The sequence below is a fragment of the Sphingomonas sp. FG14 genome (genome assembly GCF_057809675.1).
The window spans coordinates 1-57,671 of sequence record NZ_JBMDKK010000017.1; the positions used below are offsets into that span (position 1 = coordinate 1).

At 66.3% G+C, this 57,671-nt stretch carries 43 protein-coding genes (1 of these 43 running past the window's edge); 24 read left to right on the forward strand and 19 right to left on the reverse strand.

Going from position 1 to position 57,671, the window contains the following annotated elements:
• Positions 1 to 1,763 (reverse strand): DUF7507 domain-containing protein (locus ACODTA_RS25305; RefSeq protein WP_489069905.1); only part of this gene is annotated, 1,763 nt, incomplete at its 3' end.
• A gap of 330 nt (positions 1,764 to 2,093) precedes the next feature.
• On the opposite strand from ACODTA_RS25305, the gene ACODTA_RS25310 reads away from it, so the two are divergent.
• On the forward strand, positions 2,094 to 2,870 hold the full coding sequence (locus ACODTA_RS25310; protein WP_489069907.1) for a DUF2569 domain-containing protein: 777 nt from the start codon (positions 2,094 to 2,096) through the stop codon (positions 2,868 to 2,870).
• On the opposite strand, the gene ACODTA_RS25315 is transcribed toward ACODTA_RS25310, so the two are convergent.
• Positions 2,846 to 4,126, reverse strand: a complete 1,281-nt coding sequence (locus ACODTA_RS25315) for an O-antigen ligase family protein (protein WP_489069909.1) — start codon at positions 4,124 to 4,126, stop codon at positions 2,846 to 2,848. The genes ACODTA_RS25310 and ACODTA_RS25315 overlap by 25 nt on opposite strands.
• A 78-nt stretch (positions 4,127 to 4,204) precedes the next feature.
• Here ACODTA_RS25315 and ACODTA_RS25320 point away from each other — a divergent pair, with 78 nt between their 5' ends.
• From ACODTA_RS25320 to ACODTA_RS25390, 15 genes are all read left to right on the forward strand, one after another.
• The gene (locus tag ACODTA_RS25320; RefSeq protein ID WP_489069911.1) at positions 4,205 to 5,269 is read left to right on the forward strand and encodes a phosphatase PAP2 family protein; all 1,065 of its coding nucleotides are present in this window, start codon (positions 4,205 to 4,207) and stop codon (positions 5,267 to 5,269) included.
• 436 nt (positions 5,270 to 5,705) lie between these two features.
• Complete coding sequence (locus ACODTA_RS25325; RefSeq protein ID WP_489069913.1) at positions 5,706 to 5,885, forward strand: Flp family type IVb pilin; 180 nt, start codon at positions 5,706 to 5,708, stop codon at positions 5,883 to 5,885.
• 108 nt (positions 5,886 to 5,993) lie between these two features.
• Positions 5,994 to 6,887 (forward strand): Flp pilus assembly protein CpaB, encoded by an 894-nt coding sequence (cpaB, locus tag ACODTA_RS25330; RefSeq protein ID WP_489070012.1) that lies wholly within the window; start codon positions 5,994 to 5,996, stop codon positions 6,885 to 6,887.
• Positions 6,874 to 8,379, forward strand: coding sequence for a type II and III secretion system protein family protein (locus ACODTA_RS25335; protein WP_489069915.1), 1,506 nt, complete (start codon positions 6,874 to 6,876; stop codon positions 8,377 to 8,379). Before cpaB ends, ACODTA_RS25335 begins: the two co-directional genes overlap by 14 nt.
• Positions 8,369 to 8,656 (forward strand): hypothetical protein, encoded by a 288-nt coding sequence (locus ACODTA_RS25340; protein ID WP_489069917.1) that lies wholly within the window; start codon positions 8,369 to 8,371, stop codon positions 8,654 to 8,656. Before ACODTA_RS25335 ends, ACODTA_RS25340 begins: the two co-directional genes overlap by 11 nt.
• A gap of 10 nt (positions 8,657 to 8,666) precedes the next feature.
• On the forward strand, positions 8,667 to 10,259 hold the full coding sequence (locus tag ACODTA_RS25345; protein WP_489069919.1) for a pilus assembly protein TadG-related protein: 1,593 nt from the start codon (positions 8,667 to 8,669) through the stop codon (positions 10,257 to 10,259).
• Positions 10,259 to 10,756 carry a TadE/TadG family type IV pilus assembly protein gene (locus tag ACODTA_RS25350; RefSeq protein ID WP_489069921.1) on the forward strand — a complete coding sequence of 166 codons (498 nt, stop codon included), beginning with the start codon at positions 10,259 to 10,261 and terminating at the stop codon, positions 10,754 to 10,756. Before ACODTA_RS25345 ends, ACODTA_RS25350 begins: the two co-directional genes overlap by 1 nt.
• Entirely contained in the window at positions 10,753 to 11,382 is a 630-nt protein-coding gene (locus ACODTA_RS25355; protein ID WP_489069923.1) for a TadE/TadG family type IV pilus assembly protein, read from the forward strand. The genes ACODTA_RS25350 and ACODTA_RS25355 overlap by 4 nt, the downstream gene beginning before the upstream one ends.
• Positions 11,383 to 11,393: 11 nt before the next feature.
• A complete protein-coding gene (locus ACODTA_RS25360) occupies positions 11,394 to 12,593 on the forward strand; it encodes a CpaE/TadZ family protein (RefSeq protein ID WP_489069925.1) in 1,200 nt (399 codons plus the stop codon).
• 3 nt (positions 12,594 to 12,596) lie between these two features.
• Positions 12,597 to 13,979, forward strand: coding sequence for a TadA family conjugal transfer-associated ATPase (locus ACODTA_RS25365; protein WP_489069927.1), 1,383 nt, complete (start codon positions 12,597 to 12,599; stop codon positions 13,977 to 13,979).
• A complete protein-coding gene (locus tag ACODTA_RS25370) occupies positions 13,976 to 14,974 on the forward strand; it encodes a type II secretion system F family protein (protein WP_489069929.1) in 999 nt (332 codons plus the stop codon). The genes ACODTA_RS25365 and ACODTA_RS25370 overlap by 4 nt, the downstream gene beginning before the upstream one ends.
• A 4-nt stretch (positions 14,975 to 14,978) precedes the next feature.
• Positions 14,979 to 15,950, forward strand: coding sequence for a type II secretion system F family protein (locus tag ACODTA_RS25375; protein ID WP_489069931.1), 972 nt, complete (start codon positions 14,979 to 14,981; stop codon positions 15,948 to 15,950).
• The gene (locus ACODTA_RS25380; protein WP_489069933.1) at positions 15,950 to 16,843 is read left to right on the forward strand and encodes a LytR C-terminal domain-containing protein; all 894 of its coding nucleotides are present in this window, start codon (positions 15,950 to 15,952) and stop codon (positions 16,841 to 16,843) included. The genes ACODTA_RS25375 and ACODTA_RS25380 overlap by 1 nt, the downstream gene beginning before the upstream one ends.
• Complete coding sequence (locus tag ACODTA_RS25385; RefSeq protein ID WP_489069935.1) at positions 16,840 to 17,658, forward strand: tetratricopeptide repeat protein; 819 nt, start codon at positions 16,840 to 16,842, stop codon at positions 17,656 to 17,658. Before ACODTA_RS25380 ends, ACODTA_RS25385 begins: the two co-directional genes overlap by 4 nt.
• Complete coding sequence (locus ACODTA_RS25390; RefSeq protein WP_489069937.1) at positions 17,655 to 18,179, forward strand: A24 family peptidase; 525 nt, start codon at positions 17,655 to 17,657, stop codon at positions 18,177 to 18,179. The genes ACODTA_RS25385 and ACODTA_RS25390 overlap by 4 nt, the downstream gene beginning before the upstream one ends.
• A gap of 25 nt (positions 18,180 to 18,204) precedes the next feature.
• On the opposite strand, the gene ACODTA_RS25395 is transcribed toward ACODTA_RS25390, so the two are convergent.
• Positions 18,205 to 18,822: a response regulator gene (locus ACODTA_RS25395; RefSeq protein WP_489069938.1), complete on the reverse strand. Its 618-nt coding sequence runs from the start codon at positions 18,820 to 18,822 to the stop codon at positions 18,205 to 18,207.
• A 2-nt stretch (positions 18,823 to 18,824) separates the two neighbouring features.
• A complete protein-coding gene (locus tag ACODTA_RS25400) occupies positions 18,825 to 20,471 on the reverse strand; it encodes a sensor histidine kinase (RefSeq protein WP_489069939.1) in 1,647 nt (548 codons plus the stop codon).
• 488 nt (positions 20,472 to 20,959) lie between these two features.
• Here ACODTA_RS25400 and ACODTA_RS25405 point away from each other — a divergent pair, with 488 nt between their 5' ends.
• The 6 genes from ACODTA_RS25405 to ACODTA_RS25430 all read left to right on the forward strand — a co-directional run bounded on the left by ACODTA_RS25405 (position 20,960) and on the right by ACODTA_RS25430 (position 41,235).
• The gene (locus ACODTA_RS25405; RefSeq protein WP_489069940.1) at positions 20,960 to 34,438 is read left to right on the forward strand and encodes a beta strand repeat-containing protein; all 13,479 of its coding nucleotides are present in this window, start codon (positions 20,960 to 20,962) and stop codon (positions 34,436 to 34,438) included.
• Between the two features lie 32 nt (positions 34,439 to 34,470).
• Positions 34,471 to 35,193 (forward strand): OmpA family protein, encoded by a 723-nt coding sequence (locus ACODTA_RS25410; RefSeq protein ID WP_489069941.1) that lies wholly within the window; start codon positions 34,471 to 34,473, stop codon positions 35,191 to 35,193.
• A gap of 14 nt (positions 35,194 to 35,207) precedes the next feature.
• A complete protein-coding gene (locus tag ACODTA_RS25415) occupies positions 35,208 to 36,608 on the forward strand; it encodes a TolC family protein (protein ID WP_489069942.1) in 1,401 nt (466 codons plus the stop codon).
• Between the two features lie 141 nt (positions 36,609 to 36,749).
• Complete coding sequence (locus tag ACODTA_RS25420) at positions 36,750 to 38,900, forward strand: type I secretion system permease/ATPase (RefSeq protein WP_489069944.1); 2,151 nt, start codon at positions 36,750 to 36,752, stop codon at positions 38,898 to 38,900.
• Positions 38,901 to 38,953: 53 nt separating this feature from the next.
• On the forward strand, positions 38,954 to 39,940 hold the full coding sequence (locus ACODTA_RS25425) for a cell wall hydrolase (RefSeq protein WP_489069946.1): 987 nt from the start codon (positions 38,954 to 38,956) through the stop codon (positions 39,938 to 39,940).
• Entirely contained in the window at positions 39,937 to 41,235 is a 1,299-nt protein-coding gene (locus tag ACODTA_RS25430; protein ID WP_489069948.1) for an HlyD family type I secretion periplasmic adaptor subunit, read from the forward strand. The genes ACODTA_RS25425 and ACODTA_RS25430 overlap by 4 nt, the downstream gene beginning before the upstream one ends.
• 3 nt (positions 41,236 to 41,238) lie before the next feature.
• On the opposite strand, the gene ACODTA_RS25435 is transcribed toward ACODTA_RS25430, so the two are convergent.
• The gene (locus tag ACODTA_RS25435; protein ID WP_489069950.1) at positions 41,239 to 42,213 is read right to left on the reverse strand and encodes a transglutaminase-like cysteine peptidase; all 975 of its coding nucleotides are present in this window, start codon (positions 42,211 to 42,213) and stop codon (positions 41,239 to 41,241) included.
• Positions 42,214 to 42,426: 213 nt separating this feature from the next.
• Between ACODTA_RS25435 and ACODTA_RS25440 the strand changes: the two genes are divergently transcribed.
• A complete protein-coding gene (locus ACODTA_RS25440) occupies positions 42,427 to 43,707 on the forward strand; it encodes an ACS family MFS transporter (RefSeq protein ID WP_489069952.1) in 1,281 nt (426 codons plus the stop codon).
• Positions 43,708 to 43,728: 21 nt separating this feature from the next.
• Here the strand turns inward: ACODTA_RS25440 and ACODTA_RS25445 are convergent, their stop codons facing one another.
• From ACODTA_RS25445 to ACODTA_RS25465, 5 genes are all read right to left on the reverse strand, one after another.
• On the reverse strand, positions 43,729 to 44,133 hold the full coding sequence (locus ACODTA_RS25445) for a hypothetical protein (protein ID WP_489069954.1): 405 nt from the start codon (positions 44,131 to 44,133) through the stop codon (positions 43,729 to 43,731).
• Positions 44,134 to 44,302: 169 nt separating this feature from the next.
• A complete protein-coding gene (locus tag ACODTA_RS25450; protein WP_489069956.1) occupies positions 44,303 to 44,695 on the reverse strand; it encodes a hypothetical protein in 393 nt (130 codons plus the stop codon).
• Positions 44,696 to 44,744: 49 nt separating this feature from the next.
• A complete protein-coding gene (locus tag ACODTA_RS25455) occupies positions 44,745 to 46,091 on the reverse strand; it encodes a sensor histidine kinase (protein ID WP_489069958.1) in 1,347 nt (448 codons plus the stop codon).
• A complete protein-coding gene (locus tag ACODTA_RS25460; protein ID WP_489069960.1) occupies positions 46,088 to 46,762 on the reverse strand; it encodes a response regulator transcription factor in 675 nt (224 codons plus the stop codon). The genes ACODTA_RS25455 and ACODTA_RS25460 overlap by 4 nt, the downstream gene beginning before the upstream one ends.
• A gap of 77 nt (positions 46,763 to 46,839) precedes the next feature.
• A complete protein-coding gene (locus ACODTA_RS25465; RefSeq protein ID WP_489069962.1) occupies positions 46,840 to 47,448 on the reverse strand; it encodes an outer membrane protein in 609 nt (202 codons plus the stop codon).
• 211 nt (positions 47,449 to 47,659) lie between these two features.
• Here ACODTA_RS25465 and ACODTA_RS25470 point away from each other — a divergent pair, with 211 nt between their 5' ends.
• Entirely contained in the window at positions 47,660 to 48,703 is a 1,044-nt protein-coding gene (locus ACODTA_RS25470; protein ID WP_489069964.1) for a zinc-dependent alcohol dehydrogenase family protein, read from the forward strand.
• Positions 48,704 to 48,709: 6 nt separating this feature from the next.
• Here ACODTA_RS25470 and ACODTA_RS25475 read toward each other — a convergent pair whose 3' ends face one another.
• The 9 genes from ACODTA_RS25475 to ACODTA_RS25515 form a co-directional block, all read right to left on the reverse strand.
• Positions 48,710 to 49,606: a tyrosine-protein phosphatase gene (locus ACODTA_RS25475; RefSeq protein ID WP_489069966.1), complete on the reverse strand. Its 897-nt coding sequence runs from the start codon at positions 49,604 to 49,606 to the stop codon at positions 48,710 to 48,712.
• On the reverse strand, positions 49,603 to 50,859 hold the full coding sequence (locus ACODTA_RS25480; RefSeq protein WP_489069968.1) for a purine-cytosine permease family protein: 1,257 nt from the start codon (positions 50,857 to 50,859) through the stop codon (positions 49,603 to 49,605). Before ACODTA_RS25480 ends, ACODTA_RS25475 begins: the two co-directional genes overlap by 4 nt.
• Positions 50,860 to 50,912: 53 nt before the next feature.
• Positions 50,913 to 51,641 carry an aspartate/glutamate racemase family protein gene (locus tag ACODTA_RS25485; RefSeq protein ID WP_489069970.1) on the reverse strand — a complete coding sequence of 243 codons (729 nt, stop codon included), beginning with the start codon at positions 51,639 to 51,641 and terminating at the stop codon, positions 50,913 to 50,915.
• A gap of 7 nt (positions 51,642 to 51,648) precedes the next feature.
• Positions 51,649 to 52,053, reverse strand: coding sequence for a cupin domain-containing protein (locus ACODTA_RS25490; RefSeq protein WP_489069972.1), 405 nt, complete (start codon positions 52,051 to 52,053; stop codon positions 51,649 to 51,651).
• On the reverse strand, positions 52,046 to 53,002 hold the full coding sequence (locus tag ACODTA_RS25495) for a branched-chain amino acid transaminase (RefSeq protein WP_489069974.1): 957 nt from the start codon (positions 53,000 to 53,002) through the stop codon (positions 52,046 to 52,048). Before ACODTA_RS25495 ends, ACODTA_RS25490 begins: the two co-directional genes overlap by 8 nt.
• A gap of 64 nt (positions 53,003 to 53,066) precedes the next feature.
• Entirely contained in the window at positions 53,067 to 55,244 is a 2,178-nt protein-coding gene (locus tag ACODTA_RS25500) for a TonB-dependent receptor (RefSeq protein ID WP_489069976.1), read from the reverse strand.
• Positions 55,245 to 55,290: 46 nt separating this feature from the next.
• The gene (locus tag ACODTA_RS25505) at positions 55,291 to 56,274 is read right to left on the reverse strand and encodes a quinone oxidoreductase family protein (protein WP_489069978.1); all 984 of its coding nucleotides are present in this window, start codon (positions 56,272 to 56,274) and stop codon (positions 55,291 to 55,293) included.
• Positions 56,264 to 57,403: an S-methyl thiohydantoin desulfurase family protein gene (locus ACODTA_RS25510; RefSeq protein WP_489069980.1), complete on the reverse strand. Its 1,140-nt coding sequence runs from the start codon at positions 57,401 to 57,403 to the stop codon at positions 56,264 to 56,266. The genes ACODTA_RS25505 and ACODTA_RS25510 overlap by 11 nt, the downstream gene beginning before the upstream one ends.
• 2 nt (positions 57,404 to 57,405) lie before the next feature.
• Positions 57,406 to 57,671 carry the 3' end of a hydantoinase/oxoprolinase N-terminal domain-containing protein gene (locus ACODTA_RS25515; RefSeq protein ID WP_489069982.1) on the reverse strand. The gene runs 1,309 nt beyond the window's last position, so 266 of the gene's 1,575 nt are visible here — the last part of the coding sequence; its start codon lies off the right edge, out of view; it ends in the stop codon at positions 57,406 to 57,408.

Consider the following 57,671-nt stretch of genomic DNA (forward strand, 5'->3'; position numbering starts at 1 on the left):
GCATTGGTGACGTCGACGAAATCCTTCTCGATCGCCAGCTTCGGATCATAGACCAAAGGCGTCTCTGCATCGTCGCTGTCGGGTGGGCTCTCGGTGCTGTCGGCCGTCGCGGTATTGACGAACACGCCCTCGCCATTGCCCTTCGCGTCAAGCTCGGCCTGGGTGACGGTGTGCGTCGCCGAATAGGTCCAGATCTCATCGATCTCGAGCAGATTGTCGCCGTCGTCGAACGCCGAGGGCTGGACGGGAATGATCCGCTGGATGCTGTTCGCGTCCGCCGCCGGATCGGTCACCGTCACACCGGTCAGCGTGATGTTGCCGGTATTGGCGACGGTGATGTGATAGTTGACGACATCGCCGGCCTTGTCCGCCTTGTCGCTCTTGCTCTGATCGGCATTGGTGACGTCGACGAAATCCTTCTCGATCGCCAGCTTCGGATCATAGACCAGAAGTGCTTCAGCGGAATCGCTGCCCTGCACTTCGAACGTCTTGTAGAAGGCGCTGCCCGTCGCGGTGTTGTCGATATCGCCGTCGCCGCCGCCCCGGCTGTCGAGCTCGGCCTGGGTGACGAGATGGGTCGCCGAGTAGATCCAGGTCTCACCCACCTCGAGCACGCCCGCGACGCCGCCGTCTCCGCTGACATAGGTGATGCTGCCGGCATCCGCATTGGGATCGGTCACGGTCACGTTGGTCAGCGGCACATTGCCGGCATTGGCCACGGAGATCAGATAGTTGATCACGTCGCCGGCGCTGTCCGCCTTGCCGTCCACGGTGCCGCCGGTGATCGAGTCAACAGCCTTGTCGACCGTGATCGCCTTGATGATCGGCATGTTGCCGACCTGGACGACATAGGCCTGTTCGGCGGAATAGGTGACGGAATGATCGCCGGTCGCGTCGCCGGTGGTCAGCAGCCAGTCGCCCTCCTGCGCCGGCGTCAGCGCCTCGCGGATGACGATGGTCGCGGCGGTTTCGCCGACCGGAAGTCCATAGAAATGGAAGACGCCGCCGGCGCCTGTCACCGTGGAGACTTCACCGGCGTCGAGCTGGTTGTTGCCGTTGGCGTCGATATAGACCGTGAAACCGGCAACGCCCTGTTCGTTCGCGTCCTTGACCCCGTCGCCGTCGAGATCGGCGAACTTGATGCCATCGATGCTGGCGACATCCTGGGTGCGCCATTCCTCGAAGCCGCCATCCTCATCCGGATTGGGGCCGAACTGGCTGACGAAGGTGACATAGGTCGCGGCCGGATCGCCACTGAACGCGCTGACCGGGATGTAAAAGGCATAGTCGTCGGTGCCGCCGCCGGTGCTGTCGTCGGATAGCAGCACGCGGCGATCCTCGCCGGCATCGAGATCGAAGACCGTGGTGAACACGCCGGGCGCGCTGAAGCCGTTATTATAGTCGGCCAGGCTCGCCTCACGCGAGGCGGTATAGATGCGCAACTGCTCCAGCGCGACCTGCCGGTTGACGTTGTTGGGCTCGTTCACGTCCAGCCGGAATTCATAATAGGCGATGCCGCCGCGATAGATGATCGGGATTTCGGACAGCGTCAGCGACTCGGTCTGCGAGCTGCCGACGTCGAGAGGATTGCCGTTCTCGTCCGAATTATAGCCGATCGAGGACGGGCCGTTCGAATCCTGGTGCAGGAAGGGCTCGTAGATGCCCGATCCGGACGTGACACGCTCCGCCGTCGTCAGATGGTGGACGATCAGGCCGCCGATGGTCTGCTCGACATAGCCGGTTGCGTCGTAAGTTGTCGCCATGACATCCTCCTGGATTACGCTGGATCTTCAGCCCGGTTCGTTGCCGGGCGAGATGCGACTCGCGATTAACGCGATTTTAATCCAATTGACGACGAAGATATGCAGATTATTTACTGATGTATCAGTATGGGACCATAAAAATCCATATGGTATTACTTCCGATATTCGAAAGTATATCTTGATCGATGGCGACATATATCTTTGGTTATTCTACAATCGAATATCCGCCCGGAAATCGCAAAATCACGCCCCATAGTCATTTGTTAACCATTACGGATGCATCTTCCTCACGCGGCCGGAACGATCGCCGCTCAGGACGGTAGAGGCGGGATGGGACAGCTCAGAAATCGTTTCTACGCCAAGAGCGTGGCGATCGTCGGCCAGCTTCAGGCCAATATCCGGGGCGTTGTGCTGATCTGGGTCGCGGTGGTGAGCGCGCTGTGCGGGCTCAGGCTCGGCGCGCCACTGACCGCGCTGCCGCCGGGCGGCGGGGCGTTCGCCAGCACGCTCCCCTATTTCCTCGTCATCGCCGCGCCCATCGTGTCGCTGTTCCTGGCGCTGCACTGGTTTCCGCGCGGCGCACTGCTCGCCCAGCCGCAAATCCGGCTGGCGCGCCTCGGTGCGTGGCGGACGGTCGATTGCGTCACCCAGCGCAACCTGCCGCTGTTCGGCGCGGCCGGGCTGATGGCCTCGCTGCTGATCGGCATGCTGCTCAACATCCCGATCCGCACCATCGAATTCCTGACCGCGATGCCCGCGCCGGGCGGCTCCGCGCCGGGCTGGCTGACCGAGCTCTATATGCTGATGCTCGCGGATGTCGTGGTGCTCACCAGCCTCTACGCCGTCGCCTTCGTCATGGCGCTGCGCCACGTCCCCTGGTTCCCGCGCTTCCTGGTTCTGGTCTGGGCGTTCGACCTGCTCGCCCAGTCGTCGATCGCGACGCTGATGGCGGGCGTGCCCCATGTGCCGCCGGCGGTCGCCACCGCGCTGCAGGGCCTGCTCGACGGCAACAGCAAGAAGGCCCTGATCAGCATCGCGATCTGGCTGCCCTATCTGCTCTTCTCGCGCCGCGTGAACCTGACCTATCGGAGCCGGGTGCCGGGCTGATCGGGGATCCCGGCCCGGCTCATGACCACGGCGATCATGAAGGCCGTCATCGCCATGGGATAGGGATGGAAGAGCGCGCCTTCGTAGAGCGAATAGACAAGCAATCCCGTGACGACGAGCAATGGAGTCAGTGCCGTGGCCTGGGCCGCGCGCGCCGCCGCGACCAGCCGGGCGAGCAAAGCCGCGACGAGCGCCAGCGATAGCAACGTCCCGATCACCCCCCATTGAAACAGAAGCTGCAGGACGATGTTGTGGGGATGATTGAAGATGCCCCCGCTTTCGGGCACCTGCCGCCTGAACTGGCCCTCGCCATGGCCGAACCATGGCCGCTTGGCGATTTCACGCAATGTGCCGCGCCACAATGCCGGCCGGCCGCTGCTCGCCACATCCGCGCCCGCGCGCACGGCCAGGGTGGACGAGAATATGCGCGCGACGCCATAGTCGGGGCTCGGCGCCGGCAACGGCCAGACGAGCGCCATGCCGCCCAGCAACGAAGCACACAGACCGGCAAGGACAGGGGTACGCCTGATCTCCGGCAGGATGAGAAGACCGATGGGAACCGCCGCCACGATCGCCAGCAACGAACTTCGCGTGCCCGACCAGAAGCTCAACGCGCACAGGATGGCGGAAACCGCCAGCGCACCCCAGCGCATCGCGCCATCGCGCCCGGCCACGAAGACGCCGAGCGCGACCAGCGCGCCGACCGCGGAATAGAAGCCGAGCTGCCGCACATTGCTCGCGGCGATCCTGAAAAAGAACCATTCCCGATCGCCGATATCCGGCGACCGCGCGACATAGACCGCGATGATCGCCACAAAGGCGACCAGGCCGGCAAGAATCCACCATTGGCGTGTCCCCGCTTCGGACGCGGCGCCATCCTTCAGCAGCGCGAGAACGGCCAGGCCGAAAAGGATGTGGAGAAAAGCGATATAGGTCCCGAACAGCGCCGCCGGAACGTCGGCCGCGAACATCGCGGATCCGGCCGCGACACCGGCCAACGCCATCAGGAGAAGGCGCACCGGCGTGCTGAGCGCGGACAGCACCGCGACAAGCCCGACCTTCCCGAAACCCGCGAGCAGGATCACCGCCATCTCGACCGCGAGCACCGGCAGCGAATAGCGGTTCACCGGCCCCAGCAGCGACGGCGCGCAGGCCATCGCAGCCCAGCTCGACAGTGCGAACAATGGCGGCGTGGCCGCGACCATCAGCCAGGCCGTGGCGGCCAGCACGCGGCCCGATGAAGATCCCCCGATCATGCGCTCTCCCCCGAGTGCGAACCGGCCAAGCCTCTGCTATTATGCGCGCCGGGGCAAGCGCACGGCTTTGGGGGGACGATGCGGATCTCTGACTTGAGGAACGGATTGCGCGCCGACCTGCCGGCGATCCTGCTCTGTTTGGCCTATGTGCTGGTCCTGGCCGGCATATTCCGCGCGAACGGGTTGCCGTTCGTCGATGCCAGCTCGATCCTCGCCAATATCGCGCTTTATGGCGCCGCCATCTTCATCATGCTTGCCGGACTGTTCCTGTGGTCGCTGGCGCGCGCACGCCCGGACTCGCCCTTTCGCTTCGCCTCCGCCTTCGCCCGTGAAATGCGGCTGCTCGAACGGCTCGTACCTGCATTGCCCGTCTTCCTGGCATTCGCCGTCTTCATGCCGAGCTTCTCGGCGGCGAAGAGCGCGATCCCCTATTTCAGCCCCTATCGGTTCGATCCGCTCTTCACCCGGATGGACATCTGGATCCATGGCCAGGATGCGTGGCGGCTGCTGCAACCGCTGTTCGGCCATCCGGTCATCAGTTTCCTGATCAACGGCGCCTATCACCTCTGGGTGCTGCTGCTCTACATGGGCCTGCCACTGATCTATGGGTGGCTCGGCAATCCGGTGGTGCGGCTGCAATTCCTGATCAGCCACGCGCTATGCTGGATCGTCCTGGGCACGATCATGGCGACCTGGCTCGCCTCTGTCGGCCCCTGCTTTGTCGAGACCTTTTTCGGCGATCCGCATTTCCGCCCGCTGATGGATTATCTCCACCGCGCGGACAGCATCCATCCGTTGATGGCGCTCGACGTGCAGCAGACGCTGATCGACTGGAAACGGGCGGGCACGCCGGGCCTTGGACGCGGCATTTCCGCGATGCCCTCCATGCATGTCTCGATCGCCTGCCTCTTCACGCTTGTCGCGTTCCGGCATTCGCGCGTCATCGGGCTGGCCGCCGCCGCCTTCCTGATCCTGATCCTGATCGGCTCGGTTCACCTTGGTTATCACTATGCTGTCGATGGCTATATGTCTCTGCTCGCCACACCGCCGCTATGGATAATGGGCGGGCTCGTCGCGCGCTGGTGGGCGAAACGAATCCAACTCCTGGACAAATCGAATCATGACAAGATCGCAACGATCTGACTTTGCTTGCGCTGATGATTCGCGATTCCAAGTTATTCTTGGGATCGACATCCACGATTCATAACTAAAGCTATAGACGATTTCACATGATTCATCGCTATTGTTACGAAGTTCGCGATAGATTTGGATATAGTATTTGCGAATGCGGATCTATATCGAAAGTTATAGTATCGCGAATCGGGCACTTCACAAGCACTTCTTGCGGCCGGAGCGATTATGGTTAACAAAATCCTCTCACAACCCATTGTTAAAAAAAGGTAAAATATACTGATTGACTTGGATTGGGATTGGGGTCCTCCTTTTCCCGCAGCTCTCCGGAGCCTTCGGTCATGCAGTCGCCAGAAAGGCGTCGCTGGTGTCGCGGAGGTTCGATGGCCCCGGGACAGCTATGCGACAAAGGACCGGGAATGGTCCCGGTAGCAGTGGGGTAAAGACTATGACCATGATCAAGAAACTCTGGAATGACGACAGCGGCGCGTCCGCTGCGGAATATGCGCTGATCCTCGCGATCGTTGGCGTCGGCATCGCCGGTGCCGCTCTGGCCCTTCAGGGCGCGATCAAGGGCGCGATCAGCGGCGCCGCAGATACCATCAACAACAGCACTTCAGGTAGCTGATGGGATTCGCCCGTCTCCCAAGCGACGGGAGACGGGCGGCTTTCCATCGACCGGGCATAGACACTCCGGGGGGAGGAGGTTCCTTTGCCACAGAGACGATCATTGATCGTGTTGGCGCTGGCAGCGATGCTGGGGCTTGCAGCCGTATTCGTCGCGAATGCCTTTCTGGGCGGCGTCCAGGAAAAGCAGGAAGCGGCGGTGCAGGGCACCGTGAAGATCCTGGTGGCGAGCGTACCGCTCGAATATGGATCGGAGATCACGGCGGAAAAGGTGCGCCTGGTCGACTGGCCCCGCGCCTCGCTTCCACAGGGCGCCTTCAATTCGCTGCCGCAGCTCCTGCCGATGGGCAAGCCGCGCGTCGCGCTGCGCCCGATCGCGGTCAATGAGCCGCTACTGGCTTCCAAATTATCGGGCGAAGGCGGCCGCGCAGCCATTTCGGCGGTCTTGCGCCCCGATATGCGCGCCATCGCGGTGCGCGTGAACGATGTCGCCGGCGTTGCCGGTTTCGTGCTGCCGGGCGATGTCGTCGATATCCTTATCACACGCACCACCGGTGGTGGTGGCGACGGCGCGGCCGCCGCGCAACAGATCACCGACGTGCTGCTCCAGAAGATCCGCGTCATCGCGATCGATCAGGACGCCAATGACGGCAAGAGCGATCCGCGCGTGGGCAAGACGGCGACACTGGAGGTCAGCCAGGTCGATGCCCAGAAGCTCGCGCTCGCCCAACAGGTCGGATCGCTCAGCATGGCCCTGCGCAACGCGACGGATCAGACCAATCCCGTGGTGCAGACCGTGGGCCTGGAGGATCTTCGCGACGGCGCCTATGGCGGCGGCTTCACCAGCGCCGGGCCCGCCTACACACCGCAATACTCGCCTCCCCCCGCCTGGCAACCGGTCGTCCGGCGTCCAAAACCGACGCCGAAGACCACATCGACGGTCGAGGTCGTTCGCGGCCTGACCGGCAGCAATTACGAGGTGGGCCGTCATGCGGGCAACTAGACTCTTTCGCCTCGCCACGCCGCTGCTTTGCGCGACGGGTTTCGCGGTTGTGGGAACCGCCGCCGTGGCGCAACCGGTCCGCGCAATCGGGGAGGATGACGGCCGACATGCCGGGCAACTCGACGTGCCCGTCAACAAAAGCCAGATCCTTCGCGCGGACCGGCCCTTCGCAAAGGCATTGATCGGCAATGCCGAGATCGCCGACGTGCTGCCGCTCACCGGATCGTCGCTCTATGTGCTCGGCAAGAAGGTCGGCACGACCAGCCTGACGCTCTACGACACGCGCAACACGCTGATCGCGGTGATCGACATCGCGGTCGGCCCGGACGTGGTGACGCTGCGCCGACAGCTTTCCGAACTGATGCCGCACGAGAAGATCGGCGCGCGCATCTCCAACGATTCGGTGGTGTTGACGGGCATCGTCTCGAGCGCACCCGCCGTCGAGCGTGCACGCCAGATCGCCGCCACCTATGCCGGCGAAAAAGTGGTCAACATGCTCTCGGTCGGCGCGTCGCAGCAGGTGATGCTGGAGGTGCGCTTCTCCGAGGTGAACAGGCAGGCGAGCAAGCAGATCGGCCTCAACCATTCCTTCCTGGGCAACAAGACCTATGGCAGCATCGGCGATCTCTCCACCAAGTCGACGCTCGCGATCAGCAACTCGATCAAGGACGGCGCACCCAGCCCGATCATCTCGATCGACGGATTGAGCGACGCCTTCGGCGTCGGCACCCTATCCTACACGATCGGCAGCCTCAACCTGTTCTCCGCGCTCGACGCGCTCGAACGCAAGGGCATGGTCAAGACGCTGGCCGAACCGACATTGATCGCATTGTCCGGCGAAACCGCCTCCTTCCTGGCCGGCGGCGAATTCCCGATCCCCGTGCTCCAGGGCGGCGGTGGAGGCGGCGGATCGGGCGGCGGCGGCAACAACGGCATCACCGTCGAGTTCAAGCCGTTCGGCGTCAGCCTGGGCTTCACGCCGACCGTGCTGGACGACGGCGTCATCAACCTGGTCGTGACACCGGAAGTCAGTTCGATCGACCCGTCCGCCTCGGTCACCATCAACGGACTGGTGGTGCCCGGCCTGCTCACGCGGCGGGCGAAGACCACGGTCGAGTTGCGCGACGGCCAGTCCTTCGCGATCGCCGGCCTGCTACGCAACGATTTCCAGGATACGGTGCGCCAGCTTCCGCTGCTCGGCTCGATCCCGATCCTGGGCGCATTGTTCCGCTCGACCGGTTTCCAGAAGCAGGAAACCGAGCTCGTCATCATCGTCACGCCCCGCCTCGTTCAGCCAATGGCGGCCGGGGAGGCGCGCCTGCCCACCGAACGGGTCGGCAATCCCCACGAGCTCGATCTGTTCATGATGGGGCGCACCGACAAGGCCGTTGGCATCAATCCGCTCGATCCCAACGCGCCACCGCCGGAAAAACCGGCAAAATCCGCCGATCCCAAGACCGGCTTTTCGGGACCCACCGGCCATGACCAATAGGATGCGCATCGTTTTCGCTGCCGCGCTGCCGCTGGCGGCGGCGCTGACAGGCTGCACGCCCAACGACGTCACCATGGGCGGCGCGGTCCGCCACAACATGGCGTTGCAGACGATCGATCCCGATCCCGTGGCCCGAACCGAGCTGATGGAAGGCGGATCGGGCGAGCGCGCGGCCGCCGCCGTCAAGCGATATCAGGAAGGCGGCGTCAAGCAGCCGACCGTCACGTCCACGACCAAGGGTTCCGGCGGTTCGGGCTCTGGCCAGGGGCCGAATTGAGGGCCGTGACATGGGCACAAACCGCTTCGGGCTCCTAGCCGGCGATAGCAGGGCGGCCGTCGCGCCGACCGTTGCATTGTCTGCTTTCGCGCTCATCGCGGTCGGTGGCCTGGCCTTCGACTATGCGCGGCTCGTCACCATGGACAGCGAACTCCAGAGCGCGGCCGATCAGGCCGCGCTCGCCGCCGCGAGCCAGCTCGACGGCAAGAGCGGCGCCTGCGCGCGCGCGGCCCAGGCAGCCAGCAGCCTGATCAGCAACGACACGCGCTTCGCCAATGACGATCTGGGCCGGGCGATCAACATCGCCAATGAAAGCGACTGCGACCGGACGGGCGCGATCCGCTTCTACAGCCAGAAGGACAAGCTGGACACCGGCGCGCTGACCGATGCCAATGCCGAATTCGTCCAGGTCACCGTCGGCGGACGCACCGCCTTCTATGCGCTGACGCCGATCGTCGCCGCCTTCTCCTCCGGCCCGATCACGGCCACCGCCTATGCGGGTGTCGGCAGCGCGGTTTGCGGCGCGGTTCCCTTCTTCATCTGCAGTCCGGACGAACCGCTCGACAACGAAGACCCCTATCGCGAAGTCAATATCGCGTCGGGCACCGGCATCGCGATGATCGAGGGCGGCCAGCAATGGGGGCCGGGCAATTTCGGTTTCCTCGATCAGCTTGGCAAGGGCGCGAACGGGGTGAAGGAAGCGTTGTCGAGCAATGCACTCCATGCCGAATGTTCGCAGACCACGAACGTCCACACCGAAACCGGCCAGATGAGCTCGTTCCGGGCATCGTTCAACATGCGCTTCGATTTCGCGCCCAACGGCAACGGCAATGCGACCTGCCCGGAAGGCCCCTGTTCGCCATCGACCAATGTCCGCAAGGATCTGGTGCGCAAGGCGAACACCTGCAGTTGGGAGGAGAATCCCGCCACCGCCGCCAATTTCGCGCAGAAACGATATCGCCCGCAGACCAATGCGGCACTTGACGATACGGTCACGCCCGAAATCATGGGGCATCCGCGCGATATTTGCCACTCAGTCGTCCCCAATGCCTGCACGGCGGGCCGGATCGGCAACGGCGTCTGGGACCGCGCCGCCTATTTCAGATCGAATCATCCGGGGCTCGACTGGCAGAACACGACAGGCCTGGGGCCTTCGGTGACGCGATATGGCGTCTATCTGTGGGAAGCGGCGCAGGAGGCGGCATCCCCCAACACCACGCTCGCGACGCGCGTCACCACCGGCGACGCGACATTGGCGGCATATAGCACGCCACAGGCGGGCCGGTGCCTGTTCCCAGGCGTCGCGCCCAGCGCCAGCGGCGCCGATCGCCGCCGCGTGACCGCCGCCACGGTCAATTGCCGGCTGGCCGCCAGAACCACGGGGCTCAACGGCAGCAAGACGATCCCCGTCGCCGGCTTCGTCGACGTCTTCCTGGTCGAACCAAGCTTCGACCGCAAGAAATGCAGCAGCGGATCGGGTTGCAACACCGCGATCACCAGCGCGAACGATGTCTATATCGAGATCATCGGCGCCTCTGGCAGTGGAGAGGGCGGCGGCAGCGGGCAGATCACCCGGCGCGACGTGCCGTATCTGATCGAATGATGGCGCTGCGCACCCTTGCCCGCGCGCGCGGCGGAACGGCGGCGGTCGAAATGGCGCTGGTGACGCCGATCATGTTGGCGTTGATGTTCGGCGCGTTCGAGCTCGGCAATTATTTCTATAACAATCACATCGCGGTGAAGGCGGTGCGAGACGGCGCGCGCTACGCATCGCGTCGCGGCTTCGCCGACTACACCTGTCCGTCCACGGTTTCGTCGAACGCGATCACCGCGACCCGCAATGTCACGCTGACCGGACAGGCGGCCGCAGGCACGCCGCGCCTTCCCTATTGGAACAATCCGGCCACGATCACCGTCAGCCTGTCCTGCACGGACAATAGTGCGCATACCTATTCGGGCGTCTATTATGGCAAGGCGTCGGTTCCTGTCGTTCATGTGAGCGCCGCATTCCCATATCGTTCGCTTCTCTCCTCGCTTGGCTTCGATACGACCGGACTGGTCGTCCGCGCCGAATCCGAGGTGCCGGTGATGGGCGTATGAGACAGCCCCTTCCCCGCTTCCTTCCTTCGCGCAGTGAACGCGGCGCCACCGCCGCCGAATTCGCGATGGTGCTGCCGATTCTCATCCTCTTCCTGTTCGGCATCATCGATATCGGACGTTTCATGTGGACATGGAACCAGGCCGAAAAGGCGACGCAGATGGGCGTCCGCATGGCCGTGGTGACCGAAATGGTGCCCGGCGGCCTGTACACGGCGGATTTCAGCCCGACGCTTGGTCAGGGCGTTCCCGTTCCTGTGGCGAACTTTCCTGGCGTGACCTGTTCCAAGCCGAGCAGTTCGGTCAGTTGCACATATTCGCCGGCCTGCACCGGCAGTTGCCCGGTGTTGACGCCCGTCAACAGCACGGCGTTCAACGGCGTGGTCACCCGGATGCACCGCTTCCTGCCGGCGATCACCGCCAACAAGGTCAAGATCGAATATGCGAATTCGGGCCTGGGCTATGCGGGCGACCCCAATGGGCCGGATGTCGCCCCCTTCGTGACCGTCCGCCTGTCAGGCATCCAGTTTCAACCAATTCTGCTGACCCTGTTCGGCGGCAGCATTACACTCCCCGACCGTCTGGCCACGCTGACGCTGGAAGATGGGGCCGGCTATGTATCGAATTGAGGACAAGAACAGTGGGCGTTGTGAACAAAGGTGAGATCCGCAAGCGCAACTGGGCCGTGCGCAGGGAGGACGGTAGCGTTCAGGTGATCCTGTCGCCCGCCGAGATCACGGCGGCCGAGATGGCGGCCGGCGAGATCGCGGGTTTCGGCGTCACGATGAACATGCTCCCGGCGAGCGCGCCGATCCCCGACGAGATCGTCGAGCGCGGCCAGGTGCTTGTGGTGGAGGTCGAGCCGGGCGCCGATGCGTCGCTCAACCGGTTGGCCGCCCTGCGCGCGGCGCATGCCCGGCTGCCGATCGTCGCCGCGGTGCGCAACGCATCGATCCCGGTCGTGCGCGCCCTGCTGCAATCGGGTGTCAACGACGTGCTCGCCCTGCCGCTGACCGGCGCGGAATTGCGGGCCGCGCTCGAACGCATTCGCGCGGTCGTCGATGCCGCGCATCAGGACGGCGGGGCCGACGGCAATATCGTCTCGGTCGTGAAAAGCGTCGGCGGCGTCGGGGCCACCATGCTCGCCACCCAGGCGGCCAGCCTCCAGGCCAACCGAAGGCAGGGCGAAACCTGCCTGTTCGATTTCGACCTGCAGTTCGGCAACGCCGCGACCTATCTCGGCGTACAACCCCAATTGGGGCTCGCGGACCTGCTCGAAGCCGGCGCGCGCGTCGATGGAGACCTGTTGCGCTCGGTGATGGCGCGAACGCCGACGGGGCTCAATCTCGTCGCCGCACCGCCCGAGATCATGCCGCTGGAATCGGTGAGCGCCGATCAGATCTTCGATGTCGTCGATCTTGCCACACGCAACTATCGCATGGTGTTCGCGGATCTGCCCGGCAACTGGACCAACTGGTCGCTCTCGCTGATGGCGCGCTCCGACGTTATCCTGCTGGTGGTCGAGCTGACGATCGCCAGCCTCCGCCAGGCGCAGCGCCAGCTCGCCCTGCTCCGCAACCAGGGCGTGGTCGACGGCCGGCTCCAGATCGTCGTCAATCGCGTGCAGAAGAAGCTCTTCCGCACCATCGACCTCGCCGATGCGGAACGGGCGCTCAATCATCCCGTCGCGTTCAGCATCACCAATGATTTTCCGCTGGTCAGCACCGCGCTCGATCAGGGTGTCCTGCTCGACGACATCAAGCCGAAGAACCGGATCTCGCGCGACATCGGCGACATCCTCGATGCCTGCCAGGCACTCATCCAGCAGGGAGCGGACTAGGCCATGTGGCAGATCAAGAAGCCCGGCCCGCTTCAGGATCTCGTGACCGATCCCGACCGCGTGTCGCGGATCGAGGGCGCCGCGCCGCCCTCCGCCGGCCCGTTCGACAACGAACGCCATATCGATCTGAAGGTCGAGTTGCACAAACGCCTGCTCGACCTGATCAATCTCTCCGCGCTCGACGGCATGTCCCGCGAACAGGTGGAAGCCGAGGTCGGAGAGATCGTTCATGAGCAGCTCGCGCTTCAGAAGCACGCGCTCAACCACAAGGAACGCAAGCACCTCGTCGCCGACGTGCTCGACGAACTGCTCGGACTCGGCCCGCTCGAACCGCTGCTCAAGGATCAGAGCATCACCGACATCCTCGTGAACGGCCACAATATCGTGTTCGTCGAGCGCGGCGGCCGGCTTGAGGAAACCTCGGTCCGCTTCAAGGACGAGAAGCACCTGTTGCGGATCATCCAGAAGATCGTTGCCGCGGTCGGGCGCCGGGTCGACGAATCCTCGCCGTTCGTCGATGCGCGGCTGGCCGACGGATCGCGCGTCAATGCCGTGGTGCCGCCGCTGGCGGTCGACGGATCGCTGCTGTCGATCCGCAAGTTCGCGCGCATCCCGATCGACATGGCGAAGCTTGCCGAGTTCGGCAGCGTGCCGGCGGAGATCGCGGAAGTCCTGAAGGCCATCGTCGCGGCCCGGCGCAACGTGCTGATCTCCGGCGGCACCGGCTCGGGCAAGACGACGCTGCTCAACGCCATGTCCGCCTATATCGACGCGCATGAGCGGATCGTGACGATCGAGGACTCGGCGGAACTGCAATTGCAGCAGCGCCATGTCGCGCGGCTGGAAACGCGGCCCGCCAATATCGAGGGGCGCGGCGAAATCAACCAGCGCGATCTGGTGAAGAACGCGCTGCGCATGCGCCCGGATCGCATCATCGTCGGCGAGGTCCGCGCCGGCGAGGCGTTCGACATGTTGCAGGCGATGAACACCGGCCATGACGGATCGATGACCACCGTCCACGCCAACACGCCGCGCGATGCGCTGTCGCGCGTCGAACAGATGATCGGCATGAGCGGCATCGAAATTCCGCCACGTTCGGCGCGCGGGCAGATCGCGTCGGCACTCAACGTGATCATCCAGATCGGGCGACTGGGCGATGGCCGGCGACGCCTGCTCAGCCTGTCCGAACTGACTGGCATGGAAGGCGATGTGATCTCGATGCAGGAGATCTTCCGCTTCAAGCTCATGGGCCGGGGCGAGGACGGGCAGGTGCTCGGCCGCTTCGAGGCGACGGGCATCAGGCCCAAATTCATGAACGAGCTGGCCGATCGCGGCATCCACCTTCCGGTCGAACTGTTCCGGCCTGACGTGGTGATCGGCACATGACGCTCACCGCGCTCCGGATCCTCGCGCTGATCCTGATCTTCGCGGCGACCTTGCTGGTGGTGGAGGGCGTGCTGAGCTGGCTGCGCAGCCGCGCCGGCACCGAACGCACGGTCAACAAACGGCTCGCGATGATCGCGAGCGGGTTCGACCGGTCGGAAATCCTGAACAAGCTGCGCCGCGACCAGTCCGACACATTCGCCATTCCCGGCACCTTCGGCATGGTCCTGCGCCAGATCGAACGCACCTTGCACGGCGCCGGCCTCGCGATACCGGCACGGCGGCTGCTGGCGATGATGATCGGTGCGGTCGTCCTGCTGTTCGTCATGATCGCGGTTCTCGCGGGCCTGGCGGGTCATGGCATGACGCCTGGCACCGTCCTCATGATCGCGACCTTCTCCGTGGCAACCGGCTTCGGTGTGCCGCTGATGATCCTGTCGCGCATCAGCGACCGGCGGCGGCGGCGCATCGAGGAGCAGTTCCCGACCGCGCTCGACGTGTTCGTGCGCGGCCTGCGCGCGGGGCATCCGATCGCCGCGGCGCTGGATCTGCTCACCGTCGAGATGCCCGATCCCATCGGCAGCGAGTTCGGCATTGTCGTCGATGAAGTCACCTACGGCGCGGATCTGCGCGACGCGCTGCAGAACATGGCGGACCGGTGGAACATGCGCGACATGCACATGTTCGTCGTCTGCCTGGCCGTGCAGAGCGAAACCGGCGGCAATCTGGCGGAGATCCTGGAAAATCTGTCGCGCGTGATCCGCGAGCGCGCGAGCATGCTGATGAAGGTGCGCGCGCTGAGCTCGGAAGGCCGGATGACGGCCGTGATCCTGACCAGCCTGCCGGTTCTCGCCTTTGTCGGCCTGTTCCTGCTCAATCCCGGCTTCTATCTGGACGTCGCGGCCGATCCCGCCTTCATCATCGGCTTCGGCGGACTGATCCTGCTCTACGCGATCGGCTTCTACTCGATCCGCCGCATGATCGATCTCAAGGTCTGACGGGGTGTTCGATCTCGCCCTCCCCCCCGTCTCCCGCGGCATCCTGCTGACGCTGATCTTCGTCTCGGTCGCGATACTGGTGCTGCTCGTCAGCAACCTGATGTCGACGCGGTCGGCCGTGCGCCGCCGGCTCGCCGATACCCAATCGCTCGCCAAGGGCGGCGGCGAGGGCCTGTCGCTGCGCAACCACGCGACCCGGAACGCCTGGACGACGCTGGTCGAGACCATCGAGAAGAACGGCATCTCGCTGGCGGACACCAATCAGGGCTTGCGGGCCAAGCTGATCGCGGCGGGCTACCCCTCGCCGCTGGCGCCGCGCCTGTTCACGCTTGTCCGCCTGGTCAGCACATTGGTGCTGCCGGCAGGGTTTCTCGCGCTGCAGGTCCTGTCGCAGCACCCGCTGTCGCTGATGAAGCTCTATTTCTTTGGCGCCGGCCTGGCCCTGCTCGGCCTCTACGCCCCCAATATGTGGCTTTCCGCGAAGGTGGAGCGCCGGCAGCAGGAACTGGTCAACGGCTTTCCCGATGCGCTGGATCTGATGCTTGTCTGTGTCGAGGCCGGCCTGGGCGTGGAAGCTGCCTTCGACCGGGTCGGGCGCGAGATGGCGATCTCGCATCCGCTGGTGTCGCGCATGCTCGGCGAGGTCGTGCTCCAGCTTCGTGCCGGGCAAAGCCGCGAAGAGGCGCTGCGCCGCATGGCGGAAAGCGTCAAGGTCGACGAGATCAGGTCCTTCGCGACGCTGATCATCCAATCCGACAAGCTTGGTTCGAGCATCGGCCAGACGCTTCGCATCTATTCCGCGGAAATGCGCGAGAAGCGGCGGATGCGCGCCGAGGAGAAGGCGCATCGCCTGCCCGTGCTGCTGTCGATTCCGCTGGTTGCCTGCATGCTGCCGGTGATGATCGGCGTGCTCATGCTGCCCGCCGGCATTCGCGTGGTGCGCCTGTTGCTGCCCGCGCTGTATGGGGGACAATGATGCGAGGACGATCGACCAGCCTGGCGATCATGATGATGCTGCTGGCAAGCTGCGCGCGGGAGGCACCACGCTTTCAGGCCCGCGCGCTTCCGACCGCCGAACAGGGCGCGCCATTGGCGCAGGGCCGTATGCTCGCCGGACGCGGCGAACATGCGCTGGCGATCGACGCGTTCCGCAAGGCGGTGCGCGCCGATCCGGAGAATGTGGGCGCCTATCGCGGGCTTGCCGCCAGCTATGACGCGATCGGTCGCTTCGATCTGGGCGGTCGTTATCACGAACTCGCGCTCGCGCTCGCGCCGCGCGATCCGTCGCTGCGCGAGGAGATGGCGCAATCGCTGGAGCGGCAGGACCGGCGCGAGGATGCCGCCGCGTTGCGCCTTGAGTTCGCCGGCTCGGACGCCGCTGCGCCGGTCGCGCGCGGCCGGGTCGTCACGATGGACATCGTCGACGTGCCGCCGAAGAGCATGCTGGCCCGCCTCGAACGCGTCTCGATGGCCGAAACCCTGCTCGTCACCGATCCGCGCGCGCTGGCCCGGCGCCCAACGCCATCCGAACGCCCCGCGCTCGCGTCGGCGACGCCGCCCGCCCGCGTCGCGGCCGCACCGCTGAAGGTGATGAACGCGGTCGGCCGGCGTGGTCAGGCGGCGCGGATGCGTGGCCATCTGCTGCGATCGGGCTGGCCGGCGGTCGAGACCGGCGACTATGCCGAGCGGATCGAACAGTCCCGGTTGATCGCGCCGCCGGCATTGCGCGACGATGCGCACAGGATGATCGCGGCGCTTCCCTTCCGGGTGCGGGTCTACAGCTCGCCTCAGGCCGCCCGCATGATCCTCGTGCTCGGCGCCAACGCGATCCGGTTCGACGAGACGTTGCGCAAGGACCGTCGCCTGTGATGCGCGCCCGCGCGATCATCGCATGCGCGGCGATCGCGATGGCCACCGGCCTGAACGCGGCGGAGCCTAACCAGACCGACGACATCGCCGCGGCGATCGCGGGCGGGCGGCTGGCACAGGCGCGGGCGATGATCGCGCGCGCCGATCCCGGCGCGCCGGAGATCGCCGCCGCGCTGCCGCTGCTGACCGCCGAGCTCGCGCTGGCCGACCGGCATGACGACATCGCCTATTCCGCCTTCGTCGCCTTGCGCCGGCAGACGCCCGGCAATTGCCGCGCCGATGAAGGCTTCGCCATCGCGGCGCTGCGCCTGAACCGGATGGAAGGCGTGCGCGAGGCGCTGGAAAACACGACGCGCCAATGCCCCGATCGATGGAAGGCCTGGAACGCGCTCGGCATCGTCAGCGATTACCTGGGGCGCTGGGCGGAAAGCGACGAGGCCTATCGCCAGGCGCTGGCCGCCAGCCCGGACAAGGCGAAGATCCTCAACAATCTGGGCTATTCGATGATCCTGCGGAAGCGCCCTGCCGAGGCGATCGCGCTACTGCGCGAGGCGACGCGGCTTGCGCCGCGCAACCTGCGGGCGGCGAACAATCTCGATATCGCGCGTTCGGCGGCGGGAGAGGACATGATCGCGCAAATCCCCGACAGGGGCAGTGAGCGCTGGGCGGATCGCGTCAATAATGCCGGCTATGCCGCGTTCCTCGCGGGCGACAAGAGCCATGCCACGCGCTATCTGAGCGCGGCGGTGTCGACAGCCGATATCTATCCGGCCCGCGCCGCCGCCAACCTCGCGCTCGTCCAGGCGGTGCCATGAGCGCCGCGGACGCGATCCTCTACACCTTCTGCGCCACGATCATCCTCGCGGCGCTCCAGGACCTGGCGCAGCTCAGGATCTCAAACATCTTTCCGGTCATGCTGGTGATGCTGTTCGGCATCTGGCTCGCCGTCGTCGGCATCGAGAAGGATCTGTGGGAGAATGCCCTGCTCTTCGCGCTGAGCCTGACGATCGGCACATTCCTGTTCTCGCGCGACTGGCTTGGCGGCGGCGACGTCAAGCTGCTCGCCGCGATCATGCTCTGGTTCGATCTGTCCGGCGGGCTCGCGCTTGTCGTCTATGTCGCGATCGGCGGCGGGGTGCTCGCGCTCGCCTTCATCATCGCGCGGCGGATGATCCCCGCGCCCAGGAACGGCGGCACAAGGCCACCCGCGCTTCGGCCGCGCGGCCCGATACCCTATGGACTGGCGATCGCCGCAGGCACCCTGTTGTGCGTGACCTGGCATACGCCGAACCCGGCGGCGCCCGCCGCGCCCGCGAAGGTCGCGCAGCGCGGTTGACCGCGCGAAGCTTCGACCGCGGCGATCAATCCATCGTGTTGACGATCAGTTCGGCGCGCGATTTCACGCCCAGCTTCTGGAAGATGCTGTGCAGGTGCACCTTCACCGTTCCTTCGGTCAGGCCGCAGCGCTGAGCGATCTCGCGATTGCGCAGCCCCCGCCGGATCAGGTTCGTGATCTCGCGTTCCCGCTCGGTCAGCGCGCCGTCCTTCGTGCCCTTGCCGCCGCTGACCACCGAGTAGAGCAGCGCCTTTTCGCTGACACGCGGATCGATCCAGGTCTCGCCGCGCAGCACGATATCAATGCAGTTGAGCAATTCGAACGGATCGCCTTCCTTCAGCACGATCCCGTTCACGCCCAACTTCAGCGCCTCCACCGTCTTTTCAGGCGCGATGCCCACGGTCAGGAAGATCGCCGGCACCGCATTCTGCGCTTCCCGGACCGCCGACAGGATGGTCAGGCCGCCGCCATCCTTCATCGTCACGTCCAGGATCAGCACGTCGGGCGCCTCGCTCTCGACCTTCAGGATCGCGTCCTTCGCGGTCCGTGAGCAACAGATCACTTCATGCTGATGGCTCTTCAGGAAATGCGCGAGTCCATCCAGAAAGATCGGATGATCGTCGGCGATCAGCACTCTTGCCATCATTATCCTCGCTTCAATGGAATACGGATCGCCAGCAGCGAGCCCGAATTCACCTCTTCTGAATAAGCAACGCCGCCGAGCGACGACAATCGGCGCGACAGCGACCGGGATGCGATCCGGGCCTCGTCCGGCGTCTTGTCCCGCCTGCGGTTTTCGTTGCGCAGCGACAGGAACAGCGTGTCCTCGTCGATCGCGATCACCAGCGTCAGCCGCCGTGCGCCGGCATGCTGGACGGCATTCGCCACCGCCTCGCGCGCCAGGAACTCGACCTCAACCGCCGTGTTGCTGTCCACCGCCAGGGTTTCCTGCTGTGCGAGCAGCCGGCATTCGACGCCCCATTGGCGCGAAAGATAGGCGGCACAGGCTGTCAACTGCCCGACCAGTTCCACCCGCTGTTCGGACGCGCGATAGCTTTCGTCCAATATATCGCGCAGCCGCGCCTGTTCCTCGACGATCACCGCCTGAAGCGATGTCAGCTTCTCGCGCCGCTCGCTCGTGGTGACCGTCGCATCCTCCTCGACAAGCGATGCGATCTGGAGCCGCAGCGCGGCCAGCGTCTGCAACACGCTGTCGTGCAGGTCGCGGCTCAGCGAGTGGCGCGCATCGACGAACGCGCGCGTACGCCAGGCATTGAGGAAGAAATAGCGTTCGAACACGCCCTCGGTCAGTTCGGCGGCACGCTCGGTCTCGATCAACCCGGATTCGGACATCGGGCAGGAACCGATCACATAGACGCGCCCGACCAGTTCGCCCGCGCGCACCGGAAAGCTGCGGCCATGGCCGGCGGAAAAGGCCTCGACGATCTGTGCGGTGACGCCCGGCGCCTCCGCCACCAGCGGATGGCCCGCGCTGTCGCGGCTGAGCAGCGCGCCCGATTCATGATCGAACAGAAACGCACCCTCCGCCGCCTCGATCCGGATCAGCCGGTCCGACGCGCGCCCGACATGCGCCACTTCGGACGTCGCGCCCTGGTCATAGACCGCGAGATTGACCGGCTCGTCACTCCCTTCGCTCCAGAAGAAACCGACGCGCTCGGCACGGAACAGGTCACTCAACCGCTGCAACAGATAATCCACCGGTAAGGATCGGAAATTGCTGCCCACCATCAGCAGCTCCTCGCCCCAGAGCCTGACGGTGTTGCGGTAGGCGCGCGCGCTGGTGAGTGAGAGTGCGACGAATCCCGCCAGCGCGACGGTGGCCGCGCTGAAGCTGGGCAGCGGCAGATGCGGTTGCGGGGTGGCGAAGATCGCGGGGCCAGCCTCGCCGCGCAGAACGAACGCGATGCCGAGGACGAGCCCGGTCAACAGCGCCAGCACATTGCCGAACCGCGCCTGGATCGCGGACAGCAGCAGGATCGCCAGCAGCAATACGGGCAGGACATAGGGTTCCATGTACAGGATCATGAAACCGCAGATCAGCACGTCGCCCATCAGGATGATGGGCCAGGCATGGATGTTCGCCTTCCACGAGATCGCCGCGACCGCCGGGCAGGCGATCGCCCAGACCAGATAGGCGATGAAGAAGACGCACTCCGCGTTCAACCCGGCCAACCCCTCGGGGTGAAGCGCGCGGCACTCGATGAAGCAGGCGATGGCGACGCACAGGCGCGCGATCGTGACGGGCAGGCTCGGGCTGCGGCCGAGCGACATCGCGATCCGACGCCGACCGGATTCCAATCTGCTGCGCAATCCCACGCGGGTGTTCCCCCTTCCCGCCTCCTCTGAGACTCGCATCATATGTCACGAGTCTATCGAGCGCTATGTTCTAAAACGGGGCAGTGGATGCTGAATATATATCTAAGGATATAGATGAATCTATTACCCGAGATATAGTAAAGCACAAATAAATCCAGATTAACCCTAAATAACAGTGACTCTCGCTCGTTAGCATTGCATTAAGTAATTCTTGCAGGATCGAGTCGCGGGGTTGCGGGCTCATCTTGGAAAGCAGTCGACCAGGGCAGTCGCGAGAACAGGCGACATCCCCGGGACGTCTCTCCTTTGGAGTTGCGCGTAGTCGAATGACTAGGCGCGAGGGCGGCTAACAGCACGCAACGATGCTGCTCGCCCCGGGAAGATCCCCTCCATCGCCGGGACGGTCCCACAGTCGGTCGATTGCCGAGAGTGGGGATAGGATGATGGATTTCGATCGCACCGCAGGTAACGATTCCACCGGCACGCAGTGGGAGCGGCCCGAAGCCGATTTGACGCCCGAGCAGATGGCCGCGCGCGCCGCGCAGCAGGCTCAGGCCGTTGGCGCGGGCGCGATGCGCGTGGTGCCCGGACCGGACGGCGTGGTCGTGCTGCCCGAGGGCGTCGCGCTCGACCAGATCCGCGTCTCGGGCCGCGATCTCGTCGTCCAGCTTCCCGACGGTAGCCAGATGCTGATCGTCGATGGCGCGGTGATCGTACCGCAACTGGTGATCGGTGGCGTCGAGATTCCGCCGCTGAACCTGGCCGCATTGCTGATCGGCAATGAGCCCCAGCCCGCCGCGGGCGGCGCAGTGCAAAGCTCGGGCGGCAATTTCGCCGAGCCTGTCGGCAATATCGGCGACCCCTTCGGCCTGGGCGACCTGCTCCCCCCGACCGAACTGAACTTCAGCCAGCCCGAGGAACGGGAGATCATCCCCGGCCTGGTCGATGAGGAGCCGACGATCGGCATCATCACGCCGGACAATCCGGCGGCCGTCCAGAACGCGACCAGCAGCGTCAACGAAGCCGGCCTGCCGGCGCGCGGCGCCGAACCCGCGGGATCGAACGCATCGGCCAATTCCGAAACCACGACCGGCACCATCGTGTACGTGGCCACCGACGGGTTGCAGAGCATCACCATCAACGGCGTCGCGGTCACCCAGACCGGTCAGGTGTTCACCACGCCGCTCGGCCAGTTGACCATCACCAGCATCGCCGACGGCTCGATCGGCTATTCCTATTCGCTCACCGACAATTCGGTGGCGGCCAATCCGACAGACAGCTTCGCGGTGATCGTCACTGACGCCAATGGCGACGCCGCGTCCGCCACGCTCACCATCTCGGTCATCGACGACGTGCCGACCGCGCGCGCAGATACCGACGCGCTGGCGGCGGGCGGCTTCGGCCCAGAAACCGGCAATGTCCTGACGGGCGCAGGCACGACCAGCGGCGCCGCCGGCGTCGACACGCCGGGCGCAGACGGCGCCGCGCTCACCGGCATCCGCGCAGGCACCACCGGCAATTTCGCCACCGTCGGCACGGGCGCCAGCACGATCGCGGGCCAATATGGCACGCTGACCATCTCGGCCAACGGCAATTACAGCTATGTCCGCAATCCGGGCTCGCCCGGCGGCGTCAATGACGTGTTCGGCTATCAGATCACCGATGGCGACGGCGACACGTCCGCGACCACGCTGACCATCTCGATTCCCGACAGCCCGGTGACGCTCACCTTCGTCCCCACCACCGGTGACGGCACGGTGGTCGCGGAGGCCGGCCTGCCGGCGCGTCCCGGTGAATCGCCCGGTTCGGACCAGCAAAGCAATTCCGAGACGACTGCCGGCATCATCACCTATACGGCGCCGGACGGCCCGGCGACCGTGGCGATCAACGGCGTGACGGTGACGGGCGCGGGCCAGGTGATCGGCACGCCCACCGGCGCGCTGACGGTGACCAGTGTGGCGCCGGGGCAGATCGGATACAGCTTCACGCTGGCCGACAACACCCAGGGCGACAATAGCAGCCAGAGCTTCACGATCACCGTGACCGATGCGGACGGCGACGTCGCCACAGCGCCGCTGGTGATCCGCATCATCGACGATGTGCCGACCGCGCGCGACGATTCCGCGAGCGCGCAGGAAGACAAGCCGGTCGTCATCAATGTGCTCGCCAACGACACGCCCGGCGCGGACAGCCTCGACGTCGCGGGCAAGGTCGCACTCGGCACGCCACCGGCCAAGGGCACCGCCGTCTATAATGGCGACGGCACCTTCACCTATACGCCGACGCCCGGCCAGGAAGGGTCGGACAGCTTCACCTACACCATCACCGATGGCGACGGCGACGTTTCCACCGCCACGGTCCGGATCACGCTGGCGGCGGATTCGACGCCGACCATCGTCGCCGGCGATTCCAGCGTCGACGAAGCCGCGCTGCCCTTCGGCTCCAATCCCGGCTCGAACGCCGAGACGACGACGGGCAGCCTGGTCTTCTCGGGCGGCGGGGACAGCCTGGCCAGCCTCACCGTCGGCGGCGTCAACGTCACCAATGGCGGCACCGTCACCGGCAGCTACGGCACCTTGACGGTCACGCTCAGCGGCGGCGTCTATAGCTACAGCTACACGCTGGCCGACAATACGTCGGGCGACGACACGGCGGAGAATTTCGCGGTGGTCGCGGTCGACAGCGATGGCGACGTCGCCAACGATACGCTGACGATCGACATCATCGACGACGTGCCGACCGCGCGCGACGATACCGACAGCCTGCCGGCCGCGAGCACACAGCCGGAAACCGGCAACGTCATCACCGGCGCTGGCACGACCAGCGGCGCGACGGGCGCCGACACGCCGGGCGCTGACGGCGCACAGGTCACCGGCGTCTCGCACGGCGCCAACAGCGTCGCCGCGGGCACGGCGATCGCCGGGGATCATGGTACGCTGACGCTGAACGCGGACGGCAGCTACAGCTATGTCCGCACGCCGGGCACGCCCAGCGGCGTCACCGAGGTCTTCACCTATACGCTCACTGACGGCGACGGCGACGTCTCCACGGCGACGCTCACCCTCTCGATCGGCGATTCCACGCCCAGCGTGAATATCCCGGCACCCGGCGGCGCCACGACGACCGTTTATGAAGCCGCGCTCGCGGCGCGTGGCGCCGAACCGCAGGGAACCGGCGAGGAAGCGGCGCCCGGCGCGAATGGCGACACGCGCGAGGCGGTCAGCGGCACGATCACCTTCTCGTCGCCCGACGGCATCGGCACGCTCTCGCTCGGCGGGACGGTGCTCACGCCCGGCAGCCTGCCGCAGACCGTGGCCAGCAACGCCACTGGCACGCTCGTCGTCACCGGTTTCAGCTATGATCCGGTCAGCGGCGCGGGCAGCATCGCCTATACCTATATGCTTGCGGACAACACGCTGACCGATCCGTCAAATGCCAGCTTCGCGCTGGTGCTGACCGATGGGGATGGAGACAGCGCGCCGGCGGGCAATCTCGTCATCACCATCGTCGACGACGCGCCCATCGCCCGGCCCGATGTCGACAGCGTCAGCGAGGATGGACCGCTGGTCGCCGACGGCAACGTCCTGACCGGCGTGGGCGGCGGCACCGCCGACAGCCAGGGGGCGGACGGCGCGGGCGTGGTCGCGGTGGCGTTCGGCGCCAACCAGGGCACGCTCGGCAATCCGCTTGCCGGCGCCTATGGCGATCTCGTCCTCACCAGCGCGGGCACCTATACCTACACGCTCGATCCGTCGAACCCGGCGGTGCAGACGCTGGCGCCCGGCGAAACCCTCACCGAGGTCTTCACCTACACGCTGCGCGACGGTGACGGCGATCCGGCGGTCACGACGCTGACCATCATCATCAACGGCGCCGATGACGGCGTGACGATCAACGGCCTCGATGGCGCGGGCGCCGAGGAAGTCGTCAACGAAGACGATCTGTTCGACGGCTCGTCGCCCGACGCGGCGGCGCTGACGCAGACCGGCACCTTCTCCGTCTCCACGCCCGACGGGCTGGACGACGTCACCGTCGGCGGCGTCGCCGTCGTCACCAACGGCGTCTTCACGCCCAAGGTGATCGACACGCCCGCCGGCGCGCTCAGCATCACCGGCTTCACGCCCAGCGTCGCGCCGGATGGCACGATCACCGGCGGAACCTTCAGCTACAGCTATGTGCTGCAGGACAATCTCCTGACCCACCCGCTCCAGGGCGAGGACAGCCTTCTCGAAAGCTTCGCGGTCACGCTGACGGACAGCGACGGATCCTCGGATACCGCCTCGCTCGACATCCGCATCATCGACGATGTGCCGACCGCGCAGAACGACGTCGCGGCGGCGGCCGAGAACACGCCGGTCGTCATCGACGTGCTCGCCAACGATATTCGCGGCGCGGACGGGGTCAGCAACGCCACCGGCGTAGCGCTCGCCACCCAGGCGACCAAGGGCGTCGCTGTCTATAACGGCAACGGCACCTTCACCTACACCGCCGCGCCCGGCGCGCAGGGCAATGACAGCTTCACATACACGATCACCGACGGCGACGGCGATACCTCCACCGCGCTGGTGACGATCACCTTGCCCGGCGATTCCGAACCGATCGTCTCGGCGACCGACCTGACGGTGAACGAAGCCGGCCTGCCTAGTGGATCCAATGCGGGATCGAACAGCGAGACCGCCGGCGGCGCGCTCACCATCAACACGGGCAACGACAGCATCGGCAAGGTCGAGATCCAGAACGCCCAGGGCGTCTGGATCGACGTTACCGCCGGCGGCAACGTGCAGGGTGACGACGGCGTGCTCGTCGTCTCGGTCAATGCCGGGGTCTACAGCTATGTCTATACGCTGACACAGAATCTGCCGACGCATCCGGACAATATCATCGATCTCGACGGCGATCGCGGCGCCGACGACGCGATCCCCGGTGACAGCTTCGCGGTGCGCGTCACCGACAATGAGGGTGATGTCAGCCCGATCGACACGATCGACGTGACCGTGCTCGACGACGGTCCGACCGCGGTAAACGATGCTGCGCAGAGCGTGGTCGAAGGCGGGACGCCGATCGGCGGCAATGTCCTGACGAACGATGTGCAGGGCGCCGACGGCGCGACCATGACCTCGGTCACGATCGGCGGCACCACCACCGCGATCGCGGCGGTCGGCACCACACCCGTCGTCACCGCCAATGGCAGCTACAGCTTCACCGCCGCTGGCGCCTGGACCTTTGCGCCCAACGGCAACATCGCCAATGGCGGTGCGGATGCCGATGCCTCGTTCAGCTACACGATCACCGATGGCGACGGCGACGTCTCGACCGCGAACCAGCCGATCACGATCAGCGACGGCGCGGGTCCGTCGATCACCGACAATGCCGAGCTCCGCGTCGACGAAGAGGGGCTGAACACCGCCGGCGCGACCGGCACCAGCGCCGGATCCGGCGTGGCGGCGGACAGCGACACGATCAGCTTCCAGGCCGGATCCGACGCGGTCACCTCGGTCGCGTTCGGTGACGTCGCCGGCATCACCGTCGACGTCAACGGCGTCGCCGGACCGGATATCGTCTGGACGCCGACCGGCCCGACCGTGATCACCGGATCGATCAACGGCCTTCCCGCGATCACGATCACCCTGACTCCGCCGGTGCTGCCCGTGGCGGCCGGCGCGTCCGGCCAGGCGACGGTGTCGGTCACGCTGACCGACAATTTTCCGCACCCCGATGCGAGTGGTGAGAACGTCATCACGCTCAACGGGGTGACGGTGGTCGTCAACGATCTCGACGGCGACGCGACCCCCGCGACCGTGTTGATCGAGATCGTTGACGACATCCCGACGGTGACTGCGGTGCGCGGCGGATCGGGCGTCACGCTCGACGAGACCAGCGCGGCCATTCCCGGCTTCCCGATCTCGCAGACCAGCGCCGCGGCGGTGGTTTCCGCGAGCCTCGTCTTCGGCGCGGACGGCCCGGCGGCCGCGAACGCGACCAGCTATGGCCTGGCGCTGACCGGCAACGGCGCGACGAGCCTGAAGACCGCGATCGGCGATTTCGCGATCACCCTGGTGCAGACCGATGCCGATACGATCACCGGCACCTATAACGGCAACAACACCGCCTTCACGCTCTCGATCGACGGCGACGGCAAGCTGACGGTCGTCCAGTCGGTCGCGCTGGAGCACAATGTCGACGGCAGCGACGCCGCCGCGCACAATGATCCGCTCGACCTCTCCGGACTCGTCGTCGCGACAGTGACCATCGAGGATGGCGACGGCGACACCGCCAGCGGCCAGGCCGCGATCGGCAATCTCGTCACCTTCCTCGACGATGGCCCGACCATCGCGGTCTCGGCGGGGGACGATGCCGGTATCGTCCTGACCACCGAGGATGCCGCGACGATCGGGCTGAACAGCGACACAGCGGTTTCCCTCGCCAGTTTCGGCAACGTGTTCGGCCAGACCTCGTCGCCGGGTGCCGATGGCGGCTCCGCGCCGGTCTGGGGCTATCAACTCGCCGTGACCAACGGCGCGTCCGGGCTGAGCAGCGCGGGCGAACCAATCACGCTTTCGATGTCGGGCAGCACGGTCGAAGGGCGCACCGCCTCCAACGGACTGATCTTCTCGGTCGCGGTCGACGCGAACGGCGTCGTCACGCTCACCCAGTATCAGCAGATCGACCATGCCGACGAAGCGCCCAATTCGGGCGCGCCATTCGATGACCAGTTCGCGACCCTGGCGGCCGGCCGGATCACGCTGACCGGCACGGCGACGATCACCGACAATGACGGCGATACCGCCAGCGACAGCAAGACGATCGACCTGGGCGGCAACATCCGCTTCGCCGATCACGGGCCAACGATCGGGCTGGTCGATGGGGCCACGCCGCTGCTGTCGGTCGATGAGACCAATCTCGGCGTCAACGACACCGACAGCTTCGCCGGCGCCTTTGGCGCGCAATTCGGGGCCGACGGCCCGGCGGCGGGCGGCGGCACCAGCTACGCGCTCGATGTCATTACCGGCCCCTCCGGCCTGATCGACACGGCGAGCGGCGAAGCAGTGCTGCTGCGCGTCAATCCCGCGGGCACGCTGGTCGAAGGGTATTTCGGCGGCGGCGCGGGCACGGTGGTGTTCACGCTCTCAGTGAATCCGGCCAATGGCTCGGTGACGCTCGACCAGATCCGCGCGGTGATGCACACGCCGGATACGGGCGCGGACCAGTCGGTATCGATCGCCTCCAACCTGATCACGCTGACCGCGACCGCCGAGGATTTCGACGGCGACACCGCCAGCGCGACCCTGTCGATCGGCGATCGGATCGAGTTCCGCGACGATGCGCCGACCGCCAACACGGCGACCAGCGCCGGCTCGGTCGACGAGGACGGCCTGGCGAATGGCCTGGCCGGCGCACAGGCGGGCAATCCCGGCGATATCGCGGGCGAGGCCGTGGCCGCGACCGGATCGGTCTCCGGCCTGTTCAACCCCGGCGCCGATGGCGGCCTGAGCTATCAGCTCCTGAATGCCACCGGCGGCCTGCCGGCGCTCAGCTCGGGCGGAACCGGGCTCGTCTACAGCGTCGTCGGCAACACCCTGACCGCGACCGCCGGCCCGGGCGGGCTGACGGTGTTCACCTTCACGCTCACCGCCGGAACCGGCGACTGGACCTTCACGCTCGCGCGTCCGCTCGATCATGCGAACGGCAATGGCGAGAACGACCTGACGATCGATTTCGGTTCGCTGATCCAGGCGACCGACAAGGACGGCGACGCCGTCCCGGCCACAGGCTCGGTGATCGTCACGATCGACGACGACAGCCCGGTCGCCGCCAATGACACCGACGCGGTGGTCGAGGATGGGCCGCTGGTCGCCAATGGCAACGTCATCACCGGCGCGGGCAGCGACGGCCTGGTGGGCGGCGCCGATGGCCTGGGCGCGGATGGCGCGGCGGTTGGCGGACCGGTCACCGCGATCGCCTTCGGCGCCACCAGCGGCACGATCGGCAACGGCCTTGCCGGCAGCTACGGCACGCTGACCATCAACGCGGACGGCAGCTACCAATATCTGCTCGACAACAACAACCCGGCGGTCCAGGCGCTCGACGCCACCGATCCGGCGCTGACCGAGGTCTTCACCTACACCATCACCGATCGCGACGGCGACACCGCCACCGCGACACTGACCATCTCGATCACCGGCGCGAATGATGGCCCGGTGATCGGCAACGACACCAGCACGGTTTCAGAGGAAGGCCTTCCCGGCGGCATCGCCGATACGGCCGGCACCAACGACACCACCAACAGCGCGACCGATACGACCGGCCACATCACGGTCACCGATCCCGATGGCGATCCGGTGACGCTGACGCTGGGCGATCCCGGCGCGGTGCTCACCGCCGATGGCGCCGCCGTCACCTGGACGGGCGTGGGCACCAAGACGCTGATCGGCTCGGTCGGCCCGACCGAAGTGATCCGCATCGTCATCCAGGACAATGGCGACTACACCGTCACCCTCTCGCAATCGGTCGATCATGCGATCACCGGCCTGGAGACGGCGGGCGAGGACCAGCGCAGCTTCAACGTGCCCGTCAACGCATCCGACGGCACCGTCACCAACACCAATAACGGCGCGATCACGATCACGATCGAGGACGACAGCCCCGACGCGGTGGACGATGACGTGTCCGCGACCGAGTCGGGCTCAGTTCCCGACACGCTGACCGGCAATGTGTTGACCAACGACGCCAGCGGCGCCGACACGCCGGCGGCGGTGGTGTCGATCACCGGCGGCACGCTCGGCAACCCGATCGTCGGCCTGCACGGCACGCTCACCATCTCGGCATCCGGTGCGTACAGCTATGTACCCAATGCCTCGGTCGCGGCGGGCGCGATCGACAGCTTCAGCTATACGATGCGCGATGCCGATGGCGACACATCGACGGCGGTGCTGCGCTTCACCTTCACGGGCGACGTCAATACGCCGACCGCCGCCAACGTCGCCGCCTCGGTTGACGATGACGGCGTGGCCGGCGGCAACGCCGCCAGCACGCTTGGCGATCTCAACGCCAATAGCGGCGACGCCGATGGCCCGGCTTCGAGCGAGGCGAGCTTCTCCGGCAATCTCGGCTTCAACTATGGGCTGGACGGCGCGGCCGGACCGGCGACCAATTTCAGCTTCACCACGGCGTCGGGAACGGTCGGCACCGAAAGCGTCAGCTACGCCTGGAACGATGCGGGCAGCACGCTGACCGCGACGATCACCGCGAGCAGCGATGCCGCGCGGATCGGCCAGACGCTGTTCACGGTGTTGGTGAACCAGACGACGGGCGACTACACGCTCACGCTGGTCCGCAACGTCCTGCACGAAACGCTCGACACACTGCCCGGTGACAATAGCGAGAATGACGCCACGGCAGCGCTTTCCTATACCGTCAACGACAGCGACGGATCGCCCGCGACCGGTAGCCTGACGATCACCTTCGACGACGACATGCCGAGCGCGACCAACGAGCCCGCCGGCTCGCTGGCGGAAGGCACGAGCTTGCCCGGCAGCTTCGACTTCGTCGGCGGCGCCGACGGCGCGACCGTCACCGCGATCAACGGCACGGCGCTCGCCTTCCAGCCCGACGGCTACAGCCAGTCGATCGATGTCGGCGATGCCTCGATCCGCGTGAAGGCGGACGGCAGCTATATCGTCACCGCCGATCCGGCGGTGATCGGGGTAGGCTCCGCATCAGGCAGCTTCACCGTCACCGACGCCGATGGCGATGCGGTCACCGCGACATTCAGCTTCTCGATCACCGATGCGAACGTGCCGACGGCCGGCGCCAGCGCCGCCTCGGTCGATGATGACGGCCTGGCGGGCGGCAATGCCGCCAGCACTTTGGGCGATCTCGACGCCAATATCGGCGATGCCGATGGCGCCTTGTCGAGCGAAGCCAGCTTCTCCGGCATCCTGACCCATGATTTCGGCGCTGACGGCGCGGGCACGATCAGCTTCGCCTCGCTCCATGGAACCGGCGGCACCGTCGGCCAGGAGAATGTCACCTATAGCTGGAACGCCGGCACCAACACGCTCACAGCGACCGGCCCGCGCGGCGCGCTCTTCTCGGTCCACGTCACTAATCCGGCGACGGGCGCCTATACCGTCACGCTGCTCGACAATGTCCTGCAGGCGCAAGGCCCGAACAACGAGAATGATGCGACCGTGTCGCTCTCCTATTCGGTCACCGACGCGGACGGCTCCGTCGCCGCCGTCCCCGGCACGCTCACCATCACCTTCGACGATGACGCGCCGACGCTCACCGTATCCGACACACCGACCACGGCGATCGAAGGCGGTCCCGCCGTCAACGGCACCTGGTCGCTCGCACCGGGCGCGGACGGCGTCACTTCGCTCGCGGTCTCGTTCGGCGCGGCATCGGGCACGCTCACCCTGCCCGCGGGCGCCAATGTCGTGCTCGTCCAGCCAACCGGCACGCTCACCGTGCGCGCCGACGGCACCTTCTCGTTCCTGGCCGCAACAGGCCAGGACAATGACCTGTCTCCGCAAGCGACCTTCACACTGACCGCGACCGATGGCGACGGCGATACCAGCGCCGACAGCCTGACCATCGCCATCCAGGACGGCACGCCGGCGGGCAACGCGGCGCCGGTTACGCTTCTGGTCGATGAAGCGGCGCTGTCGTTCGGATCAAATCCCGGCTCCACGGCGGAAACCGACAACGCACCCTCGCTGAGCTTCACGGCCGGTTCGGATGCGCTGACAACCTTCCGCTTCTCGACCGATCTCAGCCATCTCGTCGCCAATATCGACGGCACGGGCACCGACCTGTTCTGGACGCGCTCAGGCGACGGCCAGACCATCATCGGATCGCTGACTTCAGGGGGACCGGCCGCGATCACGCTGAGCCTTTCGGCGCCAGCGAGCATCGCGGCCGGCGCGACCGGAAACGTGACCGTGACGGTGACGCTGGCGGACAATCTGCCGCACCAGCTCGCACTGGCGGCGCAGACACAGAGCATCGGCCATGCCATTGTCGAAGCCCTCGACAATGACGGAGACACTGCCACGGGCCAGGTGTTTGTCGACGTCAAGGACGATATCGCAACTGCGGCGGCCGATACCGACAGCGTCACCGAGGATGGCCCGACAACAGCTACCGGCAACGTGATCACGGCGATCGACATCCTGGTGTCGCCTGACGCAAATGTCACCGACGGGACGGCCGATATACAAGGCGCTGACGGCGTCACCGTTACCGGCGTGGCAGCCGGCACGCCGGCCAGCGCATCCGGCAATGTCGGAATCGGCGTGGCGGGCACATATGGCACGCTGACGCTGAACGCCAATGGCAGCTATGGCTATGTCCTCAACAATGCCAGCCCGTTGGTGCAAGGGCTCGATACCGGCGAGAGCGTCACCGACACCTTCACCTATACGATCACCGATGGCGATGGCGACGTCTCGACGACGACGCTCACGGTGACCGTCAACGGTGCGAACGATGCGCCGGTCACGCTCAACAGCCATACATGGATGTCCAGCGATCCCGCGCAGCAGACGGCTTCGACGCCAACCTATGCGGACGGCTATCCGATCGACGTCCAGATTCCGACCGATGTGGATATCGAGAATCTGATCGTCACTTCCACCAATGCGCCGGTGGGCGTCTTCTACTTCGATGGTGCGAACTATATTCCGCTCGCGGCCAATACGGTTCTCTACAATCCAAATCTCGGCATCAACCTGCTCGACGATCTGGTCTATCGCCCGACCGCGACCGCCAACGATGTCGTGACGGTTCCGCTGAATCTAAGCGTCACCGACGGCACGGCCACCGTCAATCAGGTCGTGACGATCCATGAAGTCGTGCCGACACGGCTGCCGGGTCAGAACGTGCAGGTTGGCAGCGACGCGGGTTCTCCGCTGACATCGGGCAACGATGTGACCAACAGTTTCACACTCAACGCCGATTTCGCGGCCGGCCTGGCGGGCAATGCCGGCATCGCGGTGATCAATGTCTTCACGGACTTCCAGCAGCAGCCCAACGCAATACCGGTCCCGGCGGGCGAACGCGATCCGACCACCTTCGGCGCGAACAATGCCGGCAGCCATCGCGAGCAGGAAGTGCAGGTCGAGCTTCGCATCGGCGCCAATCGCTTCGTGATCGTGGAGGACGACCTTACTGCAGCGACCTTCGAGCAGAGCTGGTTCTACGACAGCGCGACGGGGTTGATGCGGGCGACCGTCAGCTACAACAATGTCTATCTGCTCGACGGATCAGGCAATGCCACCGCGACGACACTGGCGCAGTTCCTGACGGCAAACCCCGCCCAGGCCGGCGACACCTGGACCGTCAGCTATTTCGACAATGACGGCGGCAATTACCAGGCGCGCCTGGCGCGCTTCGAATTCTCTTACAATGATGCAGGCAATCCGGCGATCAATGTCCAGGGCGATACGACGCTTCCGGACCTGATCTACGGCACGTCGGGCAATGACACGCTCGCTGGCAATGGCGGCAATGACACCATCATCGGGCGGGGCGGCAACGACCAGATCAGCGGCGGCGACGGCAATGATCTGCTGAACGGCAATGACGGCGACGACGTCATCAACGGCAATGCCGGCGACGACACGCTGAACGGCGGGCCGGGGATCGATACGCTGGACGGCGGAACGGGCACCAACATCGTCGTGCCGCCGGTCGTGCTCGACCTTGATGGCGACGGGGTGGAACTCGTTTCCCGCGATGCAGGAGTCGTGTTCGACTATGATGGCGACGGTAATGCCGAAGCGACCGCCTGGGCAGGGCCCGACGACGGCTTCCTTGTCTATGACAGCAACGGCGATCCTCTGGTCACCAACGGTTCCGAACTCGTCCTGACCAGCCACGCCGCAGGGGCGACCACCGATCTCGAAGCGCTGGCGATCGCGTTCGACACCAATCATGATGGCGTGCTCTCCGCCGCCGACGCCGATTTCGGCAAGTTCGGCGTGTGGCAGGACGCCAATGGCAACGGCATCACCGATCCAGGCGAATTCCGCACATTGTCCGAAGCCGGAATCGTCAGCCTATCGCTGACGTCCGACGGCAACGCCCGCACTGCCGCGAACGGCGACGCCGTCGTTTACGGCGAAACCCAATATGTGCGGAGCGACGGCAGCATCGGCATTGCCGCCGACGCGGCGTTCGCGACGGGCGGATCGGCCAAGGAAGATCAGAAAGCTGCGAGCGCTTTCGCGAACCCCGGCTTCGGCCAGGCGCTCGTAGCCGCCGGGCTTGTGGCGGCACAGGCGGCTTACGCCACCCCACCGACACCGCCACAGCCCGGCACCGATACAAGCGGCAACGACACCGCGGCGACCGGGGATGCACCGGCCCGGCCCGAAGCCTCCGCATCGGATGCGCCGCACGGCGATCTGTTCGAAATCGCGGCGGACGATCATCACGTGACGGAGCCGGCCGCACCGACGCAGACATCACATGCTGGCGACACCGCCGATCAGGGGCACGCGGGCGGCCTGCAGGGCGACGATGCGCCCGCGCGTTCGGCCGACATGTCCACCGGAGATGCCGCACAGGATGGCGCGGACGCGCCGACGCCCGCGCCGGTGTTCGTCGATATGGCGCCGATCCCGGCGATCGCGGCCGCCGCGCTCGCAGCGGCTGCGGCACATGGCGATGCCCCGCGACCCGCTCTCGGCGAGATCGTCGCCGACGCGCTGGCGGGCGGATCGGGTCCGGACATCGATGCCTTGCTCGCGAGCCTGCCGGGCAATGCGAACGGCGGATCGAACGTCGTCGCGCTGTTCGGCGGGCCGGCGGCCGAACTCGCCATGGCGGGCTGGGCGGGCACCGCTCCGCATGCCGATCCGGTGGCCGCGGCGCACGAGGCGGCGATGGCCGTCACGCACGCCGTGGCCGCGCATTGAGGAAACAAGAAGCGATGGGGGACGGGATGATGATGAAATCAGCTCTCGGAGCGGCCGCGTTGGGCACCGCGATGATGATGGCGACGACAAGCGCGCACGCGCAGGCGAGCCCGCGCTCGCCGCTGCTCGACTTGCCGCAATCGCAACTGCGCGGCGAACTGGAGACGCGTTACCAGAGCGCGCTCGCGGCGACGCTCGCGCTCGACGTCAAGCGATCGGAGGATGTCCGTTACATCTGGGCGTCCGAGGCCAAGGTTCAGTGCGGAATCGCGATCGGCTATCTCAAGACGCGCACGGTGGATGCGGACAGCATCAACAAATGCGATGCCTTCACCGCGCGCCTCAGCCAAGTGCCGCCGCCGCCCGCCCCGTCATTGCCGCCGCCGCAGCCGCCCGAGCCAGCCTGTTCGGTGCCGCCCGTGGTTTCGGTCTTCTTCGACTGGGACGTCGACGTGCCGCCGGCCGATGCGCGCTCCACGCTCGAACAGGTGGTGCAGAGCCGCGCGATGTGCGGCTGGCGTCGGATCGAAGTGATCGGCCATACCGACCGCTCCGGCACCGACGGCTATAATCTCGGCCTGTCGAACCGCCGCGCGAACAACGTCGCGGCTTTGCTCGAAGCCGCCGGCGTGCCGCGCGGCGAGCTGGCGATCACCGGCCGCGGCGAATCCCAACTGAAGGTCGAGACGCTCGACGGCGTCCGCGAACCGATGAACCGCCGTGTCGAGATCGTCACGGTCGGATCGGGTCAATAGAGGGGGGTGGTGTCATGACTGCAAGCAGCAAGAGGAAATGGCTTCTCGCTTTTCCCGGCGCGTTCATGCTGAGCGTGGCGGGCGTGGCGCCGGCACAGGAGATCGACCTGAAATCGGCGATCCAGGCCGCACTGGAGAATAATCCGGAGGTCAACCAGGCCGCGCAGAACAAGGAAGCGATCGAGTTCGAGCGCAAACAGGCGCAGGGGTTGTTCCTGCCGCGCATCAGCGTGGAGGGCTCAGCCGGGATCCGTCGCCTCGAAAACGCGACCCGCCGCGCGCTCAACATCGCGGATCAGACGCTCTACCCGCTGGAAGCCAATGCGCTGGCCGAACAGGTCGTGTTCGATTCCGGCGGCCGCAGCGCCGAGCTGAAGCGCCAGGCCGCGCGCACCGACGGCGCCGCGCTGCGGGTGGAGGAGCGCTCGGAATTCGTCGCGCTCAACGTCGCCCGGCAATATCTCGACTATCTTCTGCAGGAACGCATCGTCGCCGCGTCCGACGACAATGTGACCTTCCATCAGAAGCTTGTCGGCGATCTGCGCGAAGGCGTCGCCAAGGGATCGATCAGCATCGCCGATCAGCAGCAGGCGGAGGAACGCTTCCAGGCCGCGAAGGTTCGCCGCACCGAGGCGCAGGAGGATCTGGCGAACGCCGCCATATCGTTCCGCACGCTGACCGGGCTTACGCTCACCCAGGCCTCCATGCCCGCGTCACCGCGCCCGAAGGTGCCGCCGACGCTGGCCGAGGCGGTGGAGCAGGCGCGCGAGCGCAACCCGCGCGTGCGCGAGGCGATGGCCGATATCGACGCCGCCTATGCGATGGTCGACAAGGCGGGTGCGGATCTGGGGCCGACCGTCTCGCTCGAAGGGCGTGGACGCATTGGCGAGGATATCGACGGTTTCCGTGGCAGCACCAACGACCTTCAGGGCCGCGTCGTGCTGCGCTGGAACCTGTTCGACGGCGGCATCAACCGCGCGAAGAAGCAGGAGATGGTGCGCCGCGCGAGCGAGGCCCGTTTCCGCATGCATCAGCTCTCGCGCGAGGCGGAAGAAGATGTCCGTCGCGCCTGGAACCGCTGGACGAGCCAGGAACAGCTCTTCGCGGACCTGCAGCAGCAGAGCCGGGTCGCCGACGACCTGCTGCTCTCCTATCGCGAGCAGTTCAATGTCGGGCGCCGTTCGCTGCTCGACGTGCTGGATTCGCAGAACACGCGCTACAATGTCCAGGTTCGCGCCGAGACCGCGCGCTTCTCGCAGATGTTCGGGCTCTATCAGGTGCTGGCCGCGACCAATCAGTTGCTGACGGCGATGGAGGTGGCGGCGCCGAGCGCGGCCAAGACCTATGCCCGTGAGCGCTTCAACGTGAAGGCGACCGCGCCGGCGGAGCTCATGGAAAGGCGGTATCCCGACTGACTTAGAGCATCGTGCGGAAAAGTGGGAACCGGTTTTCCGTTAAAACGATGCGATCACAAATAGCTGGAACAGGCTGCGCGATTCGGATTTCGCGCAGCCTGTTCCAGGGGTTCGTCGAGACACAGTGGTGGGAGTGTCGAGGTGAGTTTGTCAGGTTGGTATGAAGAGGCCGTCCGGCCCGATGGGCAGGACGATGTCCTGGCGTGCATCGAGCATGTCGCGCGGTGGTTCGACCGGTCGGCGTCGCCCGTCGCCGTGAAGGCGGGGCTGGCGCTCGACGAGTCGGGCCGGTTCCCCTTTCATCAGATCGAGCCCGCCCTCGACCGGTTCGGGCTCAGCGGGGAGCGGTTGCGTGGCGGACCGGCGCGATGGCGCGCGGCGGATCTGCCCGCCATCGTCCGGCTGGTCGATGGTCACGCGGCGGTGCTGCTCGGCGTCAATGACGGGCAATTCGAGATCCAGCTTCCGGGCCGCGACGCCTCCTTCTGGATCGACAGCGCGGAACTCCAGCGCTTCTACGATGGCGACGCGATTTCGGTGGCCGCCGATCCCACGCGCGAGCGTGCCGATGAACGACCATGGGACCGGCTGAAGCGCACGCACTGGTTCTGGAGCGAGGTCTGGAAGGTCCGCCGGTCCTTCGGCTTCGTCGCGCTGGCGGCAGTGCTCATCAACCTGCTCGGCTTCGCGCTCCCGCTGTTCACGATGAACGTCTATGACCGCGTCATCCCCAATCGCGCGGCGGCAAGCCTGTGGGTGCTCGCGCTCGGCGTGCTCATCGCCTTCCTGCTCGAATTCTCGTTGCGGCTCGCGCGCGCGCGGCTGATCGACGAAACCGGCCGGGACCTCGATTCCAGATTGTCGCAAAAACTGTTCGAAAAGGTGATGAATATCCCGCTGGCCGCCAAGCAGGGCAGCACCGGGGCGTTCGCGCGGCGCGTCTCCGAATATGAGATGGTTCGCGAATTCTTCGCCTCGACCACCGTCGTGCTCGCGATCGACGTCGTCTTCCTGTTCCTGTTCGTCGCGTTGATGGCGGTGCTCGCGGGCTGGCTCGCCCTGGTTCCGGTCGTCGCCATCGCCGTGATGGCCTTTGCCGGACTCACGCTGCAAAAGGCGATGGCGACCGCGGCGGTCGAGGCGCAGGCGGATTCGAGCCTGCAGCATTCGGTGCTGATCGAATCCATCGGCGGCATGGAGACGCTCAAGGCGTGCCGCGCCGAGGGTCGCATGCTCGGCCGCTGGAAACGCTATGCCGATATGAGCGCCGCCACCCAGGAACGGCTGCGCCGCCTGACCGCGATGGGCGTCAATCTCGCCTCGCTCTGCCAGCAGGCGACCAGCATCAGCCTGGTGATCGGCGGCTTCTACATGTTCAACGCGGGATCGATCTCGATGGGCGCGATCATCGCAATCGTGATGCTCGCGGGCCGTTCGCTCTCCCCCGTCGGCCAGCTCGCCTATCTGATGACGCGCGCGCGCCAGGCGATGGTGACGCTCGACAGCCTGCAAACGATGATGGGTTTCGACGACGAACGCGATCAGGGCAGCCGATCGGTGGTGCCACAGATCCGCGAGGGCGTGATCGCGCTCGAACACCTCGAATTTTCCTATCCGAACAGCAGCACACCGTCGTTGAACGACCTTTCGATCGCGATCCGCCCCGGCGAGCGCATCGGCGTGATCGGGCGGGTGGCGTCGGGCAAATCGACCTTCGGCCGGTTGCTGTGTGGCCTGTATCGCCCCAGCGGCGGCCACTATCTGATCGACGGGCTCGACAGCCGGCAGCATCATCCGCACGAGATCCGCTCCGCATTCCGCTATGTCGGGCAGGACGCGGAGCTGTTCAGCGGCACGATCCGCGACAACCTCGCGCTCGGCTCCACCCTCACCAACGACGACGCGCTTGTCGAAGCGTTGCGGGAATCGGGCGCGGGCACCTTCCTCGCGCGCGACGCGGCGGGTTTCGATCTTCATGTCGGCGAGCGCGGCAGCCGGCTGTCCGGCGGGCAGCGCAGCTTCTTGGTGCTGGCGCGCGCGCTGGTCGAGCCCTGCCGCCTGCTCTTCCTCGATGAACCGACCGGCGCGATGGACACCCAGACAGAACGGCTCTTCATCGAGCATCTGGCAAAGGCGCTGACGCCGGACCAGACGCTGGTGGTGTCGACGCATCGTAACGCGATGCTCGCCATCGTCGACCGGCTGATCGTGATCGATCAGGGCCGGATCGTCGCGGACGGCCCGCGCGACACCGTGCTCGGAACCCTCGCCGCCGCGGGAGAAAAACAATGAGACTGGTGCAGACCGCACATCCGGCAACACGCGTGCGCAGGGTTCATATGGCCATGACGTTGGTCATCATCGTCGCGGCGGCAGCCATGCTCTCGCAATCGGCCTGGCATTTCAGCGCGGCGCACGACCCGGAAACGCCCGAGCGCATCGCCGCCCAATTGGCCAGCCGGGAGCATCAGGCGCTGATCGCGGCAACGCGGGAGGGCGTCGCCGCACCGACGCTGGTCGGCGAGGACGCGGTGCGCATCAACGCCGCCTTGCCTTTCTCCAAGGCGCCGATCCTGCCCGCGTCGAGCTTCTCGATGCTCCGTGCGGCCGCGTCCGATAAGGAGCGTGCACAGCTCTGCATGGCTCAGGCGATCTATTACGAGGCCGGGTTCGAGCCGCTGGAAGGGCGCCGCGCCGTCGCGCAGGTCGTGCTCAACCGCCTGCGTCACCCCGCTTTTCCCAAGACGGTCTGCGGTGTCGTCTATGAGGGCGCGGATCGGCGCGTCTGCCAGTTCAGCTTCACCTGCGACGGTTCGCTGGCGCGCACGCCGGCCACCGGTGCCTGGCGCGAGGCGCAGGCGATCGCGAAGGCCGCGCTGGCGGGTGCTGTGGAACGCGCGGTCGGCACCGCCACCCATTATCACACCGACTGGGTTTCGCCCTATTGGGCCCCGCGCCTGACCAAGCTGGTTCAGGTCGGCGCGCACATCTTCTATCGCTGGCCGGGAAGCTGGGGCATGCCCGCCGCATTTTCCGGGCGTTATGCGGGGCTGGAGGCCTTGCCGGCGCTTGAGCTCCCGGCCGCGCAGCCGGACGTTCCGGCCGAGGTCGCGGCCATCCTCGCCAAGATGCCGCCGGAGCGGCGCGCCGAGAATGATGTCGGCGGCCGGCTCGACGTGACCAAGGGCTGGTCGCTGAGTATTCCCGCACCCGACGAGACGCGCTCCGCATTCGCGACGGCGACGAGCGGACAGGCAGCGCCCGCTCCGCGCACGGCCGCGCTCGCCAGCGCGGATCCAGCCGCCGACAAGCAGCGGCTGGCCAGCCAATGACCCGGATCCGGCAGTTCACGGCCTGGGTGCAGGCCTTGTCCGGAGCGAAGCTGGTGATCTTCACCAGTGCCGTCGGCCTGGGCGTCTTCCTGCTCTGGGCGAGTCTCGCCCAAGTCGACGAAGTGACGCGTGGACAGGGGCGGGTCATCCCCTCCAGCAAGGTCCAGGTCGTGCAGGCGGCCGAACCCGCGACGATCGATGCGATCCTGGTGCGATCGGGCCAGCGCGTCCGCAAGGGCCAGTTGCTCGTCCGGCTCGACGATACCGATTCCGCGTCGGCGCTCGGCCAGATCGCGGCGGAGAATCGCTCGCTCGCGGCGCGCGCCTCGCGGCTGGGTCAGGAAGGCGGCATTGGCGGCGGCAGCGATTGCGCGCCCAAGCCCGATGGTTCTGTCGCACCCGAATGCCGCGAGGAAGCCGCGCTCCAGGCCGTGCGCCGCCAGGCATTGGGCAGCCGCATGGCGGCGCTCGGCGCCGCCGTCGAGCAGCGCCGGCGCGAATTTGCCGAGGCGCAGGCGACTGCCTCGAGCCTGCGCGGCAGCATCGCGCTGGCGCAGCGCCAGGTGGAGATGCTGGCGCCGCTGGCCGAGAAATCGATCGTCCCGCAGACTGAATTGCTGACCGCGCGGCGAGAGCTGGTCGATCTCCAGGGCCGGCTGGCGGCGGCGCAGCAGACGATTTCGCGCGCCAGCGCGGGCGTGGGCGAAGCGCAGGCCCAGGCATCGGAGGCGTCGCTGCAATTCCGGCAGGAGGCGCTCAACGAACGCAGCCAGCTTTCCGCCAAGATCGCGGTGAACGCGGAATCGCTTCGGGGAGCCGCCGGACGCCTGCAACGCGCCGAGATCCGCTCGCCCGTCAACGGCGTGGTCAACGACGTCCAGGTCACTACCGTCGGTGGCTTCGTCAATGCCGGTCAGAAGATCATGCAGGTCGTGCCGATGGGCGACAAGCTGCTGATCGAGGCGCGCGTGAAGCCGAGCGACATCGCCTTCATCAAGGTGGACGATCGCGCCAATGTGAAAGTGACCGCCTATGATTTCTCGATCTATGGCGGGCTGGTCGGCAAGGTGGTGCAGGTGTCGGCCGACAGCATCTATGACGAGGTGGCGAAGGAAGCCTATTTCACCGTGGTGGTGCAGACCGACCGCGCCTATCTGGTCTCCGCTGGCCGGCAGCTTCCGATCACGCCGGGCATGATCTGCGATGTCGAGATCATCACCGGGCGCAAGAGCGTGCTGTCCTATCTGCTCAAGCCGGTCCTGAAGGCGCGTTCGGAGGCGCTACGCGAGCGCTGACATTCAGTCCGGACCATAGCCCGCCATATCGAGCGATGCGGTCCGCATCGGCGCCGTCACCGGATCGGCGCGATAGCCATGCATCCAGGCCTGGGTGCCAGCATAGGTGAAGATCGGCCGGTAATCGTTGGACTGACTGGCATCGAGCAGGCGATCGGTCTGATTGTCGAGCGTCACCAGCCGACCGTCCAGCCTGACCACCAGCAGGGCATGATCCGCCCGCCGCACCAGATCGCGCGCGACGACGAAATAGAGATCCTCGTCCGCGACGCCCAGCGCGCGCAGCATCTGCATCTTGGCGATCGCATAATCCTCGCAATCGCCCCTGCGGCTGCGCAGCGATTCCGCGGCGGAGGCCCAACGATCGGCCTGTCCGCCGCTCGCCCGGTCCTCGGCGAAACGGATGCGCGCATTCACCCAGCTATTGATCGCGGCGACCTGATCGGTGCGGTCGCGCCCGCGCATCGCGCGCAGCGTCGTCGCCCATGGCCCATGGCGCGCGCCGAGCGACGCGGCGCGGGCGGCGGCCCAACGCGCGCCGAGCGGCGTGGCCGAAATCCGCAGCGCGACCGAGCCGAAAATGTCCGGCCGATCACCCGCGACCGGTGCGATCGGCAGGATCATCGCGGCCGGCTTGAGCGGTGGCACCGCCTGCACGGCCTGCACCGGTTCAATCGGCGCGATCAGCGCCGGCCTGGGATCGCCGCAGAAACCGCGAAAGCCGGCGCCGGCGCCGATCGTACCGATATCAGGCACCTGCGACGCGAGCCCGTCATGCCGCGCCCGGATCAGTTCGAGCTTGCTGGGCGCGCCGCCCAATATGGCCTGCGCCTTGCTGGGTTCGATCGTGACCGGACGAGCCATGGCCAGTCGGCTTTCGGCCACGGCGGCGGCCGCGCACAGGCTGCTATAGGCGATCGGCAGGATCGTCGTTCCGGCATGCGCGGGGGCGCCCGAAACCAGCGCGACTACCATCATCGCGCCGGCCAACCGGGCAACAACAGCGCGCTTGAGGGACGATCCACCTGCCATGCTGCCTGCATGACGGGGAGCATCAAATATATGTTTAATGCGCTTGGTTAACCAAGCGTTCGCACACGCACGACCTGGCCGAGGCGCCATCGGCGCTTGCGTATCGCCCGTACATCCGATCTATCTGCAAGAACAGAATAAATCAGTGGGAGGACAAGCATGGCGGCGGGGCAAGCCTCGGGATCGGGGCTGCAAAAACGGCACATCGTTGTGCTGATGTGCGCGATCGCGACCTTCATCTGCTATATCGACCGGGTCAACATCTCGGTGGCGATCATTCCGATGGCCGAGGAATATGGCTGGTCGGGCACCACCAAGGGGCTGGTGCTCTCCTCCTTCTTCATCGGCTATATGGCGGCGATGGTCCCCACCGGCTGGCTCGCCAACCGGATCGGCGGACGGCTGCTGCTGGGCGGCGCGCTGATCGCCTGGTCGGCCTTCACCTTCCTGACCCCGATCGCGGGCTCGATCTCGCTCGCGGCGCTGATCGCCACGCGCATCCTAATGGGCGCGGGCGAGGCGGCGAGCTTCCCCGCGATCTACAATCTGCTCGCGCGCTGGATGCCGGGGCCGGAAAAATCGCGCGCCGCCGCGATCAACCTCACCGGCATTCCCATGGGTACCATCTTCGCGCTGCTCGTCACCGGCTGGCTGATCGAACATCATGGCTGGCAAAGCGTCTTCTATGCCTTTGGCGGGCTCGGGCTGGTCTTCGCGGTCTTCTGGTTCCGGCTGATCCATGCGCGGCCGGCCGTGCACCCGACGATCAGCGCCGAGGAACGCGCGCTGCTCGCGCCGATCGAGGCGGAAACGGGCACGGTGCGCCAGCCCATCCCATGGCGCGTGCTGCTGTCGCACAAGGCCGTCTGGGCGCTGATCATCAATCATTTCTGCAACAACTGGACGCTCTACCTGATGCTCGCCTGGCTGCCGAGCTACTTCCGCGACGTCCAGCATATGTCCGTGGCGGGCTCCGGCCTGTTCGCGATCGGCCCCTGGATCAGCCAGTTCGTGGTCGGCAATGCCGCCGCCGTCGTCGCCGACAAGATGATCGCGCGCGGCGCGGACGTCACGCGCGTGCGGCGCATCATGCAGTGCGGCGGGCTGCTCGGCAGCGCGGCATTCTTCCTGCTCGCATTGCAGGCGACCACGCCAACGATGGCGCTGGTCTGCATGTGCGGTGCGCTGGGCGTCGGCGCACTCGCCTTCGCCGGCTTCGCGGTCAACCATCTCGACATCGCGCCACGCCATGCCGACGTGCTGTGGGGCATCACCAACACCGCCGGCACCCTGCCCGGCATCATCGGCGTCGCCGCCACCGGGCTGCTGCTCGACCTGACCGGCGGCTATACGGCGACCTTCCTGCTCGCGGCCGGCGTCAATGTGCTGGGCGCGGTGATCTGGCTGGCGTGGGGCACGGGGCGCCGGATCATCGACTGATCCGGCACCTCCGCGCCGCTCTCATTCGCAGGGATAGAAGCGCCCGTCACGAGCGCGATAGCTGTCGGTTCGCTCGTCATAATTGCCGTAGCGATCGATGCAGTAGCGGCGGCGCTCGCGGAGTTCCTTTTTCTTCTTGCTGTCCTTCGCGACCGCCGCGATCACCCCGCCCACGATCGCGGCGCCGACGCCCCCCGCGACGACACCTTCGGTCCTGGCGTCGTCGCGGCGATCGCGCTCCCTCTCCCGTTCGCGCCGATGCCAGGCACGCCGGTCGCGATCACGGCGGGATTCGCAGCGCACACGGTCGCGACCGTGCAAGCCGTCGCAGCGATCGATGGACGGCCCCATGGGGCGTGGCGGCGGACGATGGCTCCAGCGCCGATCCTGTGCGTCCTGCGCATGCGCGACGGGAACGGGCGGCATGGCACCGGCAAGCCAGGCAAACGCGCCGAACGCCAGCGCACATCTTCTCAAATGAGCGACCATGTCTCTACTCCGAACTGGCGGCCAGAAGGGAGACCGCGCCCCGGACAGGACATGACGGACATTGCCGGGAGTTGGCGCCGACCGCCGAACCGCCCGGAAAGCGCGTTCAGCAGCCGAGCAGGGGTTTCTCGAAATCGTCGATCAGCCATCCCTCGGACGCGCGATGCGCATAGAAGGTATAGAAACAGCGCTGCGTCTCCGTGGTGGACGGCGCGAATTCGGTCGCGACCTCCTGCCGGGGCCTTCGCTTCCCCTTCTCCTCGACGGTCGTCGTCGCGGCGCCGAACGAGGTGACGGTGCTTTCCTCCAGCCATTGATAGGCGCGGCGTCCGCCGGGCAGATCGCGCACATCGACGGGCGGGCCATATCTGGCCATCACCGCTTCCGGCGGGCGGCCGATATAGCCACGCATGATGTCGGTCGCGCAGCCCGTGAGCGCCAATGTCGCCAGCAACATGGCGGCCCGGGCGGAAACGGGGAACGGGCTGTGGCGTTTCATGAAACCTCGCGATCGGATCGATGCGGCAGCCAACGCCATCAGCATTGCGTCAGGCTGGCAGCGATCGCGTCGCGGCGAGAAATTCGAGCCGCATCGTCGCACCACCATCGGGCGCGTCCGACACCTCGATCCGCCCATGATGCCGGTTCATCACCTGCCGCACCAGATTGAGGCCCAGCCCCGCCCCGGTCGAGCGTGCGCGCAGCCGGTAAAAGGGCTCGAAGATCCGCTCGCGCTCATGATCGGGAATGCCGGGCCCATTATCCTCCACCTCGACGGCGCTGTCCTGGACGCGGATGACGACATGGTTGCCGCCATGTTCGATCGCGTTGCGGACGAGATTGCACAGGATGCGCTCGATCGCGCCCGCATCGCCCCAGACGGGCGCATTGCCCAGATCAATCACCTCGACCTCGCAACCATTGGCGATCAGGATCGGCGCGAGATCGGCCGCGACGGTCTGCGCGATCAGGCCCAGATCCACGCCGCGCGAAAGCGACATGCCCTTGTCGATCCGCTGGAGATCGACGAGCTGCTCCGCCAGCATACCGAGCCGGCCAACGTCGCGACCCAGGCGGTTCACGATCCGGGCATCCTCCAGCCCCTCGATCTTGGCCTGGAGGATCGCGATGGGCGTGCGCAGTTCGTGCGCGGCATCGACGACGAAGCGCTGGTGCCGGTCATATCCCTCGTCAAGCCGATGCAGCGCGCCGTTGATCGCCCGCACCAGTGGAATCACCTCCGCCGGGATGTTCTCCTCGGCGAGCCGGTATCCGCGCCGATCCGTATCGATCAACTCGGCTTCGCGGGCGACGGTCGCCATGCCGGCAAAGGCCCTGCTCACGATCCACGGGATCGCGATCACGGTGATGACCGCGAGCAACGCCAGGATCGGGATCATCAGCAGGTTGGAGAGGAACAGCACGACGAATGTCAGGCTGAACAGGCGCCCTTCCCCCAGCACGGTGAAGGTTCCCGCCGGCCCGTCCGCCTTCCGGATGACCGCCGAAAGTTCGGACGGCTCACCCACATCGCGGATGTCGGCGAAGCTCAGGCGATCGAGCTGCCGGCCGATCGCCCGATAAGGCTCGGGCACGATACCCTCCTGCACGATCTCACCGCGGCTGCTGCGCGCGACGAACCAGAAATCGGGCACGGCGGCGCGCAGCGCCCTCATCTCGTCGGTTTCCCGCAGTTCCAGCCGGCCATCGGGCCGCCGCGCGATCGCGCGCGCCGCGATGTCGGTGATCTGGGGATCGACCAGGGCGCCGCCGGTATCCGCGCGGATCAGGAACGCGACAAAGGCCAGGCCGAACATGAACAGCACGACGATGTGGAACAGCAGAAGCTGGACGATCAGGCGGCGCTTGAGCGATCGCGGCTTACGACGCCTCATGGCGCACGGCGAAGGAGATAGCCCACGCCCCGGATCGCGTGGATCTCCACCCCGGCCCCGGATTCGGACAGTTTCTTGCGCAGCCTGGAAATGTGCGAGTCCAGCGTGTTCGACTGGATCTCGTCGTCAAAGCCATAGACCGCCTGTTCGAGCGCAGGGCGCAAAACCGTGCGCCCGCGCCGGCGCATCAGCGCCGCGAGCACGCGCAATTCGCGGCGCGGCAGATCGAGGCGGATATCGCGCACATGCGCCTCGTCATGCGTCATGTCGTAGATGAGGTCGCCAAGCTGCACCTGTTCCGTCGCCAGGGTCGCGGGGCGGCGGCGCACCGCCCTGATCCGCGCGAGCAATTCCTCCGTCGCAAAGGGCTTGGCGAGATAGTCGTCCGCGCCGTGATCGAGGCCGGAAACCCGATCGGCGATGCCGCCATGCGCGGTGAGCACGATCACCGGCACACCGGGATTGCCACGCCGCAATTCGGGAAGCAGCGACAAGCCCTCGCCATCGGGCAGGGTCCGGTCGAGCAGGACAAGATCATGGTCGCCATCGATCGCGGCCTCGCGCGCGTCGGCGAAGCTGTGGACATGATCGACGACGAAGCCCTCACGCTCCAGCACCGAACGGAGCGCCGCCGCCATTTCCATCTCATCCTCGACCAGCAATATCCGCACCGATCCCGCTCCGTTTCCGTTGATTGGGCCGCAACGGGGGACGGCACGCCGCCGTGCCGCCGCCCGGCGTGCCACGCCTAGAGGCTGATCGCCATTCCAAGCTGGGTCCGCGACGCCCTCAGTCCGTCGCGGTAATTGACGCGGTTATATTCGGCGCGGACGAAGAAGCCCGGCGCGATCGCGGTCTCGATACCGCCGCCATACAGGAAACCGCTCTCGGTGGCACCGGTGCGGATATCCTTTGTCGCGGTCGCCACGAAATCGGTCTTTTCGCGCACCCGCAGCCAGCTATATCCCGCGCGGCCATAGACCAGGATATTGTTGGCCGGCAGGATGCCGGCGCGGCCCGATACGTCCCAGCTCCAGCCGGGCGTGAGCGAATATTCACCCGTGGCGCTCTTGGCACGCAGCCGCTTGCCGCCCCGGCCAAGCCCCGCCTCGGCGCCGATGACCAGCATGTGGCCGAGTTCCATGTCGAAGCCGGCATGGGCGCGATAGCCGAAGCCCGCCCGATCCCTGTCGATCGTGGTGCCGATCCGGGTCAGCGGATACTCCGCCTCATGCGAACGATAGTCCGCCGATACCCCGACCTTCATGCCGCTGAAGCTGCCTTCATCCGCGGATTGCGCGAAGGCGCCGGCCGGCACCATCACGCATACTGCCGCAACAAGAATTCGACTCTTCATCTCTCATTCCTTCACTGGACCTTGATTGGCCGCACGCACCCGAGGCGGCGGCCGCGCGCCTCTTCCACCCGATGCGTTGCCGCGGCATTGCGCGACCCGGATCGGCATCGACCTATTCGCGACAGAGGCTTATGAGCGTTCGCGATCGCGACTTTCGATCGACCGATCCGATCGAAAGGGCTGACGAAGAACCGGAAATAAGGGCACCCAGATGAAGGCGATGTTCTACGATGCGTTCGGGCGGGCGCCGACGATCGAAAGCCTGCCCGATCCGGCGCCGGGTGAAGACGGCGTGGTGGTCGAGGTCGGCGCGACGGGCATCTGCCGTAGCGACTGGCATGGCTGGATGGGGCATGATCCCGATATCCGGTTGCCGCACGTGCCGGGCCATGAGCTGGCCGGCCGCATCGTCGCCGTCGGACGGGGCGTGCGGCGTTTCGCTGTCGGAGACCGGGTGACGGTGCCGTTCGTCGGCGGCTGCGGCCGTTGCGGCACCTGCCATTCGGGCAACCAGCAGATCTGCCCCAGCCAGTTCCAGCCGGGCTTCACCCATTGGGGCTCCTTCGCCCAATATGTCGCGCTCGATTTCGCGGACACCAATCTTGTTGCGCTTCCAGATGCTGTCGACGACGCCACCGCCGCCAGCCTTGGCTGCCGCTTCGCCACCTCCTTCCGCGCGGTCGTCGATCAGGCCCGACTGAAACCGGGCGAATGGATCGCCGTCCATGGCTGCGGCGGCGTCGGCCTGTCGGCGATCATGATCGCCGCGGCGCTGGGCGCGTATCCGATCGCGATCGACCTGGCGGACGACAAGCTGGCCTTTGCCCGCGAATGCGGCGCGGTCGCGACGATCAACGCCGCCGATGTGCCGTCGGTGGTCGAGGCGGTGCGGGAGATCACGGGCGGCGGCGCGCATGTGTCGATCGACGCGCTGGGGCATCCGACGACCTGCTTCAACTCGATCCAGAATCTGCGCCGGCGCGGCCGCCACGTCCAGATCGGCCTGATGGTGGGCGAGCATTCGACGCCCAGCATCCCGATGGCGCAGGTGATCGGCCACGAGCTGGAGATCTATGGCAGCCACGGGATGCAGGCATGGCGCTACGATGCGATGCTGGCGATGCTCGAAACCGGCAGGATCGCGCCCGGCGCGCTGATCGGCAGGCGCATCACGCTCGACGAAGGCATTGCCGCGCTGACCGCGATGGACACGTCGGAAGCCGTCGGCCTGAACGTCATCACGACGCTCGGCTGAACCCGCCTATTCCAGATAAAGCGCGCGCAGCCGCGCCAGATCGACCGCGTTCAGGCCGATTTCCTGCTCCAGATAGGCGGAGACCGATCCCCAGCGCTTCTCGATCACCGCGAAGGACACCGCCAGATACGGCTTGCCATCCGACGACGACAGCGAAGGCGGTTTCGCGGTCTCCGGCTCCTTCCGGTATTTCGCGAAATAGGCATAGACCGGATTGACCGTCGCCAGCCCGTCGGGGATCGGCGCCACTTCCCATTCGGTATGGCGATGGCGCTCCGACAGCAGATAATCGGCATAGATGGTCTCGCGATCGACGCCGAGCGCACTCAGCACCAGTGCGGCGGCGAGGCCGGTGCGGTCCTGCCCCGCCGAACAGTTGAACAAGGTCGCGCCCTCGTCGGCGAGCAGCCGATCGAACAGCAGCCGTACCTGCGGCGCGATCATCGTCGGCAGCACGGTGTACATGTCCTTGATCGCCGCTTCGGTGCCGTCCTTCTTGAGCGCGGTCTGGATCGTCTCCAGCAGCGGGGCGAAGGAATAGCCGACCGCATTGTAGCGGATGCCATCGAGCCGGGTCGGCGCCAGGATGCGTTCCTCATCGGATCGCAGGTCGACGATATTGCCGATGCCCAGCGCGCGGACGGCGGCGACATCGCTATCGGTCAGCATCGGCTGCGCGCCCGCGCGATAGATGCGCGCCCAGCGCACATGCTTGCCGCCCGCCGCCGCATAACCTCCGATGTCGCGGAAATTGGACGCCTGTTCCAGCGGAACGATCCGTTCCCGAATGGCCGGTGCGGCGCGCGCGACGGGCGCCGCCTCCGCGATCGCCTGCGCATCCGCATTGGGCTGGACACAACAGGCGAGCAGCGGCCCCAGGCCGATCAGCAGCAAATGCCTCATATTTCCACTCTCCCTGTTTCGGCGGGCCGCACGCCCTTGATATTCGCCAGCCGCGATGTCGCGGCGGCGAGCGCGAATGCCGCGATGAAGCCGTCGAGCGCCGAGGCGCCGGTGATGCCCGCCCCATATTCGCCATATGTCGCGATCGCGCTCGCCACGCCCCAGATGACCAGGCTGCGCCAGCGCACATCGGCCGCCACCACCCGGCCGAACAGCGCCTGCTGGATCAGGATCGCGGCGGCGGGCGGAAACACCAGGCCGAGCAGGACGAGATAGCTGACAAAGGCGTTCTGCGCGCCGGCGAGTGCGATCAGCGCTCCGATGGCGGCCGTTACGACCACGATGTGCGTGAACCGGACCCGCTTCAACCAGGTCGAGGTGACCAGCGCCGACGAATAGAGCGTCATGATCCCGTTCTGCGTCAGGCCGAGCGGCAGCAAGATCGTCAGCATCGCGGGCATGCCGAGCAGGATCAGTACTTCGGCCGGATCACCGCTGCGGACGACGAGCCCCGCCGCCGCATAGCAGGCGATCACCACCGCCCATACCGGCCCCAGCGCCATGCCGGCCGCGATCATCGCATCGCGCGGGCGGCGGATGAAGCGGCTATAGTCGGGCAGGATGATGCAGCCGATGACGAAGGATCCGATGATCGCCGATATACCCCGGCCGAGCGGTGCCGCCGCGCCGGCGACGGTGTCCACCGTCTCCAGCCGTGGCAGCGTCCTCAGCGCGACGAAGATCAGCAGCAACACCAGCAGGGGCACGAAGATCAGCGGCACCCGCGCGATCACCGCGAAGCCGAAGATCGCGATCGCGCCGATGATCAGCGTCGCGCCGACGATGCCGATCGCGAGCGGCGGCTGCGCACCGAACGCGCGACGGATGCCGCCCACCGCCAGTTCGCCGATAAAACCCATCTCCACCGCGAACCAGCCGAGCAAGGCGACGCCGAGCGCGGCGGTCAGCACCCGTGCGCCCGCGGGGCCAAAGGCCTGTTCGGACAGCAGCGCCGTCGATCGCCGCGTCCTGACGCCCGCATAGGCCATCAACATGGCAAGTCCGGCCGTCAGCGCGCAACCGGCGACGGTGACGACCATCGCGTTGGGCAGGCCATAATCGCGGCCGATCGATCCGCCCAGGATGATGATCGGCACCCCCATGATCGAACTGATCAGGATGAGCGTGATCGAGGCCGCGGAGCGGTTGGCGTGCTCGGCCGGCACGGGTTCACGCGGAAATTCGTTGCTCATTCGACAGGTCTCTTCCGAAGGCTGCCCCGCGCGCCGCGCCGGGTCCGCGCGTTTCAGGGCATGGCATATCCGACCATCGCCTTGGGGCGCGGCTCGGGGAAGCAGTGCTTGCTGTGCGTCAGCCCCGCGCGAACGATCCCTTCCGCGATGCAGACCGTCGCCGGGATCGGATCGATCACCGGAATCCGGTGGCCGCGTTCGGCCAGATAGGCCTCGATCGCCGACGCGCAGCCCAGAAAGCCGGTGCAGCCCAGGATGATGACGTCGGCATCGTCCTGCTCCACCGCCTCCAGCGCACACTCGCCCAGCCGCCGCTTCGCCTCCTCGATCCGGGGCTCCAGCTCCAGCACGGGAATGTCGACCACCTTGATCGCCGCCAGCTTCTCCTGAACGGCGCAGAGCCGCACCAGGTTGCGAACCATGGGTTTCACCGCGTTGAGCACGGTGACATAGCCGAAGCGCTGCCCAAGCATCGCGGCCAGGTGCATCGATGTCTCGCCCGGCCCCAGCACCGGGATCGACAGCATTTCGCGCGCCGCCTTCACCCCCGGATCGGCCATGCAGTCGACGATGACGGCATCCGCGCCCGACCGCTCGGCCTTGATCGCTTCCGCGATCGTCGCGGGAACCGCGAACGCCTCGTCATATTCGCTCTCGATCGAGGGCGGCCCGGTTTCGAGCAGCGACTGGGTGATCGTCAGGCCCGCATGGGTGAGGTGCGCGACGTCGTCGAGCGAGCGCACGCCCTTCGTCGTCACCGGCGTCACCAGATGGATACGCATGAAGGCCTCAGCCCCGCGCCGGATCGACGGTCTCGGTCAGCGCACCGGCGGTGCCGCCGCGCAGATAATCGTCGGTCTTCTTCAGCCAGTCCTCGCGGCGGGGCGACCACATGTCGATCTCGACGACGCGGCCGATCATCTCGGCGCCATGCGGCTGGTGGGGCGGGATCACCATCACTTCGCCGGCATGCAGGTCGCGCGTCTCGCTCTTCGCCTCGTCGAACCAGAAGCGCATCGTGCCCTCGACCACCTGGGTCACCTGTTCATTCTCGTGCGCGTGGAGCGGCACGACGAAGCCGTCGTCGAAATAGATGCGCGCGATCGTCATCTTCTCGCCGGTCACGATCTGGCGGCTCATCCCCTCCGCCACCTGCTCCAGCGGCACATCGTCCCATCTCAGTATCTCAACCATCGATATCCTCCCTCTCGCCAGCCCTCACCGGCGTCAGCCAATTCTTCCGATCCTTCACCCTGCCGCGCACCACATCCTGGAAAGCGGCGCGCAACCGCTCCGTGACGGGGCCGATGCGGCCATCGCCGATGCGGATATGATCGACGGTGCCGATCGGCGCGATCTCGGTCGCGGTGCCGGTGAAGAACAGTTCGTCCGCGATATAGAGAAACTCGCGCGGAAAGGCGCTTTCCCGGACGGGGATTCCCAGTGCCGACGCGATCTCCATCACCGCCGAGCGCGTGATGCCCGAAAGGATGCTGCCATCAACCGGCGGCGTGATCAGCACGCCATCGCGCACCGCGAAGATATTCTGCCCGCTGCCCTCGCTCACCATGCCGTCGGGCGACAGCGCGATCGCCTCGGCGAAGCCGCCTGCGATCGCATCGAGCTTGATCAGCGTCGCGTTGTTGTAGTGGCCGGCGGACTTGGCGAGCGCGGGGAAAGTATTGGGCGCCGGCCGGTTCCACGATGAAACACAGACGTCGATACCGCGATCGGCTTCGCTATGATCGAGATAGCTGCCCCATTGCCAGCTCGCGATATAGGTCTCCACCGGATTGCCGATCGCGGCCATGCCCATGTCGCCATAGCCGCGCATCACCATCGGCCGCAGATAGCAGTCCTCAAGCCCGTTGGCGGCCACCAGATCGATACAGGCGCGTTCCAGCGCGTCGATCGAATAGGGCAGGTCGATACGATAGATGCGGCAGGAATCGTGCAGCCGCCGCAGATGTTCGCGCAGGCGGAAGATCGCCGGCCCGGCATCGGTGCGATAGCAACGTATGCCCTCGAACACCGACGACCCGAACTGCACGCCGCCCGACAGGATATGCACCTGCGCGTCGGCCCAGCGGACATGACGTCCATTGTGCCAGATATAATCGGGCTCGTTGATCGATTTGCCCATCAGGCCCTCTCCAAACAGGTCGCGGCGGGCGGATGCGCGCGCGGCGCCCCCGCCCGCCCGCGCATCAGAATTTATACTGCACTTCGATGCCGTAGCTGCGCGGCGGGCTGAAGGTGCGGCTGAACAGACCCGCGAAGGGAGACAGGCTCAGCGCCTGCTGCGTGTTGAGCAGATTCTCGACGAACAGCTTGGCGCTGTAGCGGTCGTTCTCCACGCCGATACGCGCATCGATGAAGGTCTTGTCCTTGATCGGGAAGACTTCGTTGACGCGCAGGAACATGCCGCTCTGGTAGCGGTAATCGACGCGGCTCACGAAATCGAGCGTGTCGCTCACCGGCTCCTGCCACTGCATCGATGCATTGGCGGTCCATTTCGGCGTGAACGGCGCGCGGGTCTTCGCCGCGTTCTGGACGATCGCGTCGGTATAGCCGATGCCGCCCGAGAAGCGCAGCTTGTCGGTCGCCTGCAACGCCACGTCCGCCTCGAAACCCATGATCTTGGTACGCGGGATGTTGGTGGTGGTGCGGAACGGCGGCGTCGCGATCGTCTGCGTCACCTGCTGGTTCGAATAATCGATGCGGAACGCGGCAGCGTTGAAGGTCAGGATATTGTCGAAGAACTGGCTCTTCAGGCCGATCTCGTAATTCTTCGTCGCTTCGGACAGCGCCCGGTTGCCCGAATTGAAGAAGCCGAACCGGAACCCTTCGGAATAGGTGGCATAGGTCATGATCTTCTTGGTCCAGTTATAGGCAAGCTGGACCTTCGGAGTGAAGGCGCTGTCCTTCGCCTTCAATGAATCGACCAGATTGCCCGCCGGATCGGTCACCTTGATCGGCGTGTCCGTGCGCGGATCGGTGACGCGGGTATTGCCGTAATTATCCTCGTCGTAACGGCCCGCCAGCGTCAGTTCCAGCCCATCGGTGATGTCGTACGACGCCTGGGCGTAAACGCCCCAGATCTTGTCGAGCTTGCGATCCCAGCGATCGAGCAGATAGGTGCGCGACACCGAGGGGCCGGCGATCAACTGGCCCGCGCCCAGATGCGTGTAGGACAGGCGCCGCGCCAGTTCGAGCCCGACCACCCAGCGCAGCCGCTGGTCCGATTTGGAGGTCAGGCGGAGATCGGCGCTGTAGGTCTCGAAATTGTCGGTCAGGTCCTGGAACTCGTCGATCACCTGGCCGGTCGTGGCGGCATCGCCATAGGTCGCCGCGCCGAACAGCGTGCGGTTGGCGGCCGCCGGGCCGCCCTCGTAATTCACCGTACCGAACAGGGTCTGGTTGATGTCCTGATAGGCAAGCACCGCCGAGAAGGTCGCGAAGTCGAGATCGGCCTCGCTGCGCAGCGAGACGTCAACCAGCCGGCGCTCCTCGCGACCCAGATAGCCCTTGCGGCGCAGCGGGCCGGGATTGGCGGCGGTGTTGAATTCGTCGACCAGCGCGGCATTGGCGATCTTGTCGACGGTGCCCGGCGCGGAGCCGTGCGAGTCCGTGATCGAGGCGCGCAGGTCGAAGCTCAGCTTGTCGCTGGGCGTGAACAACAGCCGCGCACGCCCGGTCTTTTGCTGGCGCGCATCGACCGCGCCGGTGCCGTTGGCGGTCTTCACGATGCCGTCGGTGTCGTTGAAATAGCCGCTCACCGAATAGAACAGCGTGTCGGCGACGATCGGGCCGGAAACCCCGCCCGAAAGCTTGATGTCGTTGCCACGCGCATAGCTGGCCTGCACCCGGCCCTCGAAATCCTGGCTCGGCTTGCGCGTCACGATGTTGATCGCGCCGCCGATCGCGCCGGCGCCATAAAGCGCGCCCTGCGGTCCCTTCAGCACCTCGATGCGCTCGACGTCGAGCAGCGTGCCCTGCTCCATCGCGTCGATCGAGGTCGCCTTCACCCCGTCGATCACGAAGGCGACGGGCGGCCAGCCCTGGCGGCCGGAGGTGATGCCGCGAATGGTGATGTTGCTTTCGCCCGAACGGAAGCCTTTGCGCAGGATCACGTTGGGCACCATGTCCGCGATGTCCTGGATCTGGTCGATGCCGGCGGCGGCGATGTCCTTCGCGCTGAACGCGGCGATGGAATCGGGCACGTCCTGCAGGCTTTCGGCGCGCAGGCGCGCGGTGACGACGATATCGCCTTCGTCAGTCGCCGCCTCGGCCTTGGCCGGCGCTTCCTGCGCCATCGCGGCGCCCGCTGCCAGCGGACTGAGCATGGTCGCGGCCAGCATGGCCGGAATCATCGTTTTGATCATCTTGAACTCCCCAATCAAGTTGCTGTTTTCATTCATGGTTTTACGTTTACTGATCCGGCGCTAGCACCAGCCCGCCACGGCTCTCCCCGGCCTCGAGGATGCGGTGCGCGTCGGCGGCGCGGGACAGTGGCAGAATGTCGGGATCGATCGGACGCACGACGCCGCGATCGAACGCGTCGAACGTCTCGTCGATATAGGTGCGGAGCTGTTCGGGCGTGCGGATCTTGTGAAACAGGATCGGCCGGGTAACGCTGAGCGAGCGGACCGCGAGGTCGGACGGAGGGAACGGCTCGACCGGACCAGAGGACTGGCCGAAATTGACGAGCGTGCCGCTATAGTCGAGGCAGCGCAGCGATCCGGCGAAGGTGTCGCGGCCCACGGAGTCATAGACGGCGGCGACACCCGCGCCGTCGGTCAGCGCATCGACGCGCGCGACGAAATCCTCAGACCGGTAGAAGATGATCTCGTCGGCGCCGCAGGCCCGCGCCACCTCGGCCTTGGCCTCGGTGCTGACGGTGCCGATCACGCGCGCACCCAGCGCCTTGCACCATTGGCAGAGCAACTGGCTCACGCCGCCCGCGGCCGCATGGACCAGCACGGTCTGGCCCGCCTGAACGCGGTGCGAATCCTTGACCAGCATCCGCACCGTGAAGGTCTTCATCAGCGATGCCGCCGCCTGCGCGTCGCCGATCCCGTCGGGCAGGCGAAAAGCGAGATCGGCGTTCAGGATGCGCCGCGCGGCATAGCCGCCATAAGCGCCGCTGATCCAGGCGGCACGGTCGCCCACCGCCAGATGCGTGACGCCGGGGCCGACCGCCTCGACCACGCCCACCGCGTCCAGCCCCGGAATCCCGGGCAGCGCGAGCGTCCGGTACTGGCCGGTGCGGACATAGGTGTCGTGGAAATTGACGTTGATCGCACTGTGCCGCAGCAGGATCTCGCCCGCGCCGGGTTCGCCCAGTTCCACCTGTTCGAGCACCAGCTCTTCGGGGCCGCCATGGCGGCGCAGGACGATCGCGTCAGTCCGCATGGACAGGGCTCCGGGCGACGGCGGGCGCCAGCCCGTCCAGCGGCAGATCCTCGACGGCCACGAAATCCATGTCGAAGCCGAAGGCGCGCGGGCCGAAGGTCGCCAGCGCCTCGGGCGTGCGCATGATCGGCGGCACACCCACCGCCATCACCTTCACGCGCTGGCCGAAGCGCAGCGCCTCTGTGGTGATCGGCTCGCCGGTCTCGCGGTCGAGTATGGTGATCAGGTCGGGCACCATCGTCAGCGTCCGCCCCGCCTTTTCCGCGGTCAGGAATTCGTTCTGGAAGGTGATGCGGCAGGGGTCGTCCTCACCGTCGATCGGCACCAGCGTCACCGCGCCGCGCGCGAAGCCGCCCTGCGTCTCGCGCAGCACGTCGGACACCTTGCCGTCATACAGGATACGGGCGTGGCGCGGCGGATTGGCCTGGGCGAAGAAATCGATCAGCGCGGTGAAGGGGCATTGCTTGCTCGCCCGCGCGGCGCTGATCGTCTGGCCGATCCGCAGCGACAGCGTCAGCGTGTTGGGCACCGCCGTCCGCTTCACGTCCGCGCCGCTCATCGGATAGAGCGCGATCTGCGCCATCGCGCCCAGATTGATCACCGCACTGCGCGCCAGCCGCTCGGCCAGCACATTGGACTCGGTCTCGATGCTCATCAGGTCGCCGCGCTCGCTCGCCAGGCTCAGCGGCGCGCTCTTGCAGCCATAGACGCTGAAGGTGACCATGTGCAGTTCGGGAAAAGCGCGGCCCATGCCGTCGGCATCGACCACGGGCAGCCCCATGCGCGCCGCCACCACCAGCGGCAGCGTGCCATTGGCGCCACCCGCCTCGATCGAGATGATCGCATCGGCCTTGCGCCCCAACCGGTCCTCGACCGCGCGCACCGCCTGCTCGGCGGCGACCATGCAGGGGATCTTCTCGATCATCACGGTCGGCGCGCCGATGCCCGCGGCGGTGATCACCAGCGCATCGTCGGGCAGGTCCTGCGGATCGATGATGTCGGCGCGGCGACCCTCGTCGAATTCCTGCTGAAGCATCAGCCGGCCGATATAAGGATCGCCGCCCCCGCCGGTGCCCAGGAAGGTGGCGCCGGTCGCGTAATCGATCAGGTCTTCGCGGTTGAGTTCCATGGTCAGACCCCTTCGACTTCGGGCTGGAATTGGGTGACGGTCGCCAGCTCGCCCACCGCCTTCACGCGGACGCGCACCGCGCCGCTCGGCGCGTAGGACAAGGGCAGCTCGTCGACCTCGATGATCGAAACGCTGTCGGCCTCGGCGCCCGCATCGACGACGCGGCGCACCGCCTCTGCGCGCGCCTGGTCGAGCGCGGCGTCGCGGCCGGTCTCGGCATAGTGGAAGACGCGATCGACCTCCCCGCCCACCTGCGCGATGGCGGCAC

Excerpts from the sequence above, each read along its gene's own strand:
- ACODTA_RS25310 (WP_489069907.1), top strand. The coding sequence starts at position 2,094 with ATGGGACAGCTCAGAAATCGTTTCTACGCCAAGAGCGTGGCGATCGTC.
- ACODTA_RS25315 (WP_489069909.1), bottom strand. The coding sequence starts at position 4,126 with ATGATCGGGGGATCTTCATCGGGCCGCGTGCTGGCCGCCACGGCCTGG.
- ACODTA_RS25320 (WP_489069911.1), top strand. The coding sequence starts at position 4,205 with ATGCGGATCTCTGACTTGAGGAACGGATTGCGCGCCGACCTGCCGGCG.
- ACODTA_RS25325 (WP_489069913.1), top strand. The coding sequence starts at position 5,706 with ATGACCATGATCAAGAAACTCTGGAATGACGACAGCGGCGCGTCCGCT.
- ACODTA_RS25335 (WP_489069915.1), top strand. The coding sequence starts at position 6,874 with ATGCGGGCAACTAGACTCTTTCGCCTCGCCACGCCGCTGCTTTGCGCG.
- ACODTA_RS25340 (WP_489069917.1), top strand. The coding sequence starts at position 8,369 with ATGACCAATAGGATGCGCATCGTTTTCGCTGCCGCGCTGCCGCTGGCG.
- ACODTA_RS25345 (WP_489069919.1), top strand. The coding sequence starts at position 8,667 with ATGGGCACAAACCGCTTCGGGCTCCTAGCCGGCGATAGCAGGGCGGCC.
- ACODTA_RS25350 (WP_489069921.1), top strand. The coding sequence starts at position 10,259 with ATGGCGCTGCGCACCCTTGCCCGCGCGCGCGGCGGAACGGCGGCGGTC.
- ACODTA_RS25355 (WP_489069923.1), top strand. The coding sequence starts at position 10,753 with ATGAGACAGCCCCTTCCCCGCTTCCTTCCTTCGCGCAGTGAACGCGGC.
- ACODTA_RS25365 (WP_489069927.1), top strand. The coding sequence starts at position 12,597 with ATGTGGCAGATCAAGAAGCCCGGCCCGCTTCAGGATCTCGTGACCGAT.
- ACODTA_RS25370 (WP_489069929.1), top strand. The coding sequence starts at position 13,976 with ATGACGCTCACCGCGCTCCGGATCCTCGCGCTGATCCTGATCTTCGCG.
- ACODTA_RS25380 (WP_489069933.1), top strand. The coding sequence starts at position 15,950 with ATGCGAGGACGATCGACCAGCCTGGCGATCATGATGATGCTGCTGGCA.
- ACODTA_RS25390 (WP_489069937.1), top strand. The coding sequence starts at position 17,655 with ATGAGCGCCGCGGACGCGATCCTCTACACCTTCTGCGCCACGATCATC.
- ACODTA_RS25395 (WP_489069938.1), bottom strand. The coding sequence starts at position 18,822 with ATGGCAAGAGTGCTGATCGCCGACGATCATCCGATCTTTCTGGATGGA.
- ACODTA_RS25400 (WP_489069939.1), bottom strand. The coding sequence starts at position 20,471 with ATGTCGCTCGGCCGCAGCCCGAGCCTGCCCGTCACGATCGCGCGCCTG.
- ACODTA_RS25405 (WP_489069940.1), top strand. The coding sequence starts at position 20,960 with ATGGATTTCGATCGCACCGCAGGTAACGATTCCACCGGCACGCAGTGG.
- ACODTA_RS25410 (WP_489069941.1), top strand. The coding sequence starts at position 34,471 with ATGAAATCAGCTCTCGGAGCGGCCGCGTTGGGCACCGCGATGATGATG.
- ACODTA_RS25415 (WP_489069942.1), top strand. The coding sequence starts at position 35,208 with ATGACTGCAAGCAGCAAGAGGAAATGGCTTCTCGCTTTTCCCGGCGCG.
- ACODTA_RS25425 (WP_489069946.1), top strand. The coding sequence starts at position 38,954 with ATGACGTTGGTCATCATCGTCGCGGCGGCAGCCATGCTCTCGCAATCG.
- ACODTA_RS25430 (WP_489069948.1), top strand. The coding sequence starts at position 39,937 with ATGACCCGGATCCGGCAGTTCACGGCCTGGGTGCAGGCCTTGTCCGGA.
- ACODTA_RS25435 (WP_489069950.1), bottom strand. The coding sequence starts at position 42,213 with ATGATGGTAGTCGCGCTGGTTTCGGGCGCCCCCGCGCATGCCGGAACG.
- ACODTA_RS25440 (WP_489069952.1), top strand. The coding sequence starts at position 42,427 with ATGGCGGCGGGGCAAGCCTCGGGATCGGGGCTGCAAAAACGGCACATC.
- ACODTA_RS25445 (WP_489069954.1), bottom strand. The coding sequence starts at position 44,133 with ATGCCGCCCGTTCCCGTCGCGCATGCGCAGGACGCACAGGATCGGCGC.
- ACODTA_RS25450 (WP_489069956.1), bottom strand. The coding sequence starts at position 44,695 with ATGAAACGCCACAGCCCGTTCCCCGTTTCCGCCCGGGCCGCCATGTTG.
- ACODTA_RS25455 (WP_489069958.1), bottom strand. The coding sequence starts at position 46,091 with ATGAGGCGTCGTAAGCCGCGATCGCTCAAGCGCCGCCTGATCGTCCAG.
- ACODTA_RS25465 (WP_489069962.1), bottom strand. The coding sequence starts at position 47,448 with ATGAAGAGTCGAATTCTTGTTGCGGCAGTATGCGTGATGGTGCCGGCC.
- ACODTA_RS25470 (WP_489069964.1), top strand. The coding sequence starts at position 47,660 with ATGAAGGCGATGTTCTACGATGCGTTCGGGCGGGCGCCGACGATCGAA.
- ACODTA_RS25475 (WP_489069966.1), bottom strand. The coding sequence starts at position 49,606 with ATGAGGCATTTGCTGCTGATCGGCCTGGGGCCGCTGCTCGCCTGTTGT.
- ACODTA_RS25480 (WP_489069968.1), bottom strand. The coding sequence starts at position 50,859 with ATGAGCAACGAATTTCCGCGTGAACCCGTGCCGGCCGAGCACGCCAAC.
- ACODTA_RS25485 (WP_489069970.1), bottom strand. The coding sequence starts at position 51,641 with ATGCGTATCCATCTGGTGACGCCGGTGACGACGAAGGGCGTGCGCTCG.
- ACODTA_RS25490 (WP_489069972.1), bottom strand. The coding sequence starts at position 52,053 with ATGGTTGAGATACTGAGATGGGACGATGTGCCGCTGGAGCAGGTGGCG.
- ACODTA_RS25495 (WP_489069974.1), bottom strand. The coding sequence starts at position 53,002 with ATGGGCAAATCGATCAACGAGCCCGATTATATCTGGCACAATGGACGT.
- ACODTA_RS25500 (WP_489069976.1), bottom strand. The coding sequence starts at position 55,244 with ATGATCAAAACGATGATTCCGGCCATGCTGGCCGCGACCATGCTCAGT.
- ACODTA_RS25505 (WP_489069978.1), bottom strand. The coding sequence starts at position 56,274 with ATGCGGACTGACGCGATCGTCCTGCGCCGCCATGGCGGCCCCGAAGAG.
- ACODTA_RS25510 (WP_489069980.1), bottom strand. The coding sequence starts at position 57,403 with ATGGAACTCAACCGCGAAGACCTGATCGATTACGCGACCGGCGCCACC.